Origin of the sequence: Janthinobacterium sp. HH106, from assembly GCF_001758725.1 — a bacterium.
Taxonomy (GTDB): domain Bacteria; phylum Pseudomonadota; class Gammaproteobacteria; order Burkholderiales; family Burkholderiaceae_D; genus Janthinobacterium.
On record NZ_LRIC01000056.1, the window covers coordinates 168,348 to 226,018 of the forward strand.

Genomic DNA, 57,671 nt, shown 5'->3' on the forward strand with positions numbered 1-57,671 from the left:
CGTGCTGTTTGCCGCCGTCTGCGGTTTGCTGGTGGCGGCCATCGGCATCGCCAGCCACGGCGCCACGTTCGGCAGCGGCACCGTGGCCACGCGCGCCATGCTCGAAGGCGCGTCCGACGTGGCGCCCGCCTTTGTGGCCTTCAAATATGTGGCGACGTGGCTGACCGTCTGGTCGGGCGTGCCGGCCGGCATCTTCGCGCCATCCCTGGCCATCGGCGCCGGCATCGGGCATGACATTGCGCAATTGCTGCACTATCCGCACGCGCCCGCCCTGATCGCGCTGGGCATGGTGGGCTTCCTGGCCGCCGCCACGCAAGCGCCGTTGACGGCGTTTATCATTGTCATGGAAATGGTCGATGGCCACGGCATGGTGCTGAGCCTGATGGCCTGCGCCGTGGTGGCCAGCACCGTGTCGCGCGTGCTCAGCGAGCCGCTGTACGGGGCGCTGGCGCAGCTGCAGCTGCAACGGCTGCCGCAGGCCAGCCGGGACACTACATCGTAAACGGAAACGGCTGCATGCCCGCCTGCCTGTCATCGGGGGCGACAACGGCCAGCAAGGCGTTCAAGCCCTGGTTCAGGTGCGCCAGGCTGTCGGGGTCCAGCTGGGCCAGCGCGCTGGGCAGCAAGCCGCGCGCCGGCTGCGGCGCGCCGGCGATCACGGCTTGCCCTTCCGCCGTCAGGGTCAGTGTAACGACGCGCTGGTCAGGCTGGTCGCGCGCCTTGCGCACATAGGCTTTTTTCACCAGCGCCTCGACCAGGTTGCTGGCCGTCGTCTGGTGTATCGACATCTTGCCGGCCAGCTCGCCCATGCGCAGGCCCGGCCGCTCCAGCAATTCCTGCATCACCCACAGTTGCGCGCCAGACACGCCGCATTGCTTCTCGATCTGCGCCGAGTGCCGCTGCGCCGCGCGCATGACGACACGCATGTTTTGCAAGGCCATGCCTTGCGCCCTGGCCATTGCCGAAACGTCCGCTTCCACCACCATTGCCTCCATTATCCTGCCGGCTGCGCGCCTGCTGGCGGGCCGGAATCCCTGCATGATACCTGCAATGGCGGTCCGCTACTAACTGCTTGTTACTGGCTCTCCAGCCTGCCATGCCTGTTCCAGCACCAGCTTGCCGGCCTGGTCCCACTGGCGCTCGATGCCATGCTTCTTGCCGTGCTCATACGGCACGATCTGCCGCAGGCTGCCATCGCTGTACCAGCTTTGGACCAAGCCGTGGCGCTGGCCGTCGCGCATGGGCGTGACACTGGCGCGCACGCCGTTATCGTGCCACTCCATCAGGTCGCCCTGCTCGCGCCCTTGGGCATCCTGCTGCCAGGCAACGGTCGGCTGGCCATTGCTGCCCCACTTTTGCATGCTCAGCAGCTTGCCCTTGCGGTACAGCGCTCTCTGCGCCAGCTGGCCATTGTCATGGCTATCGAACGACCAGCCGTCGGGCTCGCCATGGCGCCACATCGTGCTGGCGACTACCTTGCCGTCGGGCGCCAAGGTGACGGCCTCGCCATCCTGCTGGTCATGGATGAAATGGCTGCGCTGGAACAGCTTGCCGTCGGCGTAAAACACTTGCTGCAGCCCATGCATCCTGCCGCCTTTCAGGAAGGCGCGGCTGCTTACCTTGCCATTCGGGCCATACGACACATACTCGCCATCGGCCATTTGCTGGCCGTGGTAGCGGATGCGGTTCATCAGCTGGCCATTCTCATGGTAAGACTCGACAATACGGTCGCGCCCGTTCGGCAGCACGGTCACCTTTTGCTTGAGCTGGCCGTTGTCATAGAACGACGTGCCGCGAGCCGGCGCCTGCGCCTGCGCCTGCGCCGCCAGCGGCAGCACCGTCATGAGCGCTGCCAGCAGCGCCAGGCGCATTTTCTGTGCATACCGCATGCCGCCCCCCTACTGCGCGGCCACCGGCTGGCCATCGTGCCACGCCTGCTCCAGCACCAGCTTGCCCGTCTTGTCCCACTGGCGCTCGATGCCGTGCTTCTTGCCATGTTCATACGGCACGATCTGCCGCAGGCTGCCATCGCTGTACCAGGTCTGCAGCAAGCCGTGGCGCTGGCCTTCGACAAACGGGGTCACGCTGGCGCGCACGCCGTTGGCATGCCAGTCGGTCGTGTCGCCATGGTCGCGCCCCTGCGCGTCTTTCTGCCACGCAAACACGGGCCGGCCATTCGGGGCCCACGTTTGCAAGCTGAGCACGGCACCCTTCTGGTACAGCGTCTTGTTCGACACGACGCCATTGCCATGGCTTTCAAACGACCAGCCGTCGGGCTGGCCGTGCACCCAGACGGTCCGGGCCAGCACCTTGCCGTCCTCGGCAAGCATGACAAACTCGCCCTCGCGCTGGCCATCGACGTGCCGTCCCCTTCGGAACAGTTTGCCATCCGGATAAAACGATTCCTCCACGCCATCCATCTGGCCATTGCGGCGATACGAGCGGTTGCTGACGGCGCCATTCGCGCCATACGACACGTGCTCGCCATCGGCCATCTCGTCGCCGTGGTACAGCGTGCGGCTCATCAATTGGCCGTTCTTGTGATACGTTTCCGAGATGCTGTCGCGCCCGTTCGGCAGCGGCGTGACCTTCTGCTGGATCTGGCCATTCTCGAAGTACACGCAGCCGCCCGGCAGCTCCTCGCCCTGGGCATTGAAGTAGGTTTCGCGCAGCAGCTGGCCATTCTCGTAGTAGGACTTGCGAAAACGCACGAACCTGATCTGGCTCAGGTCCAGGTCCGTGGCATAGGTTTCAAAGGCCAGCACGCCCGGCGTGTCGGGAAATTCGAGCCGCACATGCCAGGCGCCCAGCGACTCGTCGCGCACGGGCGGCGTGCGCAGCGCATACGCGGCACGGCGCTGATTGCTGGGCATGAAATTTTCATCCAGATACATGGTGTGGTCCTTGCTCTCGTCCATTGCCTGCGCCGTCTGCCGTAGCGGCTCCGCTTCCTGTGCCGCCAGCGGCATGGCCGCGCTCATGCCCAGTGCGGCGGCCAGCAGCCAGCGCTTCGCCTGTTGATTCGTCATGTTGCTCCATTGTTCATGTTGCCTTACGGCCAGCATCATAAAGGCAAGCGCCGCGCGCCGTGGGCACGATTGCCGCGCCACCATAAAAAAAGGCCGGACCTGCTGGTCCGGCCCCGGCGTGGGCGCATGCGGCGGCGCCTGGCCTTAGCCCGCGCCATCCTTGACGGGCGACAACTGGCTCGCATGCAGCCGTGCATACGCGCCGCCCTGCTGCAGCAAGGCGGCATGGCTGCCCGACTCGACCAGGCGCCCGCCCTGCATGACGACGATGCGGTCGGCGCTTTCGATGGTGGATAAGCGGTGGGCGATGACGATGGTGGTGCGGTTGCGCATCAGCACTTCCAGCGCCGCCTGCACGGAGCGCTCCGACTCCGTGTCCAGCGCGCTGGTCGCTTCATCGAGCAGCAGGATCGGCGCATCCTTGTACAGCGCGCGCGCGATGGCCAGGCGCTGGCGTTGCCCGCCCGACAGGCGCGAACCGTTCTGGCCCGCCTGGGTCGCGTAGCCTTGCGGCAGCTGCATGATGAAGTCGTGCGCATACGCGGCGCGCGCCGACGCTTCGATGCGGGCCATGTCCGGGGCCGGGTCGCCATACGCGATATTCGCCGCCATCGTGTCGTTGAACAGGATCACATCCTGGCTGACGAGGGCGAACTGGCGCCGCAGGGCCAGCAAGGCGTAGTCGCGCACGTCGACGCCGTCGAGCAGGATCCGGCCGCCGCTGACGTCATAGAAGCGCGGCAGCAGGCCCAGCAAGGTCGTCTTGCCGCCGCCGGAGCCGCCCACCAGGGCCACCGTTTCGCCGGCGCGGATGTCGAGCGTGATATCGCTCAAGGCCGTGGGCGCATCGGGATCGTCGCTGTTGTAGCGGAAGTGCACGTTCTGCAGAGACAGATTGCCCTGCACGGCGGCCGGGGCGATGGTGCCCGGGTCCGGTTCCAGCGGCGTGTCGATCAAACCGAAGACGGACTCGGCCGCAGCCAGGCCCCGCTGCAGCGGCTCATTGATTTTCGTTAAATTCTTGATCGGCGACTGCATGGCCATCAGCGCGCCCATGAAGGCAACAAAAGCGCCCGGCGTGATGGCGCCGCTTTGCGCGCGCAGCATGGCGAAATAAATCACGGACGACAGGGTAATGCCGACGAGCATCATGATGAAGCCGGAATTCATGGCCGAGGTGGCCGCGTGCTTGACGGCCAGCTGGCGGTTGCGCTTGACGACGTTGCCGAAGCGCGCCTGTTCATAGTCCTGCCCGCCGAAGATTTTCACCACGCGCTGGCCGCCGATGCTTTCATCGAGCACGGACGTCAGCTCGCCCACGGCTTGCTGCGAACTCTTGCTCAGGTGGCGCATGCGCCGTCCCGCCAGGGTCACGACGATGGCGACGATGGGCATCGAGGCCATGCAGAACAGGGCCAGTTTCACGTCGATGCTGAACAATAAAATCAGGTAGCCGACGGTGGCGACGGAATCGCGCACCATCACGTTGAGCACGTTCAAGCCCGCCTGCGACACCTGGCTGGCGTCGAAGGCCACGCGCGACTGCGTCAGGCTGGTGGTGGTGGTGTCGAAAAAGCGGCTGGGCAGGCGCATGATGGTGGCGAACATCTTTTCGCGCAAATCGGCCTGCACCCGGCTCGATAGCCAAACGGAACCGTAATCGCCGGCAAAGCTCGACACCATGCGCAGCACGGCCAGGCCCAGGATGGTGGCGGGAATCACCCACAGATCCACCTGTCCCGCCTGTGCCGGCAAGAAACGGTCGACCCAGCCCTGCAGCATGCCCATCACGCCGGACACGGGCGCGACCTGCGTGCTGGCCGTCGTGCGCATGGCGTCGACGACGTTTTGCAACTGGCGGATTAACAACACATCGGTGGCGGACGCCACGCCCACGGCCAGCAAAGTGGCGGCAACGATGGCGCCATAGCGGCGAAACTGGCCGGCCAGGCGGAAGAACAGGAGGCGACTTTGCTGCATGCAGGTGAGAAAAGTAAGGGTAAAACGTGATTCTAACCGCTGCCAGACTCACCTATGAGAAAGTCGTCACCTTGCCGGCGCAGGACCGGCAAGGAAAACACGGACGATCAGCTCTTCGCCACTTTCCACGCGGCCGTGCCAGCCTTGCAGACTTTCAGCTTGAGGGTCTGTTCCTGGCCCTTGGCGTTCAAGCCCACCTGCACCTTGCGGCAGGTTTGCGCGTCCGTCTTTTCCGTGTCGCTGGCCGTGATGTCGGCGGCGATGCGCACGGAATTGCGCAAGCCTTCATTGCTCCATTGCACGGTTTCGCCATCCTTCTTGTCGTTGAGCACGTCGGTGACGGCTTTCACGAAGACGGGCTTGTCGTTCTTGTTCAGGTAAGCCATCGGCGTATCGGCCAGGAAACCCAGGCCGACGGCGGAAGCGGAAGCGCTGAAGACGGCGCTGCCCAGTATCAAGGTGGACAGCAGTGTGGCGGGACGAATACGCATGGAAAACTCCTAGTTAAGTAAAAATAGGGACCGCCGGGGCGGCCCTTAGCCGGGATCCGCCGGCGAAATACCCACGGCCAGCAAGGCGTCGATGCTGGGCACGAAATAGATCGCCGACGACAGCGCCGTGGAAAAATCCAGCAGCCTGTCCGTCTTGGTGACGCCATCATAGCCTACGCCGTACATTTGCCGCAGCATGCCCATGGTCACCGTGATGTCCTTGCAGAAACCGACAAACATGACGCCCGCCTCGGTCGCATTGGCGTAATTGGCATTGCGGCGCACGATATCGACCTCCTCGCCATCGCGGATAAACTGGTTGCGGCCCACGTGGGAATCGACGGGCAGCGGCGACAATTCATGGCTGCCGGCCTTGGTGCGGCCCCACACCTGCTCCGCCGCGTGCACGGGCAAGGCGCGCAGGCGCTCCACGTCCATGCGCCATTTCTGCAGCAGCACGGTGGAGCCGCCCGCGCCCGCCTCGCCGTCCGGGATGATGGCCACGCCGTTGGCGCGGAACGGATTCGGATTCGCGACGCCGTCGGCAAAGCCGTCGAAGGTCACGTTATTGTGATACGGAAAACACACCTGCTCGCTGGCCAGCTCGGCGTAAGGGCTCAGCAAGGTGAGCGTCGTGCGCATGCTGTCGTACAGGGTGGCCGCGTTCGATTGCGTGATCCAGACCCAGAAATCGTGCTGGGTAGCCGGCGCCGTCTTGCCATTGGCGCCCACGAGGTCTTGCGCGAACGATGCCATGTTGTCCGGCACGCAGTCGGGGCAAGCGGCGCGCCACAGCTCGGGCTTGAATCCCAGCACCACATTGGCCGTGCCGCCTGTTAACTGATGGTGGCGGTTCAGGGTGGGATCCAGGATGCCCGTGACCTCGGATTCCCACAGTTTGCCCAACACCCTGAACAGCTGCTCCGGTTCAACGCCGGCCTTCACATTGAACTGCAAATGTACTTCGTCGCGCGCGACGACAGACAGCATGCTTTGTGGAATTGCCATGACAGATGTTCCTCTTTTAGTTTTCTCTATGGATATTAAACCAGAAGTGCAGCCTGGGAGTTTCATTTAGGCAACATGCGATAATTGTAACTATAGGTCGTCATAAATTGGACGATAATGCAATGACGTAGAGCAAGATTCAAGAATGGATACCAATGAAATTGTATGAAAAGCTCGTCAGCGACATCGAGCAACTGGTGACCAAGGGCGTGCTCTTGCCCGGCGAACGCATACCCTCCGTGCGCCAGACCAGCCAGCAGCACAAGCTGAGCATCACCACGGTGCTGCGCGCCTACGTCAAGCTGGAAAGCATGGGCGTGATCGAAAGCCGGCCCCAGTCCGGCTACTTCGTGCGGCCCCGCGCCGACGGCGATGCACAGCCGGCCGACCTGTGCATGCAAGCCTCCCAGCCGAGCACCGTGCCTGCCGAAGTGCACGTCAGCCGCCTGGTGCTGTCGACCCTGCGCTCGATCGGCTTGCACGACGCCATCCCGCTGGGCTCGCCCTACCCCGACCCTTCGCTGTTTCCCTGGGAACGCATCAATCAGTATGCGGGCGCCGTGGCGCGCCGCAACCGCGAGTGGAACATGACGGACGACCTGCCGCCGGGCAACCCGCAGCTGATCCGCGAAATCGCCCGCCGCTACATGGAAAACGGCCTGGCCGTCGATCCCGACGAAATCATCGTCACCGTGGGCGCCACGGAAGCGATCAACCTGTGCCTGCAAGCCGTGGCCCGGCCGGGCGACACCATCGCCGTCGAGTCGCCCACCTTCTATGCCATGCTGATGGCCGTCGAACGGCTGGGCATGAAGGTGGTGGAAATCTCCACCGATCCGTACGACGGCATCAGCATCGAAGCGCTGGCCGACATCATGGCCCGGCAACCGATCGCCGCCGTCATGGTGATGCCGAACTTCCAGAATCCCCTGGGCTTCCAGATGTCCGACCAGCGCAAGCGCGCGCTGTATCAGCTGCTGGAACAGCACGACGTGCCCGCCATCGAAAACGGGGTCTACAACGAACTGTATTACGGCGACGCCCACCCGTCCTCGCTCAAGTCCTACGACCGCAAGGGCCTGGTGCTGCACTGTTCCTCGTTTTCCAAGAGCCTCAGCTCGGCCCAGCGTGTGGGCTGGGCGCTGGCCGGGCGCTACCGGGGCAAGGTGGAGGAACTCAAATTCCTCAACACCCTGGCCACGTCCTCGTTTCCGCAACTGGCCATCGCCGAATACCTGCAAAACGATGGCTACGAACAGCATCTGCGCCGCACCCGCAAGGCCTACGCCCAGCAGGCGCGCATCATGGCGGCCGCCGTGCTGCGCTTCTTTCCTGCTGGCACCAAAGTCTCGCAACCGCAGGGCGGCTACGTGCTGTGGGTGGAGTTGCCCGGCAACGTGGATTCGATGCAGCTGTACCGGCGCGCGCTGGAATGCCGGATCACGGTGGGCCCGGGGCGCATGTTTTCCGTCAGCCAAGCCTACAAGCATTGCATACGCCTCAACTACAGCTATCCGTGGAGCGTGGACGTGGAACAGGCGATCATCCTGCTCGGCAAACTGATCACCGAATTCTTGTAGACCATTCACCCGCCCACCAGCGACATGCGCACGGTGGGATACTGCTTGCGCTGGGCGCCGCCGGCCTGGGCCAGCGCGCCGCGCACTTCCGAGTAGCGGTCGCCACGGCGCTGCCAGTGCCGGCGCAGCACGGTTTCCAGCCCTTGCTCGGTATCCAGATGGGGTCGCAGGTCGAGGCCGTCCTGGGCGAACAGGCAGGTAAACAGCTTGCCATCGGACGACACGCGCACGCGGCTGCAGTCGCCGCAGAACGGCTGCGACACGCTGGAAATGAAACCCACTTCGCCGCCGCCATCGAGATAACTGTAGCGGCTGGCCGTCTCGTGCAGGATCGGCTTGCCTTCGCCCAGCGGCACGAGGGGAAATTCTGCCGCGATCAGCGCGCGCGCCGCGTCCGACGTGACGACGTGCGTGCGCGACCAGGCGCCGATGCCGCCCACGTCCATGAATTCGATCAGGCGCAGGATCACGCCCGTGTGGCGGAAATGGCGCGCCAGCGGCACGATCTGGCTGTCGTTGACGCCTTTCTGCACGACCATGTTGACCTTCACGGGATGCAAGCCGACGGCCTGCGCTACCTCAATCCCGTGCAGCACTTTTTCGACGGGAAAGTCGACGCCGTTCATGCGCTGGAAAATGCCATTATCCAGACTGTCGAGGCTGACGGTGACCCGGCCCAGGCCCGCCTCCTTCAGCGAACGCGCCTTGGCCGCCAGCAAGCTGCCATTCGTCGTCAGCGCGATGCTCACGGCGCGCCCATCCGGCGTGGTGAGCCGCGCCAGGCGCTCGATCAGCTGTTCCAGATTCTTGCGCAGCAGCGGCTCGCCGCCCGTGATGCGGATTTTATCGACGCCCAGGCGAACGAAGGCGCGCGCCATCGTCTCGATCTGGTCGAAAGACAGGCGCTCGCTCGATGGCAGAAACGGGTAATCGCTGGGGTACAGCTCGGCCGGCATGCAATACGTGCAGCGGAAGTTGCACTGGTCGATGACGGAAATGCGCAAGTCCGTCAGGGGGCGGCCCAGCATGTCCACGCAGGGTGCGATATGGTCTGGCTGCCGGAGCGCCGGCTGCGGATACAGGATGGTATTCATTGTGCTTCCCCCTTGATGTACATTCGTCAGGGTCCAGCATAAGCCCGAAGGCAGGTCGCAAGGAGGTACAGTCCGGCGCCAGCCGATAGAGTACAGATGCGGCTTTACTCTGCCGGCGGCGGCGCGAACATGCTGGCGCACAGCTCGGCGCCCGCCGCGCTCAAGGATGCACTGCCGCCGCCGCTCTCCGCCGTCGTCACGCTCACCAGTTGCGCGCTGGACAGCGCATTGAGCTGGCGCAGCAAGGTGCTCATCTGTACCCCTGCCCGCTTGGCCAGCTTGGCCAGCGACCACGGTTTCTCGGGCGCCTCCTGTCGCGCCTCCCACAGCAGCGCCAGCAGCGCTATCAGCGCCGCGTCGATGCCGTCTTCCTTGTCTTCCTTATGCATGTTTTTCTCCTTGTCCACATCATAAATCAGCGCCGGCGCCGGCGCGACCGGCATCGTCATCTTGCCATCTGTACTCTGTTTTTTTGTCCGAAACTGTGCGCCTACGGGACAGTCCGCCGCCCCTACCATGTGATTGTCCCATCGCATATCATCAGGAGAGTCATCATGAGCAAGCCAAAGTCCGACGCGCGCATCGCGCCCTACACCCATGCCGCGGCCGGCTGGGGAGCACTCAAGTACGTGGCCATCAACCTGTTCAAGGAGAAAGTCAGCGCGGGCAATTACCGTTCGCTGTTCGAGCAAAACCAGCCGGACGGCTTCGACTGTCCCGGCTGCGCCTGGCCCGACCGCGAACACGCATCGACGTTCGAATTCTGCGAAAACGGCGTCAAGGCCGTGGCGGCCGAATCGACGAGCAAGCGCGTGCGTCCCGAGTTTTTCCAGGAGCACACGGTCACGGAACTGATGGAGCAGTCGGACTATGATCTGGAACAACATGGCCGCTTGACGGACCCCATGGTCTACGACGCGGCCAGCGACAAATACCAGGCGATAGCCTGGGACGATGCGTTCGCCCTCGTGGCGCACCATTTGCACGCGCTGGACGACCCGAACCAGGCCGCCTTCTACACGTCGGGCCGCGCCAGCAACGAGGCGGCGTTTCTCTATCAACTGTTCGTGCGCGCCTATGGCACCAACAACTTCCCCGACTGTTCCAACCTGTGCCACGAAGCGACGAGCCGCGGCTTGCCGGAAACGGTGGGTATCGGCAAGGGCACGGTGCTGCTGGACGACTTCGAGCATGCGGATACCCTGCTGCTGTTCGGCCAGAACCCCGCCACCAACCACCCGCGCATGCTCGGCGAATTGCGCGAAGCGTCGCGCCGCGGCGCCACCATCGTCTCCATCAACCCGCTGCACGAACGGGGCCTGGAACGTTTCACCAGCCCGCAGCATCCGCTGGAAATGCTGACGGGCGGCAGCACGAATATCTGCTCGCTGTTCATCTGCCCCACCCTGGGCGGCGACTTCGCGCTGATCAAGGCCATGGCCAAGCGCGTCGTCGAGCTCGATGATGACGCCGTCGCCCACGGCCAGGAGCGCGTGCTCGACTGCGCCTTCATCGCCGAACACACGAGCGGCTTCGACGCCTTCGCCACCGACCTGCGCGCGGAAAGCTGGGACTTGCTGATCGCCGAATCGGGCGTCGCACGCGACAAGATCGAGGAACTCACGCAGATCTATATCAAAGGCAAGGCCGTCATCGCGACCTGGGGCATGGGCGTGACGCAGCACAAGAATTCGCTGGCCACCGTGCAGATCCTGTCGAACTTGATGATGATGCGCGGCAATATCGGCAAGCGCGGCGCGGGCCTGTGCCCCGTGCGCGGCCACTCGAACGTGCAGGGCGACCGCACCATGGGCATCGAGGAACAGCCGACCAAGGAATTCCTCGACCGCCTGGGCCTGGTCTTCAACTTCGAGCCGCCGCGCCACCACGGCTACGACGCCGTCGGCACCATCAAAGCCATGCTGGAGAAAAAAGTGAAAGTGTTTGTCGCGCTCGGTGGCAATTTCTCGATGGCCACGCCGGACACGCCGCGCACCTGGGACGCGCTGCGTTCGTGCGACCTGACGGTGCACATCGCCACCAAGCTCAACCGCAGCCACCTCGTGCACGGCAAGGATGCGCTGATCTTGCCTACGCTGGGCCGCACGGAAATCGACGTGCAGGGCGGCGTGGCGCAAGGCGTGACGGTGGAAGACTCGATGAGCATGGTGCACATCTCGTTCGGCATGAACCAGCCCGCCTCGCCCAATCTGCGCTCGGAAATCGCCATCGTGGCCGGCATGGCGCAGGCGACCGTGGGCAGCGAGAAGATCGACTGGCTGCGCTTTTCCGGCAACTATGCGCTGCTGCGCGACTCCATCGAGCAAGTATTCGATGACTTTTTCGACTACAACTTGCGCATCGCCAAGCCGGGCGGTTTCCACCTGAAAATCGCCTCGCGCGAACGCGTGTGGAAGACGGCAAGCGGCAAGGCGCAATTCCTCGTCAACGCCGTGGAACGCGATACGCCGATCCACCGCGCTCGCCAGCAATACGGCGAGCGCCTGATGGTGCTGATGACGACGCGTTCGCACGACCAGTACAACACGACGATCTACGCCATGGACGACCGCTACCGCGGCGTGTTCGGCCAGCGCCGGGTCGTCTTCATCAACAAGGACGACCTGGCCATGCTGGGCTTTGCGGCCGGCGACTGGGTCGACCTGATCGGCGTGTGGCATGACGGCATCGAACGCCGCGCCGACCGCTTCCTGCTGGTCGAGTACGACATTCCGCGCGGCTGCATCGGCGCCTACTACCCGGAAACCAATCCGCTGGTGCCGCTGGGCAGCGTGGGCGAAGGCTCGCGCACGCCGACCTTCAAATCCATCCCCGTGCTGCTGGCGCCTTCGGCCGCCGCCAGCTGAACAGGAGAACGCCATGTTCGGTTTCGATACCCTGGACCTGTCGCGCGCACAATTTGCGATGACGGCCATCTTTCACATCCTGTGGCCCATCTTGACGATCAGCCTGTCGCTGTTCCTGTTCGTCGTCGAGGCGCTGTGGCTGCGCACCAGCGACCCCGTCTACTACCGCCACGCGCGCTTCTGGAGCAAGCTGCTGGTGCTCAACTTCGCCGTCGGCGTCGTCAGCGGGATTCCCCTGGAATTCCAGTTCGGCACCAACTGGGCGCCGTTCTCGCACCATTCGGGCCAGTTCATCGGCAACATCCTCGGCTTCGAGGGCGCCATGGCCTTCATGCTGGAAGCGGGTTTCATCGGCGTCATGATGTTCGGCTGGGGCCGCGTACCGAAGGGCGTGCACCTGTTTGCCACCGGCATGGTGGCGCTCGGTTCCAGCATTTCCTCGTTCTGGATCATGGTCGCCAATTCCTGGATGCAGACGCCGGCCGGCGTGCGCGTGGTCGACGGCAAGATCGTCGTCACCGATTACGTGGCCGCCATCTTCAATCCCGACATGGCCTGGGCCGTGGGCCACATGTGGGTGGCCGCCGTGGAAACGGGCTTGATCGTCATCGCCGGCATTTCCGCCTGGTATATGTTCAAGCGCCGCGAGCCGGCCTTCTTCGCCCGCTCGTTCAAGCTGGCGCTGATGCTGCTGCTGGTCATCGCACCGTTGCAAGTGTGGCTGGGCGACTCCAGCGGCGTCGATGTCTTCAAGACCCAGCCCGCCAAGGGCGCGGCCATCGAAGGCCACTGGCACACGAATCGCGATGGCGAGGGTGCCGCCTGGTCCCTGCTGGCCTGGCCCAACCAGACGGAACAAAAGAATGACTGGTCGCTGGAAGTACCCGGCATGCTCAGCGTGATCGCCACGCATAGCGCCACGGGCAAGATCACGGGCCTGGCCGACATCGCCCGCGCAGACCAGCCGCCCATGCTGCCGCTGCTGTACTACGCGTTCCGCGCCATGGCCGGCATCGGCATGTGGTTCGTGCTGCTGGCGTTCTGGACCTTCGTCGCCTGGCGCAAGGTGGGCGGCCGGGTGCAGGAATTCGTGCGCAACCGCAAGCTGCTGCTGGCCTGGGTGCTGACGATACCGCTGCCCTACATCGCCGTCGAGTGCGGCTGGATCGTGCGCGAGGTGGGACGCCAGCCATGGGTCGTGTACGGCCTGCTGCGCACGCGCGACGCCGTCTCCGATGTGGCGGCCCATGCCGTGGCCGGCAGCATGCTGATGTTCTTCGTGTTTTACATCGTGCTGTTCCTCACGTTCTTCGTGTTCGCCAAGAAATGGCTGCAACAAGGCCCGGATCTGGCGCTGCCCCTGCCGGACGCCGCACATGCCACGGGGTATTGAAATGCGCCCCCATCAATCAAGGAGTTTGTAATGGATATCAATTCGCATGCCATGCTGGGCAACGCCTGGTTCGGCCTGATCGGCCTGATGCTGGTGTTTTACGTGGTCACGGACGGCTTCGACCTGGGCGTGGGCATCCTCAGCCTGTTCACGCGCCGCGAGCAGGACCGCAACCTGATCTTCCAGTCGATCGAACACGCGTGGGACGCCAATGAAACCTGGCTGGTGGTGGTGGGCGGCGCCCTGTTCGGCGCCTTTCCCAGCGCCTACGCCACCCTGCTGGAAGGGCTGTACATTCCCATCATGCTGCTGATCGCCAGCCTGATCATGCGCGGCGCCTCAATCGAGTTCCGCCATGCGGCCGGCAACAAACGCCTGTGGGACCTGATCTTCGGCGTGGGCAGCCTCTTGGCCGCCGTGGCGCAGGGCGTGGTGCTGGGCGAGGTTATCACGGGCTTGCAGCCGGGTTGGCTGAGCGGCACCTTTACGGCGTGCACGGCGCTGGGCGTGGTGGCTGGTTATTGCCTGTTGGGCAGCACTTATCTGATCAAGAAGACGGGCGGCCAGCTGGAAGCGGCAGCGCGCCGCTACGCCACGGCCAGCGTGCTGGCGACGGTCGCGGCCGCCATCGTGCTGTCGGCCGGCACCATGGTCTTCAGCGCCATCGGCCACGACCGCTGGGCGCAGCCGGGCGTGTTCGGCGTGCTGCTGGCCCTGGCCGCCATCGCCGCCAGCGCCTTCATCTACATCCTGTGGGCCGTGCACGTGAACGGCGTGCGCGGGCCGTTCCGCGGCGCCATCGTGCTGTTCCTGGCGTCGTTCGCGGGCCTGGCCATCAGCTTCTTCCCCGACCTCGTGCCGGGCAAGCTGAGCATCGCGGCAGCCGCGTCCGATGAGCCGACGTTGATCTTCATGCTGATCGGCATGGGTTCCATGCTGCCGATCATGATCGGCTACAACCTGTTCCAGTACTACGTCTTCGAGGGCAAAGTCGTGCCCCGCAAGCATTGAGCGGCATCAGATCATGATCATTCGGCCTACCACCAACTGGTTCCGCATGCTGTTCGTCTGGAACGGCTCGGTGCTGCAAGCCATCATCCCGCAATTGCTGCTGATGCTGGTCGTCAGTTCGCTGGCCTTGCTGACGGACGGCCGCATCTTCGGCGTCAAGATTCCGCTCGATACGGCGCCGTTTCCCATGGTCGGCATCAGCCTGGCGATCTTCCTTGGCTTTCGCAACAACGCCAGCTATGCCCGCTTCGTCGAGGCGCGGCATATCTGGGGGCAATTGCTGATCGCCGCGCGGGCCCTCGCTTCGCAGGCGCTCACGTATTTGCCGCAGGAAACGAGCGGCCTGGACCGCGAGTTGCTGCTGCGCCGCCTGATCGCCTTCGTGTATGCGCTCAAGCATCAGCTTCGCCGGACGGACCCGCAGCAAGACCTGGCGCGCTACCTGCCGGCCGAGGACGTGCAGCGCTTGCAGGGCGTCAACTTCAAGCCCATCGCCATACTGCATGCGGTGCGCGCCATGCTGCACGACGCCGTGCAGCGCCAGCCGGGCCAGACGCAGCTGCTGTGGATGCTCGACACGCAGCTCAACGACCTGGCCGCCACGGTGGCCGGCTGCGAGCGCATCAAGAACACGCCGATTCCGTATCCGTACGGCGTGCTCGTGCATCGCACCGTCTACATGTACTGTTTTTTACTGCCGCTGGGCCTGGTGGACGCCATCGGCGTGGCCACGCCCCTCATTTCCGTCTTCGTCGCCTACACCCTGTTCGCGCTGGAAGCCATCGCGCAGCAGATCGCCGAACCGTTCGGCCTGGCCCCCAACTGCCTGGCCCTGAACGCCATGACGCGCGAAACGGAACGCTCGCTGCTGGAATTGAACGGCGACCCGCTGCCGCCCTCGATACGGCCCTGCCCGCGCTATCAGATCGATTAACTGGAGGACATACATCATGGAATGCGACATCACCACCATCGAACGCGACGGTTTCCTGGAAGTGCCCATGGTGCGCCACCAGGCCGGCGTGGCCACGGCGGGCCACGACATGGTGGCCGAGGAGTATCCCGTGGCCCTCGTCTACAACGGCATCGCCCACGCGGTGATGATGGCCACGCCACGCGACCTCGAGGAATTCGCCGTCGGCTTTACCTTGACGGAGGGCATCGTCGGCAGCGTGCGCGACATCTATGACCTCGACGTGTGCTGCGGCGCGGACAGCGCGGAAGTGCGGCTGACCATCGCGCAGCCGGATTTGATCAAGCTCAAGGCCCGCCGCCGCGCGTTGACGGGGCGCACGGGTTGCGGCGTGTGCGGCATCGAAAGCCTGGCCCTGCTGGACCTGGTGCCGGAAAAAATTACGCGGCCGCGGCCGCCGCTGGTCGCCAGCAGCGCCATCCTCGGCCGGGCCGCGCGCGAACTGCTGCCCTACCAGGAGTTGATGCACAAGACGGGCGGCGTGCATGCGGCCGCCTGGTGCACGGCCGAGGGCGCCATCGTGAAAGTGTTCGAGGACGTGGGCCGGCATAACGGCCTCGATAAACTGATCGGCTATCTGGCGCTGCACCGCATCGCCATGCACGACGGCTTCGTCTTCCTGTCGAGCCGCGCCAGCTATGAACTGGTGCGCAAGTCGGCGCGCATGCATATCGGGCTCGTCGCCACCATCTCGGCGCCCACCTCGCTGGCCATCCGCATCGCGCGCCAGGCCGGCATGCAGCTGGCCAGCTTTTGCCGCCGCGACGGCTTTGTCGATTACACGGCGGGCGAAGGGGAAAATAGCGGCCAGCATGCACCTTGAACAGCCGATGCTACATTTTTTTCCGCAAAGCAAGTGCACGCTTGACTTGCCGCCGCTGCGGGCATTCAATGGCAATGGTTACTAATTATTAACTTTATCTGCTGTCACGCTCCTGGCGCGGCAGCAATGAAAGGATGGCGCGATGGCCCTGGCACACGAGCAGCATCTGGCAGACACCTGGCAAACGGGCGGCTTGAAGCCGCGCGCCTGCGACTGCGGCGGCACCGTCTTCACCATCCTGCACCAGCGCGTGATGGCAGACATGCGGCGCCGGCAATTTCTCGGCGGCGCGGCCGCCATGCTGGCGCCCTTCATCGGCCTCGGCCTGTCCAGCGGCAACGCCATCGCCCAGCAGCCGCAAGCATCCGAGCGCCCCATATTGCTGACCAATCTGCGCCTGTTCGACGGCACGGGCAAGGCACCCCGTTCCGGCATCCACGTACTGGTGACGGGGGCGACGATTACCGCCCTGCTGCCGGCCGGCGAAAAAGTCGAGGGCGCGCAAGTGATCGATTGCCAGGGCAAGCTGGTGATGCCGGGCCTGATCGACGCCCACTGGCACACCATGCTGGCCGCCATCAGCCAGGTGACGGCCATGACGTCCGACGTCGGCTATTTATATCTGGTGGCGGCGCAGGAAGCGCGGCGCACCCTGCTGCGGGGATTCACGTCCGTGCGCGATCCTGGCGGCCCCGCGTTTGCATTGCAACGCGCCATCGATGAAGGCATCGTCGACGGCCCGCGCATCTTCCCGTCCGGCGCCATGATTTCGCAAACCTCGGGCCATGGCGACTTCCGTCTGCGCTCGGAGATTCCCCGCGCGGCCAACGCGCCGCTGGGCATGGCGGAAACGGCGGGCATGGCCATGATCGCCGATGGCGAGGCGGAAGTGCTGCGCCGCGTGCGCGAGCAGCTGATGCTGGGCGCGACGCAGATCAAGATGATGGCCGGCGGCGGGGTCGCGTCGATGTACGACCCGCTCGACAGCACGCAATATTCGGAACGCGAACTGCGCGCCGGCGTGGAAGCGGCCGCCGACTGGGGCACCTATGTGATGGCCCACGTTTACACGCCGAAAGGCATACAGCGCGCCATCCGCGCGGGCGTGCGCAGCATCGAGCACGGCCAGCTGGCCGACGACGAATCCGCGCGCATGATGCGCGACGCGGGCACGTGGTGGAGCTTGCAACCGTTCCTGCAAGACGCGGATGCGAATGTCTACCCCGATGCGGCGCGCAAGGCCAGCCAGGCCATCGTCTCGGAAGGCACGGTGAAGGCGTATGCGCTGGCGCAAAAGTACGGCATCAAAACGGGCTGGGGCACGGATATCCTGTTCAACGCGAAAAACACGCCGACCCAGGGCCGCCAGCTGGCCAAGCTCACGCGCTTTTACGATCCCCTGACCCTGCTGGCGCAGGCGACGGGGCAGAATGGACAATTGCTGGCCCTGTCCGGCCAGCGCGCGCCCTACCCGGGCGCCTTGGGCAAGCTGGCGCCAGGCGCGCTGGCCGACTTGCTGGTGGCCGAGGGCGACCCCGCGAAGAATCTCGATTTCCTCGCCCAGCCGGAAGAAAACCTGCTGCTGATCATGAAGAACGGCCGCATCTACAAGGACAAACTGGGCGCGCCGCTGGCAGGCTGAAGGCGGGCGCGTTGGCAACGGCGGTGGCTTGCCGCATAATGCGCCCATGTTCAAACTGACTTTTCTCGGCACGTCTTCCGGCGTGCCCACGCGCCACCGCAACGTCACCTCGCTGGCCCTGCAAACCACGCACAACCGCGACTGGTGGATGATCGATTGCGGCGAAGCCACGCAGCACCGGCTGCAGCGCCTGCCCTTGTCCGTACACGACCTGGTGGGCATCTGCATCACCCACGTGCATGGCGACCACAGCTATGGGCTGCCGGGCCTGCTGGCCAGCGCCTCGATGACGGGGCGCAAGAAACCCTTGCTGCTGATCGCCCCGGCCGCGATCAAGGCCTGGATCGACGCGACCCTGCTGCACACGGAACTGTTTTTGACGTACCCGCTGATCCACATCGACGTGGACAGCGCGCCAGTCGTCCATGCAGCAGCGGGCTTGACCGTCTCGCGCCACGCGCTGTCGCACCGCGCACCGAGCGTGGCGTATCGTTTTGCGCTGGAAACGAGCAGGTGGAAACTGGACAAGACGGCCCTGCAGGCGGCCGGCGCGCCGCCCGGCCCCGCCTGGGGGCTATTGCAGACGGGCCAGGATGCGCTGCTCGACGATGGCACGGTCTTGCGCGCCGCCGCTTTCCGCCAGACGGAAACGCAGCGCGCCACCGTGGTGATCGGCGGCGACAACGACACGCCGTCCTTGCTGACGGACGCCTGTGCCGATGCGCAATTGCTCGTGCATGAAGCCACCTACACGGAAGCCATGCTGCAGAAAGTGGGACCCGGCCCCACGCACAGTTCCGTGCAGCGCGTGGCGCAGTTTGCCGAAGCGGTCCGCTTGCCGAATCTGATCCTCACGCACTTCAGCGCCCGCTATCATAATGCGGAAGGCATGGCCGAGCTGGAAGCGGAAGCCCGGCTGCATTACTCGGGTGAACTGTTCCTCGCGCGCGATTTCGACAGCTATGAACTCGATGCGGCGGGCGTGCTGACCAAGGTGCCGGCGAAATCGTCGTTCAGTGGGGATTGACGCCGTATTGCGCCGCATACTCGGCCGCCAGCGTGCGCGCCGCCTGCTGCTGTGAGGGCGTGAGGATCTCCAGCAACTGGTCGCGGTTCTTGATCGATTGCGTGCTGCCCGCCTCGGCCGGCATGGCGATCCATGCGTACGCCTGCACGTAATCGAGCTCCACGCCCTGCCCTTGCGCGTACAGCAAGCCGTATTCGTTCTGCGCCGACAGGGAACCGGCCTCGGCCGCCTGCTTGTACCAGAACGCCGCCTCGGCATAGTCTTGCGGTACGCCATCGCCCTTGCGGTAGGCCTGCGCCAGGTTGAATTGCGACTGGCCATCGCCCGCCTCGGCCGCCTGGCGTCCGTACGCGAGCGATTGCGCCATGTCTTGCGCGACGCCGTCGCCGCTTGCATACATCAGGGCCAGGTTGGCCAGCGACGGGGGAAAGCCCGCCTGCGCGGCCGCCGTGAACAATTCCACCGCTTTCGGCAAGTCTTGCGTCACGCCATGGCCCTGGTAATACAGGCTGGCCAATAAATGCTGGCCGGCGGGATCGGCGGTGCGCGCGGCAGCATCGAATTGTTTAAAGGCCTCGGCGTAATTGCCGTCGTTATAAGCGAGGATGCCTGCTTCATTAAAAGATGCGCTGGAAACAGTCATGAAGATTCCTTGTTCGGGGATTTTTGGCATTGTACACAGCACTGTTACAGGCAGAATGCACGATAGAAACCGTGTGGCGCATTGCCCATATCCTGCGTTATGATCATTCTCCACCTGATGCAATCGGGGCATTGTGCCCGAAGAATAACGCCATGAAATTGATTGTTCTGCTTTTATCCCTGCTTTCCACGTCCGCTTATGGCGGTACGCTGCATCTGGATAAAGCCGCGACAGGGAAAGTACGGCAAGCGGCCGATATCCGCTATGCGAATCATGATGAAAAACAGACCTACCAGCTGAAAATCGGCAAGCAGTGGATGACTGGCAGTTGCAGCACCAGCGGCACGGGCAATTTGCACGCGCTGCTGGCCGACATGAATTTCGACGGCCATGCCGACCTGTGGGTCACCGGCTATACGGATAGCCAGGGACGCATCCGCTGTTCCGACGTGTGGCTGTGGGATGCGCAAGCAAAACAATACAGTTTCAACAAACCCTTATCGGCCATTCCGAATCTCGATATCAGCATCGCCGGGCAAAGAATCGAAGGCGGCATCGCCAATTGCGGTTGCGCGGCGCAATGCTTTTATGAAGACAGCTATAAGTGGCAGGCTAACAAATTAATCACCGTCGCCCGGCGCGCACAGGATTGCGAGCGCTACCGGGAATATGGATTGAACGATAAAAACGACCTGGTCATCGTCAAGGATGAAAAGATCGATAGCGGCAATCCAGGCCAGCAAGCCATCGAACATACCAACGTCGTTGACTGGCAGCGCCATGCGCAAACCATGCGCAAATCCTGGGAGTAAATCCTTCAATACCATCGAACAATGAACGCACACATGACGACACATTCAGCATCAATTACTTTCCATGCCGCCAGGGCGGAAGATACCGCGGCCTTCATCGCCTTGCGCGGCAAGACGCGGCAAAACGCCGTTTCCAAAGAACGCCTGGCGGAAGTGGGCATCACGGCCGACACCTGGGCCGAGATGATGCGCTCGGGCAGCCTGCCCGGCCAGGTCTGCCATCACGATGGCCAGCTGGCCGGCTACTGCTTCGGCGAGCGCGACACGGGCGAAATCATCGTCCTGGCGCTGCTGCCGGAATTCGAAGGCCTGGGCATCGGCAAGACCTTGCTGGAACTGGTGATGGCCGAGCTGCGCGCGCAGGGCCACCAGCGGCTGTTCCTCGGCTGCTCCAGCGACCCCGCCTCGCGCTCCTACGGCTTTTACCGCTACCTGGGCTGGACGGCGACGGGCGAGACGGACAAGTATGGCGACGACGTGCTGGAGTTCGTGCTCAACTGACAGCAAGGGACGCCGTCGCAGCGCTTTCGTCGTCCCCTGTCATGCGCAGCTCCATCGTATTTCCCGCCGCCACCCGTGCTGTCGAGCATGACGATTTCGCGTATTGGCGACAGCCACGCCACCGTCATCAAAAAAACGCCTGTTGACAATTTCCTCCATGCATGAATTACCCACAAGGCAATCGCCTTGAAGCATGGGATTTCCGTCTGGAGCGGCATGTTCTCTCATGTCCACCGCCTCGTTGCCTCACGCTGCGCGCGTTTCCTTCCGATCATCATCTTCCGAAAACACGGAAATTTCAGCAGCATCCATTTGTAAAGAAAATCTTTACTGTTGTAAATAAGAGCAACAGTGATAGATAAAATTGACATTTCCCATATGGAAATGTTTTTATGTGTCTTCTAGGTAAAATGAATATCACATTTTACAAAAAATGACTGCAATTGAACGGTCAAACTAGATCGAGTTGGCAGGCGCGTGCCTATCGCAAGGTGCTTGTTTCAACAGTTTTTCACATATAACGGGTCCTGAGAATGACTCGTACGGAGAAGTGAATTGACTAAGAAGTTTGTTTTGAAGCGCAGCGTCGTCGCTGTCGCATTGACATTGTCCTCATCCCATATGGCGTTTGCCCAGGAAGCACCGGCAGAACCGGCATTGCAAAAAGTCCTGGTGACCGGTTCGAACATCAAGCGCACTGAAAAAGAAGGCTCCTCGCCTATCCAGACCTTGAATGCCAAGCAGATTGCCGCTACCGGCGCCAATACTGTGGCCGAACTGTTGCACTCGATTCCTGCCTTCGGATCGGGCTCGTCGGTGGACGTGACCGACGGCGGCTTTGCCCGCGGTGCGGCAACCGCCTCCATGCGTGGCCTCGGTTCGTCTTCCACGCTGATTTTGCTCAATGGCCGCCGTATCACCGCATCCGCCTATGCCGACCCGAATCAGGGAAAATCGGCCGTCTATGACTTGAACAGCATTCCCGTCTCGGCCATCGAACGCGTCGAAGTATTCAAGGATGGCGCATCGGCCGTGTACGGTTCCGACGCCATCGCCGGCGTCGTCAACTTCATTACGAAAACCAAGTACACTGGCGCCGAAATGAGCGCCAGCATCAGCGCCAACGACGACGGCGAATTTGCCCGCAAGAGCGCCAGCGGTATCTTCGGCTTTGGCAAGGACCGCTTCAATGCCTTCGTCAGCTTTGACGTAGCCAAGCGCGACAGCACCATCATCAAGAACGAAAATGACGTCGAGAAAGGCATGTATGCCGACATCAACGGCCGCCTGAACCCTTTCTCCAGCAGCCTGACCACGTCGCCTTTCTTCTACGCTGAAACGAAGCCTGGCACGAAGAACTTCGCCACCACCTACGCCCAGCGCGCGCAAATCATCAACCGCCTGGACTGCCCGGCGTCGCAGCAAATCACCGGCAACATGGCGGCGCATAACATGCTGGCAAGCGACCCGCTGGTAGGCCGCACCTTCTGCAACTTCAACATCGACGATTACGCCGAAGTGCAAAGCGCCGGCAAGGATGCCAACGTGCTGTCGCGCGCCACGTTCGAGATCAATGACGACGTGACCGCCTTTGCCGAAGCCGGCTACAGCCGTTCGGAGCGCACCTATCTGCGCGTGCCGACGGCCTTCCGCAGCACGGCTTCGACTACCGTGTATCAACTCAACGGCGCACCGCAGCAGTTCCAGATGATCTTGCCGGTAGGTCATCCTGACAATCCATTCCCGACGCAGCGCGCCGCTGTCGGCTACCGCGTCAGCGCCCCGGGCGGCGCCTCCAATCTGAACGAAAGCTATCGCTTGCTCGCTGGCGTGCGCGGCACGACAGGTGCGTGGGATTGGGAAACGGCCTTACTGTGGAACCGAGCCGAACGCACCGAAAACTGGAACGGCATGCTGTATCGTCCGACCCTGGAAAAGGTCATGACGCAGAACTGGACCCTGGCGCAGGTCAATGCCGACCCTAGCGTCACGCGTGACCTGGAAAACCGCGGCTTTGCCCAGGTAACGCAAGTCGACGCCAAGGCGAGTACCGCATTTGGCCAGCTGGCCGGCGGCCAGGTCGGCGTGGCGTTCGGCGCCGAATTCCGTCAAGAAAAAATCGGCCTGACGCCAGACATGGCGACGCAGCGCGGCGACATCATCGGCCTGGCCAACTCGTCGGCCGATGGCCAACGCAATGTCAGCTCGACATTCATCGAAGTACGCACGCCGTTTGCGAAATACTTTGAAATGGACTTTGCCGGCCGTTACGATAAATACCCTAACCTGAAGGGCAACTTCGTGCCGAAAGTCGGCGCCAAGTGGACCATCAGCGACCGCGTAGCCGTTCGCAGCACCTATGCCGAAGGTTTCCGTGCACCAGCGCTGACCCAGGTTTCGCCTGGCGGCGTGCAATCGTTCAGCAACGTGGTTGACCCGCTGCGCTGCCCGGACGGCGTCAATCCGGCCACCGGCGCGGATAAAACTGATTGCAAGAAAGGCATTTCCAGCCTATCCGCAGCCACGCCTGATCTGCGCCCTGAAACATCGAAGAGCTACTCGCTGGGCCTGATTCTGGCGCCGACCAAGGAAATCGACGTGCTGGTCGATTACTACCGCATCAAGAAAGTGGATGAAACCGCTTTGTTCAGCGCGCAATACATGGTGGATCGTCAAGACCGCTATCCTGGCAGCGTGATACGCGATAACAATCCGGCCAATCTGGTGACCGACGCCAATGGCAACGTGGTGCCTAACTCCGGTCCGATTTCCCAGGTCAACCGTTCGTATGTGAACCAGGGCAGCACCGAAGTGCAGGGCATCGATTTCGAAGTGGCGTACCGCAAATCGCTGGGCGATCTGGGCCGTCTGACCGCCAACCTGAACTGGAGCTATCTGATGAGCTTCAAGCGCGCGGAACGTCCGGGCGAAGTGGCAACCGATACCTCCGGTGCGAACGGCGGCCTGTCCGACTATGCTACTTCGGTCGGCGACAATCCCAAGAACCGCGGCAACCTGTCGGTCAACTGGACCCGTGGCGACCACTCGCTGACGACATCGGTAGATTTCGTCGGTCCCGTATCGTTGCTGCGCCGTAGCGACAACAATGTGGTCTACGAGAAACCATACTGCCAGTACGGCGTGGGTCAGCCGAAGTCGGCATATGGGCTCGGTGGTTTGCCGAAGTACAGCAACTACATCAGCAGCTGCGACGTGAAGAGCTGGACGACGACCAATATGGCGTACTCCTACACGGGCTTCAAGGATCTGACCCTGTCGTTCAATATCAAGAACCTGTTTGATATCAAGGCGCCATATGATCCACGTTACCCAGTGGAAGGCTTCAATCCGCAGTTGCACAATGGTCAAGGCCGCTACTTCCGCATCAGCGCCAATTACCACTTCATGTAATCCTCTGCTACCGGCGTGATGATGCGCCAATAGCCAAGGGCTGAGTCCTGTCTTGCACAGGGCTCAGCCCTTTTTAGTTTCAGATGGGGAATGCCGAAGGCTGGCCCATGCACCAAACCCGGAATCGACGGCTTCCGCCAGGTTTCAGCCGCTGACAAGCAGTGTGCCGCCTGGCCACCGTCGGCTCAAGGCGTCGTCGTATCCTCTTCCTTGTCGGCCACCGCCAGCCCCCAGTCATTCCAGCCTTCGCCAAACAGCTCGACCGGATGCTGCGTGCGTTCGGAACCATTGCCGCAGCGCATGGCGTCCGGCGGACAATACTTGTCGCAACCCCAGCAGATGCGCTCGGGGTTCTTCGGGTTCAGGGGAAAGGGCTTGGCCATGGGGGCGATGGGGTCGGTTGAGGTCTCGTTGACGACTCTAGACCTGGCGCGGAGGACGGTCAAACGAATTTCGGTTGGGAATTTGCTTAAGTCAATTTTGCGAAGATTACTGCGGCGGCAGCTTGCACCCTGCGTGCCCCCAGAAGACCAGCGTATGTCATTCCCCCTCATAACTGCTTACCGCATCATTGGCATGACTCTTGATGACCTTCATTATTTTGGCATTGCCTTTATATTTCACCTCAAGAACTCTCAGCTGATTTTGCGCCACCTTGCAGTATTGATGTATGTTCTTGAGGAGATCATCCTGCTGCCGCTTAGGTAGCTCTCCATCAAATTCTCCCGCCAGGTGCTCACATGCTTCGGCGTTATAGATAAATCTGCTGACATCCTTAGGGAGTGGCTCGGCTGAAAAGGCAAAAGGAAGAACAAAGCAAATAGGCACTATCAGAAGAAATTTTCGCATGACTTTCCTTTAATAGCCATTATTGGACCAGTGTGGCCGGTCGCTTCCAGGCCCGCTGTATTTCTTTACCCCATATGTTGCAGCGACCGCAATAAGTTGCCTGTTCATGCCCGTCCTAGGCAAAGTGGCAATCCTCACCAGATTGCCGCTCGCATCTTTCACCTCAACCGTTCCGCTCCACAGCAAATCCATATCAATCGCCAGACCAGAATTGTGTTGCGAGCGCAGTGCGGGTTTGATGGGTAAATGATTAATCTGCAAGACAATCAACATTGCCTTTGCAGCCTTGACAGATGCGTCAATTTCGCCGTGATCCCATTCTATATGCACACCCGCCATTTTCGGGATGTGTTGGGGATCAAGCTGTTTTCTTGCGATTTTCCACGCATAATGCATCAGGTAGGAGCGCTGCGGCGGTCTGTAGGTGGCATTGATTGCAGCCCTGATCCCCGCCTCTTTCATTGCATATAGAAAATCTTCTACTGCCAAACGAAAATTTCCTGACAAATCCCTGGTGTTGGTGCTGCCTGGAAATTTTCGCCCCCATTTCTCACCACTGAGTTCGTCGTTCATCTCGCCTCCATCATCATCAAATACCCTTAATTTAATGCAAACCTGGAGGGATGTTGTTGACAGAGAACAGGAGGCTCATGGCAGCGGTATCAAGTGGATATAAGCGCCTTATGACGCAGAAACGGACACTTCCAGCACGATCCGCGCGTAGCAGGCACCACCGTCAGCCGCCTGCGCCTTCATCTCGTCCAGCGCATACACCATCGTCACCGTGGCGCCGGGCACGAACAGCTTGATGTCCTGCTTCCGATGCGTGTAGATGCTCTCGTCGACTGTCGAGCCATCGGCCAGACGCAAAGTGAAGCTGTTGACTTGATCGCCGCGCCGGCTATCCTGGCCCGCGAAATACGTGCGCTCGATACAGCCCATCAACGTTTGCGTCTGGATGCGGCCGGCTTTGATGCTTTCCCACCATGCTACGGAGGCGAACAGGCCGTGCCTGCCTTTCAGGCCCATGTGGGGCCGGGAGCTGTCGAGGGTAAGAGCCTGGGTCTTGGCCACGCGAGCGGGGTCTTGCGCCAGGGCTTCGGCGAGGGTGTAGACGGGTTTCATAAGGGCACAAGCGTTCCTGGAAGCGCTCACTTAATGTTTGCGCTGAATGATAAAAGCATTGGCGGCAGGCTCAAAACCGAGCGTCGGATAGTAGGACATGGCATCAGGGGCGGAAAGCAATATCAGGGACACTTCGTCGCCGATGACGGCCTGGGTGCGCTGGACAAGCGCTTTGCCGATACTCAGGCCCTGGTATTGCTTGTCTACCGCCAGATCCGAGAGATAACAGCAATACGCATGGTCGGTCAGCGACCGGGCCAGCCCCACAAGCTGGCCATCCCCCCATGCCGACAGCACCAGACAAGGCGCGGCAAACATGCGCGCGATTCGCGGGAGGCTGCTGGTGGGCCGCTTGATCCCGGACTGATCGAAGACGCGAACAACGTCCAGCGGATCAAGAGGAAAGTTATGACGATATTCGACAGTGGTGTTTTTCATTGGTTCACGGGTGTAAGGAGATGGCGCATGGGAAACCTCTGCCATGCACCTAGTATAAGCAGCGATGATCGCGGCATGTGGATGATACGGCACCTGTGACGGGGCGCCAGGAGTGCGCGCCAGAGGCGCCATGCTGCCAGCGGCCACATCGCCGGCATGCCCGTTCAGTGATTAAACCGCCTCCGATCTGCTAAAATAGTTGAAAATTTTAATAATCCGTGAATAACCTGTATTTTTTCCGACACAAGGAATGTGTTTAGCAAATGAAAGCCATTATATTCTGCACCAGCTTTATAAAAGATGCACCATCATGGGAAAGCCGGTATCAACGGTGGCTCGATTACTATAAAGACATTCCAATCGATGCAGTAAAGAAGATAATGATTGACGATGGGTCGCCATTTCTTCCGCCTGCCGACATTATCAAGACAGTTTCCCATAGCGCTCCTCTGGCTTCGAATGACGATAAAAATCTCATCATTCACTTCGACAACAACCTGGGAAGGCAAAGCGGGGCTGACTACCCCGGCTGGTGGCGCAGCTTTCTGCACTCGGTCAAGGTGGCCAATGAATTAGGCGTGGATAAAATCATCCATATCGAGTCGGACGCCTATATCATGACGCCGTGCCTGGTAAAATTCATCAATGAAATCGAATCAGGCTGGAATGTCCTGTGGTCCCCGCGCTATCGCATGCCAGAAACGGCCATTCAAGTTATCTGCAGAGATCAATTTGCAATTTTCGAGAAATTCAAGGATAACCACCCAGATTATTCTTTCCCGGATATTGCGGAAAAGTTGCTTCCTTTTACAACTGTACATAAACAGTTCAAGGGCGACCGTTACAGCGATTTCACGAAAAACAGATGGATATTTCGTTCGAAAAAATTCAACAAAATCCCCATTTTTAAACATGTTTTTTTCTGGGAAACAATCCCGCCCGATGCGGACTTCGTCACGCAAGGCATTCAGCGTCAACAATTCATGTTCAGGCGCGATGAAGTGGCTTGATTTTGTGATGGCGGGGGATATCAAACAGCCTCGGCAAGGAGTGTAAAGATGCAGCTACCGTTACGATGGAATCAACGCATGTGCGCCGCCCTTGCCGGCGCTCTTTTTCTTGCCGCTGGCATCGCCTCGGCAATCGCTGCCACGCTTGACGAAGATAGAACCCGCGGTGACATACATGGCTTGTTTGAGATCAGGGAGGCCGCAGTCAAGTTCATGGCAGCAGAAAATGCCAAAAACGGCACACGGTGGCAAGTATTGGAGCCGAACCGGAAGATTCTGGTGACGAAATGCGCGCTACCTTTGCATGTGGCATGGGTGCCGAAGAGCCATGGCCTTTCTGGACCGAATGTTGCTGTGAGTTGCGCCAGGACCGTAAAGCCGACAATACAACATAAATGGGAAGTGTTTGTGCCGGTCGACAAGAGGCCACAACGCGCCGCAGGTATGCCAGCAAACTCCTGAGATTCCCCAACGCGACGGGCAGTTCCGTCATTTGGACACGAACGGATGCGTTGGGCGTCGTAGAAGCCGGCTCGGCGCAAAAGCTACGCAGGCCGACTCGTCAGAGGCTCGATACAGTCGATACGGTGATGACGCGGACTGATGGTTACTCACGCCCCATGCCGCTCGGTCAACGTCTTCCCAAACGGTCATGTAACGCACAACTCATCCCTGCCCGAGTCAAGCTCCGCCAGGGACGAGACTCAAGTACATTGGCGGCGGAACTACTCTGCCGTAGTCGGATCAATGACTGAGATGACTTCCGACACGCGGTTTGCAGGAAAGCCACCTTGCTGGGCATGTTCGCGAACCTGCGCTTCATTTTCAGCGATGTAAACACAATAGATTTTATCGCCAGTAACATAGCTTTGCAGCCATTGAATTTGTGGCCCCATCTTGTTTAAGACACTGCAGGACTTCCGCGAAATGGCTTGAAGTTCTTGCTCAGACAACTTCCCGGCCCCGGGAATATCACGCTCAATAACGTATTTTGGCATAGCGGTCTCCTTATGAGGTTTCCGGGCGAGCACAACACTCGCCGGCTACGTGCGTCACACATGCCGTGACGTGTATTCGTTATATACCATGCTGGTGGGGTGGTGTTGTTGGAATTGCCATGAAACGTACTGGGGTCTGGTCTGCTATTGAGACACGGGCTTAGGCGTGGATGCTGTGAAAGCTGGTTCGGCTGATTGGAACGACGAATGCGCGGCTGGGGCGCGTGGGGGCTGCGGCGCGGAGGCTGCGGTGTAATACGAATGGTTAGGTTTCATCTCACTTTCAAGCCACTTAGAAATATCATACCTACGAAGATACCTACACCCGAAAATTGATGCAAAAAAGACTGTGTGTGTCCTCGCCGCGTGGGTGAAAACATCTCGCAGGATCACGCATTAATGATGCAACAGCATATCCATTCTATGAACGAGGTGCGATATCTGAGAAAATCCCCGAGGCACATGCGTACCGCGTATTATTGTCAGTCATGAAGACACCATACATTCATCACCTTTTCGGGGACGACGCCTTGGCCAAGGTGGCCGACCACCTTGGCTGGCTTACGGTAGGCGTAGCCTCCTCTATAGCTTGGCCTCAGGACGACGTTTGGTTAAATTACGATGGTGCCGAGTATCTGCTCCATGGCGCGCGGCAGGAGGGCGAACAACGTATCAGCCCTAGTATTAGTACGCCCGTGAAGCAGAATAATCGCGATGAGGCATTGGCACGTGTGTATCGGTTCACTTCCGTGCTCGGCTTTTACAAGCGGGGTTACGTTGATATCACCGGGCAAGTCTGGGGCAGTCGTATGATTCGTTACTCTACCAGTACAAAGTTCGCAACCCTTTTGCAGTCAGGCCACAGAACTTTTAGCTGTAACCACATGCCCGTCATTGAGGACGACCAAGTACGCAAGGCCCTCGCATTTTTGCGAGAAGGACGTCGACTGGAGCATGTGCATGGACCTTATTCATTTTTGTCGTTTTTCAAGGTCATCGAGAGTCAATTCAAGGCAAACGACCGTATTGCTTGGGTTGAGCGAAACTTAGCCCTTCTCACGGATGAGCAAGCAGTAAAAAGAATCAATGAGCTAAATGGCCAGGGCGTCAACGTCAATCGTCACCTTTTCGAGTCGGGACGCTGCGCCGTCGCTCATGCGAGCGTTGGTGGCAACATAGTGGATCCGGACATTCCTGCAGACCGTCAGCGCATCGCTGCCGACCTCAATATTATCGCAGCACTGGCAATCCAATATATTAAGGTGGACGCCGGCGTGCCTGATGAGTCAGACCTCTACCGCATACGAGACCGAGTAGCACCTTGGCATGAGCTAATGCCTAAGGCGGCGGTAGCTAATTTAAAAGTTGGCGGCCGAGTGACAGAGGTCGGCGACTTAGGCAAACTCAACGAAGCAATCGTATCTGTAAGGCTTTGGCCTGACTCGCCCCCAAAGCAGTTTGAGACTATGAAATTGGTGCCGACGGAATGCAGCGACGGCGTATTGAAATTCATTTTACTGAGCGTTCGCAACACTATACTTCTTGCGTTCGCAATGGACGTGGTAAACGGACGCATGCATACGCTGCTGGATGAGAGCGGCATACGTGACGGAAGCGACTTTGGCGAAGAAGATGTTGAAGATTTCACACGCTATTTCCACAGCGTTGTCGCGAATCGCACTGTTGAACTAAAAATCGACGGCGCTGAGCCAGTCGACTGTGATGTTATCATACCGATAAATATAATTCCGCGTATTCCCGAAGAGGCTGTCGCACAGGCTCTTATAGAATTCAGGCAGCGTCGGGTGCAGAATCAATAAATTTGGAGCGCGCCGTAACGACAGCTTTTTTACGTTGGATTACTGCAACTGTTTCCTGCGATCCTCATTAAATCAATTACGTGTTTAATATAAAATGCAACAGAGCTCAGAAAATACTCGATATCATTGCAATGATTGCAATAGAGAAACCAAACATGAAATTTTATTCACAAAAACTAGGAATTGGTGCGATAACGAGGAGGATTACGGCCCTACATACCACGAGAAAGAAGTACACGTATTAGCAGAATGCAAGGGATGCGAGCATATTACTACTATAGTCACATACGAGTGCAGCTATGACGACAACGTTTACATTACTCAATATCCTCTAAAGACAATTCGTAAAGAACCAGCCTGGCTTTCGAATCTTTTTTTAACGGAAGATCTGACTAATCCCGTAAAGCAAGACTTCATTCGCGAAATCTACATTGCGCTTCGAAATGGCAATGTTCGGCTTGCGGTGATAGGAATACGAGCGCTTCTTGAGCATATCATGATCGACAAAATTGGTGACAAGATGTCGTTTGAGAAAAACTTGAGAGCCTTTCAAGAAGAGGGATTCATTTCAAAACCACAAAAAAATGCAATTGAACCCGTCCTTGAAGCTGGGCATGCCAGTATACACAGAGGTTTTAAAGCAACAATGCCTGACGTTTTGCGTTTACTGGATGTCACGGAAAACATAATACAGTCAATTTATCTAAATCAAGACCTTACAGTCGAACTCCAGGTTCCAGCAAGAGCACCGCGACCAAAAAAAAACACCAGTCGAATCTCCAATGGGAAACGCGCTAAACGAGGGGAAAACATGAATGGGACCCCACCCCTACTTGCCCTGTAACACCCAAGAAAATCCTTGCACGTAGTGAGGGTCACGTCCGCAATTCAGATACGGACTAATGCGTCGTGTGCTGTGAAAGTTGCCTCAGCCGAAAAGCTGATTAGAACCAAGAACGCGCACCCTCGGCGCGCGAGGCTGCCGAGCAGCGGAAGCGGTGTAATGCACACAACTATAATTCATAAGGTTTTCGATAGCACCAAGTGGCTAAGTACCTACTTTTTGTACCGTCGAACGATGAATATAATGATTTTTTTCATCTATGCGGGGCTCTGGCGTTATCATATCATTGGACATAGAGCAAAGCCACGCAAGCGCAAGCTGGGGAAGCTCAGCCATAAAACAAGTATTTACGCTGTTCTGACACACTTTCCCGCGTCACAAATGCAAAAACAAACAATAGCCTTAGTGCTGGGGTTAGCTCTAAATTCTTTAAACTGTAAAAATTTACGGAGAACAATATGAGTCCGAAATTTTGGGAGTACTACCTAGCAATTGAAGAAGACTTACTTAACTGCTCGCGCTATGTTGAGTTTAGCGAACAAAATTATTCTACATATTCGAATGAGTTTGCAAAAATAATTGTTTTATCCTCAGCGGAAATTGACAACATTCTCCGCGAATTATGTGAATTAATGGCTCCTGGATCTAATGCAGGAAATATCAATAAATACCACTCCATAATCACCAATAAATATCCAAATATCATCAATTCTTATGTAAAAATACGCATGGCGGACATTAACCTCCAACCGTGGAATGAATGGGTTGACGACAAAAGTCCAGAATGGTGGCGCTATGGTTACAATAAAATAAAGCATGATCGGACAAATTATTTCCATCAAGCCAATCTCAAAAATGCGCTGCATTCTGTAGGAGCATTATTCTTAATAATTTTACACTATCATGATTTTTTAAGCGAAAAGTCGCTTGCAGTTGACTTTAATCGATCTGCAAAATTATTTACACCCGAAACACCGGAACAGGGAAAAAGCGGTATGTTTATGAGCTACGGAATAAGGTAGACCGAGAGGAAGCGGGGGCGTCTATTACAGGGGCACGAGGGTCAGGTCCGCTATTCGGACACGGACTGATGCGTCGGGTGCTGTGAAAGCTGGCTCAGTCGAAAAGCTGATTGGAACCACGAACGCGCGCCTGCGGCGCGCGGGGCTGCCGCGCAGCGGCAGCGGCAGCGGTTGGAGGATTCGGGGCGGGCTGGGGCGCGAGGGTCAGGTCCGCCATTCAGACACGGACTGATGCGTCGGGTTCTGTGAAAGCTTGCTCAGTCGAAAACCTAATTAGAACCACGAACGCGCGCCTGCGGCGCGCGAAGCTGCCGCGCAGCGGCAGCGGTTGGAGGATTCGGGGCGGGCCGGTAGGCCCAGCCCTTCGAATCTCACGCGCAGGGCGCGCAGGCGCCCTGCTCGCTTCCGCCAGGCAATAAAAAACCGCCCGAAGGCGGTTTCTTTATTTCCTGGCGGAAGCGGTGAGATTCGAACTCACGAACAGTTTAACCCGTCGCTAGTTTTCAAGACTAGTGCCTTCAACCACTCGGCCACGCTTCCAGATGGCAGCATTATACATAAAGGTCACTGGCTTACCAATGGCTAGTACTGTCGTGGCCTTACTCCCCCAACGGCAAGGGCTGGGGCAGGCACCTACACGCCCCAGTTTTCCCGCAGCGCCCGCTCGAACTCTCTCGCCGGCAGCGGGCGCGAGAACAGGTAGCCTTGTACTTCGTCGCAGCCGGAACTCTTCAGGAAGGCCAGCTGCTCGGCCGTCTCCACGCCTTCGGCGATCACCTTGTGGTGCAGCTGCTGGGCGATGCTGATGATGGTGCTGGCGATGGCGCAGTCGCTGGCGTCGGTGGGGATGCCGGTGGTGAACGAACGGTCGATTTTCAGGGTATCGATGGGAAAGCGCTTCAAATAGGACAGACTCGAATAGCCGGTGCCGAAGTCGTCCAGCGACAGGGCCACGCCCAGGGCCGTGATGCGGTCCATGATGGCGATGACCCTCTCGATGTTGTGCATCAGGGTGCTTTCCGTGATTTCCAGTTCCAGCCAGGCCGCTTCCAGGCCGTAGCGGGCCAGGGTCGCCGCCACCCTGGCGGGCAAGGCTGCCGTGAATTCGCGCGCGGAAACGTTGACGGCCAGGCGGATCGGCGGCAGGCCAGCCAGCTTCCATGCTTGCGCCTGGGCGCAGGCCGCTTCCAAGACCCATTCGCCCACCTGCACCACCAGGCCCGTCGATTCGGCCAGCGGGATGAATTCGGCGGGCGGGATCATGCCGTGCTGCGGGTGATGCCAGCGCACCAGTGCTTCGGCGCCGATGATGCGCCCGCTGCCGAGCGCGTACTTCGGCTGGTAGTGCAGCAGCAGTTGCTGTTCCGACAGGGCCTGGCGCAAGCCCGTTTCCAGACGCATGCGCGCCTGCATGCCCTGGTTCATGTCCTGGCTGTAGAAGGCCACGCTTTCCGCTTCGCCGCCGCTGTCCTGCTTGGCGCGGTACATGGCGATGTCGGCCAGGCGCAGCAGGGTTTCCGCGTCCTGCCCGTCCTGCGGATACACGCTGATGCCGATGCTGGCGCCCACGCGCAGGTCGTGGTCCTCGATCAGGAACGGCTCCACCAGCGAGGCGAGAAGTTTTTGCGCCACCATGCTCGCTTCGAAATGCTGGCCGATGTCGAACAGGCCGACGGCGAACTCGTCGCCGCCCAGGCGGGCCACCAGGTCCTGGTCGCGCAATACTTGGCGGAAACGCAAGGAGACCTGGCGCAGCAGTTCGTCGCCGATGCGCCGGCCCAGGGTGTCGTTGATCAGCTTAAAACGGTTCAGGTCGATGAACAGCACGCAACCGAGCATCTTGCTGCGCTGCGCCACGCTGAGAGCCTGGTCAACCAGCTTGGCCAGCAAGGTACGGTTGGGCAGGCTGGTCAGCGGGTCGTAGTAGGCCAGGTGGTGCAGCCGCTCTTCGGCCAGCTTGCGTTCCGTGATGTCCGTCAGGTAGGCGATGAGTCCGATGGGCTTGTCGTCCAGGTCTTGCAGCGGCGACAAGGACAGGCTGGCCCAGAAGACCTCGCCCGACTTCTTTCGCCGGCGCACCTCCATCAGGCGCCCTCCCTGTTCCAGGAAGGCGTCGTGGAAGCCCGTGTCTTCGTCGTCGTACAGGAACAGGATGTTGCGCCCCACGGCTTCCACCGAGGTGTAGCCGAACAGGCGTTCGGCGCCCTTGTTCCAGCTGGTGATGTAGCCCGTCAAGTCCATCGTCAGCACGGATTCGTGCAACTGGTCGAGGATTTGCGTCTGCTGCGCCAGCAAGGCTTCGACTTGCGCGTAGGCATGGGTCGAGCGTTGCGCCAGCGAATGCACCTGCAAGACGCCGGCCGTCAACGATGCCAGGCTGGCCAGGTGGCGGCGGTCGGCATCGTTATACAGCGGTCGGCCGGCCACGCTGTAATGACCGAAGCAATGGCCGTCGAAGCTGACTTCCTGCAACAAGGCGGGCATATCGCGGGGAAACGGCACGGCTGGCGCAGCGGCGTCCGTACTGGCCGCGGGCAGGAACTGGCCATGCGGGCTGGCCATCACGGTGCTGGCGATACGGCCCAGCTCAGCTACCAGCGCGGAGCCGCGCAAACGCACGACGGCGTCGCACAGGGCGGCGCTGTCAGCGAGGAAATCCGACACCGGAAACAGGGTCATGCTAGAGATTCCGGCTGACCTGGATGGCCCATTGGTAGGCCTGCAGCAGGCTGCGCCAATAGGTTTCTCCATCGATGCCGGCGCGGCGCAAGCCGTCGGGCGGCGGCGTGGCGCTTTCGACCAGCGCCAGCAAGGTGCCCAGCTCGCCATTACGTTCGAGCAAGGCCGTGCTCACTTCGGGCGCCAGGTTCAGGGTGGCGATGATGTCTTCCATCGGCATGCCCAGCAGGACGTCGAGCAGGGAAAACACGCCTGCCATGAAGGCCAGGTCTTGCGCGTCGCGGTCGCCGCCGCGCAGCTGGCACAGCGCTTCCATCTGCGCCGCGCGCACGGCCGCCAGCGGCAGCAGCGCGTGGATCTTGCCATCGTCTTGCTGGCGCGCATACAGCAGCAGCTGCAGCCAGCGCTGCAGCTGGCGCCGGCCCAGCAGGGTGATGGCCTGGCTGAAGCTGCTAATCGGCGCCGTGAAACCGAAGGCGGCGGAATTGACCAGTTTTAATAGATGATAGCTGAGCGATGGGTCTTGCTTGAGCGGCACTTCCAGCTCGTGCGCGTCGGCATCGCGGGCCAGCAGGCCCAGCAGCGCCAGCACGCGGCGGCGCGACGTGGCGTCTTCCGGCTCGCTTTGCTGGCGCGCATGGTGCAGGGCGTAATCGCCGGCAAACCAGCTCACGCCGAGTTCTTGCAATTCGGCAATCTGCCCCGCGTCGGCGATGTTGTAGGCCAGGTGCGGCCCCGGCAAGGGCAGCAGCTGATGCAGGGCCGGGCGGGCGCCGGCCGCGTCAAAGCTCAGCGCACGCGCATCGACCTGCGCCGCCGTCACGGGACCGGCCTCGGCGCCATCGAGCAGGATGCGGTAGCCGGCGTCGCGCCATTGCCGGCATTTTTTCTGCAGCGCTTTGTCGTCGGCAAGATGGGCAGGCAAACGGAAGATGGTGCGTTGCGGCGCCAGTTGCGCCAGCACGGCCTCGTCCACGCCATGCGGGTCGGCCAGGGGAATGATGCAGTCGAGCGGCGCCAGGAAGGCATACGCATCGGCGGCGGCCAGCGCCGCCAGCAACGACGCCGTCGAGGCCTGCGGTACATGCAGGGTAACAGCGACCCACTCGTTATGAGCATTGGCTACTGCTTGTAATCCCACCAACGGAAACAGGTTTGATTCAGACGCTGACATCGGTATCTCAGTGTGGGTAGGGCGCCATAGTAAATAAACTGACCAGCATTGGCAACCCTGGCCCGACAGGGATGCCATTTCGACAGCGAGATTCATTCTATCCGAATCTCACCCATGAAACAGTTTAATTTTGGCAATAAATATTCAAAAAGAACATTCCCCCGCGAGACCCGCCTGGCATGCGGGTGCCGCCGCGCGCGCCTTCTCAGGCGCTGCCGCCCTGTGCATGCTCGACCGCATATTTGATCAATTCGGCCTGCCCTTCGATGCCGAGCTTGCGCTTGATGTTCAGCCGGTGCGTCTCCACCGTGCGCACGCTCAGGTCCAGCACGCGGGCGATCTGCTTGTTCGACTGGCCCGCCGCGATGTGCTGCAGCACTTGCTGCTCGCGTGTGGTGAGGAAGGAATCGTGGACTTGCGGGCGCGACAGCTGCCGCGCCAGCGCTGCACTGTAATAAATCCCGCCGGACATCACCGTCTCGATGGCAAACACGATATCTTTCCCTGGGGCATCTTTGAGTACATAGCCGCGCGCGCCCGCGGCGATGGCTTGCGACACGTATTCGAGCTTGTCGTGCATGGACAGGATCAGCACGGCAATCTGCGGGAACGCCTGCTTGAACAGCGCCGTCGCCTCGATGCCGTTCGTGCCGCGCATATTAATATCCATCAACACGAGGTCCACCTGGTGCGCGCGCGCCTGGGCCAGCGCTTCGTCGGCGCCGCCCGCCTCGGCCACCACGTCGAAATGCGCCACCGCTTCCAGGCGCGCGCGCAAGCCGTCGCGCACGAGGGGGTGGTCGTCCACCAGCAGGATGTTGATCTTCTCGGTCATGGTTGCGTATCTATTCTTAGTGGGTGGATGAAAGGGCGAGCCGCGCCAGCACCACGGTGCCGGCCGGGGACGAGGTGATGTGCAGGCTGCCGCCGATGGCTTCCATGCGTTCCGTCATGTTGCGCAGGCCGATGCCGCGCTGCGGATGCAGGGCGATGCCGTCAAAGTCGAAGCCGCCGCCGTTATCCTGGATGCGCAATTCCACGGCCTTCCCCGCCTCGCGCAGGCTTACTTCCACGCCGCGGGCGTGGGCATGGCGCTCGCAATTGGTCAGCGCTTCCTGAGCGATACGGAACAGCACGGTATTCACCATGTCGGGCAAGCCCTCGCCCGCCGCCGCCGGACTGGCCGTGAAACTGGCTTGCGCGCTGCTGCTGTCGTTAAATTCATGCACCAGGTGGTCGAGCGCGGCGGCCAGGCCCAGGTCGTCGAGGATGGCCGGGCGCAGGTTGTGCGAAATGCGCCGCACCTCGCCCAGCACCTTGTTCAGCTGCTCGGCGGCACGCTCGAACGTGGCCGGCGCCTTTTCTTTCTGTTCCGCATTGCCGGCCAGACGCGCGATGCCCGCCTCGATCTGCAGCTTGATCGACACCAGCCACTGGCTGATGCCGTCATGCAAGTCACGCGACAGCCGCGCCCGCTCTTCTTCCTGCGATTCAACCACGCGCTGCGCCAGCACTTTCAGCTTGGCGTCGGCCACGCGCAGTTCGCGCAAGTTCAGCACGAGGCCGCAGGCGGCCACCAGCAGGGAGCCGAGGATGGCGATGGCGGCGATCAGTTCCATGGTCGAGCGGATATTGCGCGACTGCTGGGCGTCGACCTTGGCCAGCGCCTGGTCCACGTCATCCATGTAGATGCCGGTACCCATCATCCAGCCCCATTCCGGCATCAGGATCACATAGCCGAGCTTGGGCGCGGACTTGTTGGTCGACGGCTTGATCCAGTTGTAGCGCTCGAAACCGCCGCCGCTCTTCGCCCGCTGCATCAGGCGCTGGATGGTCAGATTGCCCTCGGCGTCGCGCAGCTCCCACAGATTCTGCCCCACCAGCTCGGGCTGGCGCGGATGCATCAGCGACTTGCCCTGCAAATCGTAGATGAAGAAATAGCCGTCGTCGCCATAGCTGAGGGCGGACAGGATGCGCTTGGCCTCCTCTTGCGTGGCGTCATCCTTGCGGCCAGAACCATATAACGAGGCGATGGAATGGCTGGCCAGGGTCACGTAATGCTTGAGCTCGGCTTCCTTGCTGGCCAGGTACGCTTGCTGGATGGTGGCGCGCTGCTGCTCGGCCAGGGTGATCGCCTGGTGCCGCACGGCAAACGCAATGGCGCACAGGGCGAGGATGAGCGGCGTGATGGCCAGGAAGATGACTTTCTGTCTGAGTTTCATGGCCTTGCGCGCTCCGGCGGCGTCGATGCTGGTGGGAATGGGTGATTTTACGTCGCGGCGCGGCGATCAGCCTGCGTAGTAATACTGAGCGTTACTGCGTAGTGCTGCGCTTGCGGCAATTATACGATTCCTGAATACTCGCCATAAGCTGCAGATACACCAAAAGTAACATCCAAACTGGCGACGACCAGGCTCGGCAGCACACATCATCGCACGGCACAGCGCCCGTCAATCTCTGGAGGAAGCATGAACCGCATTTTCAAACAACTCGGCTGGGCAGCGCTTGCGCTGGCAGGCGCCGGGTCCCTGGGCGTCGTCGCCCTGCAACGTGGCGAACCGATCAGCGCGATCTGGATCGTCATCGCCGCCGTCTGCGTCTATCTGATCGCCTACCGTTTCTACAGCCTGTTCATCGCCGACAAGGTGCTGGGCCTCGATGCACGCCGCATGACGCCCGCGTTCAAGCACAACGATGGCCTCGACCACGTGCCGACCAACAAATATGTGCTGTTCGGCCACCATTTCGCGGCGATTGCCGGCGCCGGCCCCCTGGTCGGGCCCGTGCTGGCCGCGCAGATGGGCTATCTGCCCGGCATGCTGTGGATTCTGGCGGGCGTCGTGTTTGCGGGCGCCGTGCAGGATTTCATCGTGCTGTTCATTTCCATGCGCCGCGACGGCCGTTCCTTGGGCGACCTGATCAAGGCTGAACTGGGCGAAATTCCCGGCATGATTGCGCTCCTGGGCTGCTTCATGATCATGGTCATCATTTTGGCCGTGCTGGCACTGATCGTCGTCAAGGCGCTGACGGGCTCGCCATGGGGCAGCTTCACCGTGATGGCGACGATTCCCATCGCCCTGTTCATGGGCGTGTATTCGCGCTTCATCCGCGTGGGCCGCATCGGCGAAATCTCCATCATCGGCTTTGTGCTGCTGATGCTGGCCATCATCGGCGGCCAATACGTGCAGGAACATGCCGTTCTCGGCCCGATGTTTACGTTCACGGGCACGGAACTGACCTGGATGCTGATCGGCTACGGCTTCATCGCTTCCGTCCTGCCCGTGTGGCTGCTGCTGGCGCCGCGCGACTACCTGTCGACTTTCCTCAAAATCGGCACGATTCTGGGCCTGGCCATCGGCATCATCGTCGTCGCGCCTTACCTGAAAATGCCGGCCATGACCAAGTTCATCGACGGCTCCGGCCCCGTCTGGTCGGGCAATCTGTTCCCCTTCCTGTTCATCACGATCGCCTGCGGCGCCGTTTCCGGCTTCCACGCGCTGATTTCCTCGGGCACCACGCCGAAGATGATTGAAAACGAAAGCCACGCCCGCTTCATCGGCTATGGCGCCATGCTGATGGAATCGTTCGTGGCCATCATGGCCCTGGTAGCCGCCTCGACCATCGAGCCGGGCATCTATTTCGCCATGAACAGCCCGGCCGCCCTGATCGGCACCACGGCGGAGTCCGCCGCCCAGGCGATTTCGCAGTGGGGCTTCTATGTCACGCCGGAAATGCTGACGCAAACGGCCAAGGACGTTGGCGAGCACAGCATCATTTCGCGCGCGGGCGGCGCACCGACCCTGGCCGTCGGCATGGCGCAGATCCTGTCCGGCGCCATCGGCGGCAAGGCCATGATGGCCTTCTGGTACCACTTCGCCATCCTGTTCGAAGCGCTGTTCATCCTGACGGCCGTCGATGCGGGCACGCGCGCGGGCCGCTTCATGCTGCAAGACTTGCTGGGCAGCTTCGTGCCAGCGCTGAAACAGACGGAAAACGTCATCGCCAACCTGCTGGCCACGGGCCTGTGCGTGGCGGCCTGGGGCTACTTCCTGTACCAGGGCGTGGTCGATCCATTGGGCGGCATCAACACCCTGTGGCCGCTGTTCGGCATCGCCAACCAGATGCTGGCGGCGATTGCACTGATCCTCGGCACTTGCGTGCTGTTCAAGATGAAGCGTGGCCAGTACGCGTGGGTCACCATCACGCCAACCATCTGGCTGCTGCTGTGCACCTTGACGGCGGGCTGGCAAAAGATCTTCGACGCCAACCCGCGCGTCGGTTTCCTCGCGCATGCGAAGAAATATTCGGCGGCCCTCGATGAAGGCACGCTGCTGGCGCCGGCCAAGTCGGTGGCGCAGATGCGCCAGATCATCTTCAACGACTACCTCGACGCCGGCCTGGCCGCCTTCTTCGTGGTGGTCGTCGTCAGCGTGCTGTTCTTCGGCATCCGCACCATCATGAAGGCGCGCGCCGACAGCAAACCGAGCACCAAGGAAACGCCGTTCCAGGCCATGCCCACGGTGCAATGATGATCGATGAAATCATCAAGGCTGGACGGTATCTGGGGCAAAGCATGCGGCTCATGTGCGGCTTGCCCGAGTACGACACCTATGTGGCGCACCGGGAAGTGACCCATCCCGGCGAGCCGATGATGACGTATGAAGAGTTTTTCCGCGAGCGGCAGGAAGCCCGTTACGGCGGGGCGGGAAAACGTGGAGGTTGTTGTTAATAGTATGGTCAGTCCCTTCGGGATCGGCATGTGCCCCATTGGGACACATTCCCCCTCCGGGGTCTGACCCCGGCCTTTCAGGGGTTTAATTGCATCCCCAAAAGCAAATACCGGGGTCAGTTGCGTAGGTCGGATTAGCTCGTAGAGCGTAATCCGACAACATCGTTGGCGCGGCCGGTGGTGGTGTCGGATTACGCGCGGCTTTGCCGCGCTAATCCGACCTACGTGCTGCCCTCCGTTGTTTCATCTCTTATAAGTTCCCCTCCCCTCTCCTCCATTAGACCCACATCAATATCGGGATGTGTCTTCGCGTCTATATTTTTCCAATAGGAATTAAATAACAGTCAACGGGCGACCGGGGAAGCAGCGAATTCATGTTCAATTTCCAACGCTCCAGCATCAGCCAGAAGCTGACCATGATTTCGGTATTGTCGTCGGGCTGCGCGCTGCTGCTGGTGTTCGTGGCGTTTGCGCTGACTTCCGTGCTCAACCACAAGAACGATGAAGGCAAGCAACTGCTGTCGCTGGCGGGCGTGATCGGCGCGGCCAGCGCGGCGCCCATGCTGCTGGGCAAGCCGGCGCAGGCGCAGGCGGAACAGGTGCTGGCGGCACTGTCCGCGCGCGACGAGGTCGCCCAGGCGGCCCTGTTCGACAAGGGCGGGCGCCTGTTTGCCCTGTACCGCGCGCCGCAGCATGCGGACGGCCTGGCGGCGCCGGAAGACATGGACCCGGCCCTGCTGGCCGACATGGCCGTGCAGCCCGTCACGCAAGGCTCGGGCACGACCCTGGCGCCCGCCATGCGCTTGTACCGCCCCGTCTACCGGCCAGGCGAGCCGCAACAGATCATCGGCGCCGTGCTGATCGAGGCGGACCTGAACCACATGTGGCGCGACATCGGCCGCCACGTGGGCGCCATCGGCGGCGCCACCGTGCTGTCCTTCCTGATCGCCGTGTTCCTCGCGCGGCGTTTCAAGAGCGTGATCGCCGAACCGATCACCAAACTGATCGATACGGCGCAAAAAGTATCGAGCAGCCAGACCTACAGCCACCGCATCGCGCACCAGCGCAGCGACGAGCTTGGCGTGCTGATCGACAGTTTCAACGACATGCTGGCGCAGATCGACAGCCGCGACAGCACCCTGGCCAATTACCGCGACCAGCTCGAGCGCCAGGTGGGCGTGCGCACGGCGCAGCTGGAAAAGGCCAAGGATGCGGCCGAGGCGGCCAGCCAGGCGAAGAGCGCGTTTCTCGCCACCATGAGCCATGAAATCCGCACGCCCATGAACGGCGTGCTGGGCATGACGGAATTGCTGCTGGCCAGCCCTTTGAGCCCGCAGCAGCGCCACTACACGAGCATGGTGCAGCGCTCGGGGCAGAATCTGCTGGTGATCATCAACGACATCCTCGACTTTTCCAAGATCGAGGCGGGCAAGCTGAGCGTGGAATACATCCGCTTCAATTTCCGCGAATTGCTCGACGACATAGAACACGTGTTCGCGCCGCAGGCGGAAGCGAAGAATATCAGCCTGGAATTCGACATCGCCTACGACATTCCGATCGCCATCTGCGGCGACCCGAACCGTTTGCGCCAGATCATCGTCAATCTGCTGGGCAACGCCATCAAGTTTACGGAAACGGGCAAGGTCACCGTGAAGGTGACCGTGTGCAGCGAAGACGCGCCCAGCGTGGGCTTGCGCTTCGAGGTACACGACACGGGCATCGGCGTATCAAACGAGGCGCAGACGCGCATCTTCGAATCGTTCTCGCAGGCGGACGGCTCGACCACGCGCAAGCACGGCGGCACGGGCCTGGGGTTGACGATCTCGAAACAGCTGGTGGAACTGATGGGCGGCACTATCGGCGTTGATAATGCTTTAACGCAAGGCTCGATCTTCTGGTTCGAAGTAAATTTCGATAAGCGGCGAGTCGACAGCGACGACCCCTCCTTCAACCTGAAAACCACGCGAGGGTTACGCGCCTTGATCGTCGACCACACACCCGCCACGCGCGCCGTGCTGGAGCGGCAACTGGCCAGCTGGCACATCGTCAGCGACAGCGCCGGCACGGCGGGCGACTGCCTGGCCAAGCTGCGCGCGGCGGCCCAGGCGGGCACGCCATATGGCGTGGCCCTGCTCGACATGGAATTGCCGCGCACCAGCGGCCTGGCCCTGGCCGCCACCATCAAGAGCGACCCGCTGCTGGCCGACCTCAAATTACTGCTGCTGAGCACGGAACAGGCGGCGGCCGACCCCGTGCAGCGGCGCGAGGCGGGCGTGGCCTTCCAGCTGATCAAGCCGGCCCGCGAATGCGACCTGTTCGACTGCATCGTCACGCCGCCGCGCGCCAGCGATAGCCTGCGCATCCATCCGCCGCATGCGGCGCGGCAGGTGGGCCGGCGCCAGCGCCGCCGCGTGCTGCTGGCCGAAGATAACCCCGTCAACGTGGAAGTGGCGCTGGCCATGCTCGACAGCCTGGGTCTGGACGTGGTCTGCGCGCGCAACGGCGAAGAAGCCCTGCAGGCGGCGCAGGCCGAGGATTTCGATCTGATCCTGATGGATTGCCAGATGCCCGTGATGGACGGCTTTGCCGCCACGGCGGAAATCCGCCGCCACGAACAGCAGTGCGGCCACGCGCGCGTGCTGCCCATCGTCGCCATCACGGCCAACGCGCTGCAGGGCGACCGCGAAGCGTGCCTGGCGGCCGGCATGGACGATTACCTGAGCAAGCCGTTCACGCAGCAGGACCTGGGCCACACGATCGCGCGCTGGATCACCCTGCCGCGCGCGGCCACCGTGCACCACAGCGAAGCGCCGGAGCCGCAGACGCCGCAAGAAGCGCCGCAAGAAGCGCCGCCCGGGCCGCCGCCCGAGGTGACGCCGCCATCCGCCGCCACGGCATCGGTCCAGCCGCTGAACCGGCAGGCGCTGGAAAACATCCGCGCCCTGTCGCACGCCGACGGCGATGCGCTGCTGGAACGGGTCATCCAGGCCTTTACCGGCGAGACGCCGCGCCAGTTGAGCGCCATGCGCGAAGCGATCGCCGGCGCGGACGCGGAAGCGCTGCGCAAGGTGGCGCACAGCCTCAAATCAGGCAGCGCCAACGTGGGCGCCGACGGCCTGGCGCAGCTGTGCAAGGAGATGGAAAAACTGGGCCGCGCCGGCAGCACCGAGGGCGCGGCTCCCCTGCTGCTGCAGATGCAGCAAGCCTTCCTGACCGTACGCGAATCGCTGAACGCCATCCTCGTGAAGGAACACTGACATGACAGCGCCCCTCTCCCCTCCCCGCGGCCTGGTGCTGGTGGCCGACGACGATCCCGTGATGCGCTTGCTGATGCGGCAAATGCTCACGCAGGTGGGCCTGGACGTGATCGAGGCCGAAGACGGCGTGCAGGCGCTGGCCAGCTACAAGCACAGCGGGCCGGACCTCGTCATGCTCGACGTCGACATGCCGGCCATGGACGGCTTTGCCGTGTGCCGCGAAATCCGCCACCAGGAAGTGGGCGGCACGGTGCCCGTCATCATGGTCACGGGCGGCGACGAACTGGAAGCCGTCACGCGCGCCTACGAGGTGGGCGCCACCGATTTCATTTCCAAACCCATCAACTGGCCCATCCTCGGGCACCGCGTGCTGTACGTGCTGCGCGCCAGCGACGCCATCGCCCGCCTGCGCATCGCCGACGCGCACAACCGCGCCGTGCTGGCCGCCATCCCCGACACCTTCTTCCGTCTCAACCGCGAAGGCTTTTATCTCGACTACGAACAGGGCCACGACGCCAGCGCCGGCTTTTCCATCAGCAACTGCGTGGGCAGCCATATCCGCGACGTGCTGCCGCCCGAAATCGCCGCGCGCCTGCTCGACAAGGCGCACGCCGTGCTGACCACGCAGCACATCGGCTCGGTCGACTACACGCTCACACACGAGGACAGCACGCGCCATTTCGAGGCACGTCTGGTGGCGACGGGGGCCGACGAGGTGCTGGGCCTGGTGCGCGACATCAGCGAGCGCAAACGCACGGAAGAACAGATCCGCCGCCTCGCCTATTGCGACAGCCTGACGGGCATCCCCAACCGCCAGGCCTTCCTGGAAACCCTGGAACGGGAACTGCTGCGTTCGAAGGAGCACGACAAGAAATTTGCCGTGCTGTTCATGGACCTGGACGCCTTCAAGCGCATCAACGACACCCTGGGCCACGACGTGGGCGACCATTTGCTCAAGGTGGTGTCCGAGCGCCTGCGCGAAACCATCCGCCCCAGCGACCTGGTGCTGCGCGCCGAACACGAGTCCGAGGCGTCCTCCGGCGGCAGCAACCTGGCGCGCCTGGGCGGCGACGAATTCACGATCCTGATCCCCGACCTGGAGCGGGTGGAAGACGCGCTGAACGTGGCGCACCGGGTCAAGGAAGCCATGCGCCGGCCTTTCATGATCGAGGGGCACGAGATTTTCGTCACGGCCAGCATCGGCATCTCGCTGTATCCGGAAGATGGCGAGGACTGCAACTCGCTGTTGAAATATGCGGACACGGCCATGTATCACGCGAAGAACTGCGGCAAGAACAACGCCAAGCTGTACAGCTCCTCGCTGACGATGGAAATCATGAGCCACGTCAAGATGGAAGTGGGCTTGCGCAAAGCCTTGCAAAACAACGAACTGTATCTGCTGTACCAGCCGCAGATCGACGTGCCCAGCACGCAGATCGTGGGCGTGGAAGCGCTGGTGCGGTGGCGCCATCCGGAGCGGGGCATCATCTCGCCCACGGAATTCATCCCGCTGGCCGAAGAGACGGGACTGATCGTGCCCATCGGCGAATGGGTGCTGCGCACGGCCTGCAACCAGGCCAAGGCCTGGCAAAGCCATGGCGGGCGCGCCATCCGCATGGCCGTCAATCTGTCGGCCAAACAATTCAAGGATGAAAACCTGATGCAGATCGTGCTCTCGGCCCTGGCCGACACGGGCCTCGATGCGCGCCTGCTGGAACTGGAATTGACGGAAGGTACCCTGATGGACGATGCGCGCGCCACCATGGTGACCCTGGAGCAATTGCGCGGCATCGGCGTCTACCTGTCCATCGACGATTTCGGCACGGGCTATTCGTCGATGAATTATCTGAAGCGCTTCGACGTGCGGGCTTTAAAAATCGACAAGAGTTTTATCGCCGGCTTGCCGCAGGATACGGAAAATGCGGCCATCACGCGCGCCATCATCGCCATGGCGCATGGCTTGAAAATGGTGGTGGTGGCCGAGGGCGTGGAAACGGACGAGCAGCTGCTGATGCTGGAAGAATACGGCTGCGACATGGCCCAGGGATACTTTTTAGGCCACCCGTCGCCGCACGACACGATCACGGCCATGCTGGCCAGGCAGGCGGGCCAGCTGGCCAGCCTGGAAACTAGAGCACTTCGAAGGCAAGGATTTGCGTGACTTGCTGCGGATTGAAATTGTCGTCGGAAATCACCACCAGGCTGCGGCGGCCGTTTTCCAGGCGCGGCCCCCAGCTGATGCCTTCGATATTGTCGACCTTGGGCAAGCCGGTCTTTTCCAGGTCCAGCAGCAATCGCTTGCGCGCCGGCACATAAGTCGCGCCCGCCAGGGCCGGGATATCCCGGATATCGGTGGCGCCATCCGTCTCCATTTCGTAGATGCGCACGTGATTCGTGTACAGGCCGTTCGCGTTGGCCACGCCGGCCCGCTCCACCACGAGCACCTGATGGCCGTTCACGGCGAGGATTTCCGACACGCCATTGTCCGCCTCGCGCCCCGGTGCGGGCCGCGACGCCACGGGCTCAATCGGATACGCATACTGGCCCAGCACCTTGCCCGCGCGGTCCAATCGCGTGATGCGCACCACGGAGCCGTTGTCGGGCGTGGCCAACGGGCCGTCCTGGTACAGGGCCGCTTCCATGCCCAGCCACAAGCTCTTGCCATCGCTGGCAAACGACAGCGCTTCAAACGTCATGTTGTTGCGCGAGCCGATTTCTTCCTTCGAGACATTGAACATGGCGGGCGTGGGCAAGGTGGCCAGGAATTTTCCATCGCGGTCCGCATGGCGCACGAACGGATGCAAGCCCACTTTACGGTTGCCTTCGCTGCCGTACCACAGGCTGCCGTCCTGCGGATCGACGCGGATGGTTTCGATGTCGGGCACCTGGTCGCCCCGGTCCAGTTTTGCATGGGCCAGGTTCGGGTAGCGGCTGCCGTCGGGCTGCGTGAAGAAATGCACACTGCTCAAGGTCACGCCGGAGAACGCCTTGCTGTCGTAATTCAAGGCAGCACGGTAGAAGCGGGCCGGATTGATTTCCGAGCGGTCATCGCTTTCCATCACCCAAGTATTGCTCGCCGCATCGTAGTCGATGCCGGACAAGCCGCCCACCGTGGTGCCCTCGAACGCGTACTTAAGCGCGATGCGCTGCTCGCCGATCAGGCGCAGGCCGGTAATCGGCGCGTCGTGGGGAAAGCTGGCGCAGGCGGAGAGGAGGATAATGCTGGATGCCAGGACAAGCGCGGTACGGAAAATTCGATGCATGACAGGTATCAGTGAGTTGCGTAGGTCGGCTTAGCGCGAAGCGCGTAAGCCGACAACATTGTTGGCTTCGAAATTCAGGGGTCAGACCCGCCGGGTCTGACCCCAGCTTTAATTCTGTCGGCTAAGAATGAATCACACCACCCCATCGGCCTTCAGTTGCGCGATGGCGGCGGCGTCATAGCCGAGCGACGCCAGCACCTCGTCGTTGTGCTGGCCCAGGGCCGGACCCAGCCATTGCGTCTTGCCCGGCGTGGCGGACAGTTTCGGGCTGATGGCGGGCAATTTGACGGGCGTGCCGTCGGCGAAATGGTGCTGTTCGAACATGTCGCGGGCGAGAAATTGCGGATCGCTCATCATGTCGCGCACCGAGTAAATCTTCCCGGCCGGTACGTCGGCGGCCTTCAGCACGGCCAGCGCGCTGGCTATCGTGTGCGTGGCGCACCAGGCGCCGATGGCGTCGTCGATTTCCTGCGTGCGCGCCACCCGGCCGTCGTTGCGCGCCAGTTGCGGGTCGCCCGCCATGTCGATGCGGCCCATGGCCAGCATCAAGCGCTTGAAGATGGCGTCGCCATTGCCGGCGATGACGATGTTTTCGCCGTCGCCCGTCGTGTAGGTATTCGAGGGCACGATGCCGGGCAGCGAGCCGCCCGTGCGCTCGCGCACCACGCCCGCCTGGTCGTATTCGGGCACCAGCGACTCCATCAGGTTGAACACGGATTCATATAGGGCCACGTCGACCATCTGCCCTTCCCCGCCGTCCCGCCCGCCCGTCACGTCGCGGTGGCGCAAGGCCATCATGGCGCCGATCACGCCGTGCAGGGCCGCCACCGAGTCGCCGATCGACACGCCGACCCGTACGGGCGGACGGTCGGCAAAGCCGGACACATAGCGCAAGCCGCCCATCGATTCGCCGATGGCGCCGAAACCGGGCAAATCCTTCATCGGTCCCGTCTGGCCAAAGCCGGACAGGCGCACCATAATGAGCGAAGGCTTGTCTTTCTTCAGTTGTTCGTATCCCAAGTCCCACTTTTCCAGCACGCCGGGGCGGTAGTTCTCAATGATGATGTCCGCTTCCAGGGCCAGCTGGCGCGCGATGGCCCGGCCCTCGGGCGTCTTCAGGTTCAGCGTTAAACTTTTCTTGTTGCGCGCCTGCACCGACCACCACAGCGAGGTGCCGTCCTTCAGCACGCGCCAGGTACGGATGGGGTCGCCGCCATCGGGCGACTCGATCTTGATCACGTCGGCGCCGAATTCGGCCAGCATGCGGGCGCAGAACGGCCCCGCGATCAGGGTGCCCAGTTCCAGCACTTTAATGCCTTGCAATGGACCAGTGGTCGCGGAGGATTCTGTCATGTTGTGCTCAGGTTGCCCTGCGGTCGAGCATCGCGCGGGCAATCGTGCCCGCGTCGACGTATTCCAGTTCGCCACCCACGGGCACGCCGCGGGCCAAACGGCTCACGCGCAAGCCCCGCGCCTTCAGCATTTCGCTGATGTAGTGGGCCGTCGCTTCGCCTTCATTCGTGAAGTTGGTGGCCAGCACCACTTCACTCACCACGCCATCGTTGGCGCGGTTCAGCAATTTTTCGAGGTGGATATCTTTCGGGCCGATGCCGTCCAGCGGAGAGAGCCGTCCCATGAGCACGAAATACAGGCCCTTGTAGGTGAGCGTCTGCTCGATCATCAGCTGGTCGGCGGGCGTTTCCACCACGCACAGCAAGCGCTTGTCGCGCTCTTCGTCGAGACAGGTCTCGCACACTTCATGTTCGGTAAAGGTGTTGCACAGGCCGCAGTGATGCACGGCATCGACGGCCTGGAACAGGGCGCGCGACAGCATAGCCGCGCCTTCCCTATCGTGCTGCAACAAATGAAACGCCATCCGCTGCGCCGACTTGGGGCCGACGCCGGGCAGGCGCCGCAGCGCCTCGGTCAAAAATTCAAGCGACTTGGACATGGATCAACCCTGCCCCGTGCCATCGATCGGGCGCATGCGGCTGTGCATCAGAATGGCATTTTGAAGCCGGCTGGCAAGTTCATGCCGCCGGTCAAGCCTGCCATTTTTTCCGCGGACGTCGCTTCCGCCTTGCGCACGGCGTCGTTGAAGGCGGCAGCCACCAGGTCTTCCAGCATGTCCTTGTCGTCGGCCAGCAAGGACGGGTCGATGGAGACGCGCTTGACGTCGTTCTTGCACGTCATGACGATTTTCACGAGGCCGGCGCCGGACTGGCCTTCCACTTCCACCAGCGCCAGTTGTTCCTGGGCCTTTTTCATGTTGTCTTGCATTGCTTGCGCCTGCTTCATCAGGCCAGCCAGTTGATTTTTCATCATAAGAATGCTCCGTTAATTCAGTTTGTGAGTGTGTTAATCATCAATGCAGGGTCGGCGCGGCGGAGCCGGCCGGTGCGGGGGTAATCGTTCCCGGCACGACAAAAGCGTCGAATGCACGCTTCATCTCGAGCACGAAGGGATCGCTGGCGATGGTTTCTTCCGCGGCAAGCTGGCACGCCTCGCGGTGGGCCTGCGCTTCCGCGCTGGCCGTGTACCAGACGGCGCCCAGTTCCGTGTCGACATTGACCTTGCGGCCGAAGCGCTCGCTCAGCGCGGCCGCCAGTTTTTCCACGTTGGCCGGGCTGCGCCACGTGTCGATCGGCACGCGCAGGCGGAAAGTCGTGCTGTGGCCGTCGTGCAGGCATTCGATCAGCTCGGCCTGCACGGCCAGCTGCTGGGCCACGCCGCGCAAGGGCAGCACGGCGGCCACGGCCGGCCAGTTGCCGTCCCAGTCCAGGCCGGGAACGGGCGTGATCACATACGGCCCGCTGGGCGCGGCTTGCTTGGCGGCACGCTGCGGCATGATGACGGCCGGCTGCTCGCTGCCCTGCGCGGCGGGCGCCGACACGGCGGCAGAGGCGCTGTCGTCGGAAAATTCGGTGACCCACGGCGGCAAGTCGTCATCGGCTTGCTGCTGTGGCGGCGGGGCGGCGGGACGCGCAGGCGGCACCGGCGCGGGCGCTTCCATCACGGCCACTGGCGGCGCATCGTCCCACGGCGCCGGCGCTTGCGCGGCGGCCGGCGGCGGTGCTGCCTGGACGGGTGCTGCCGGGGCTGGCGTAGCGACTACGGCGGCCGGTGCGGGAGCGGCCGGCTTGGGCGCCGACGATGGCGCCGACGGCGCGCTGCCAGGACGGCCTTTCGAGGCGGCGCGGGCCGCTTCCAGCGCCGCATTGATGGCGGCGCGGGCGGAACTGATCGGGGCGCCCGATGCTGCCGGGGCAGCCGCAGCCGGAGCAGCGGCAGGCGGCGGCGCCGCTGGTGCGGGTGCCGGGGCTGCTGAAGGTGCGGGTGCGGGTGCCGGTGCGGGCGCCGCTGCGCGTGGCGGCGGCGCTTCGCTGCGGGCCATGCTGGCGGCGGCTGCGGCCACAACGGCGGGCGGTGTCACGGCGGCATGGCTGGCTACGCTGTTCGTGGCGGCGCGGGCGGCCGGTGCGGATGCGCCAGCGGCGGCGCGCGCGGCGGCCACGGCGGCGGGACGATTGCCCGGAGCAGACGCTGGTGCGGCAGCCGGCACGCCTTCGGCACCGCCTATGCCGGGCCGAAAGGCCAGCATGCGCAGCAAGGTCATGGTAAATCCCGCGTATTCATCGGGCGCCAGGCCCAGTTCATTGCGGCCATGCACGGCGATCTGGTAAAACAGCTGCACTTCTTCCGCGTCAAACGCGGCAGCCAAACGCACGATGTCCGCGTATTCGGGCAAGTCCTGCGGCAAGGCGGCGGGCACGGTTTGCGCCAGCGCAATGCGGTGCAGCAAGGTGCCCAGGTCTTGCAGGGCGCCGTTATACGACAGGCTGCGCGAGGACATCTCGTCGGCCACGGCCAGCAAGTCGGCGCCATCCTGCTGCGCCAGCGCGTCGAGCAGGCGCACCAGGTACGATTGGTCGAGCGCGCCCAGCATGCCTTGCACGGCATCGAGCGTGACTTCGCCGGCCGCATACGCGATGGCCTGGTCCGTCAAGGACAGCGCATCGCGCATGGAGCCGTGGGCGCCCTGGGCCAGCAGGCGCAAGGCCGGCTGTTCGAAGGCGATGCCCTCCTGCCCCAGGATATTGTCCAGGTGGCTGATGATGTGGCCGGGCGGCATCTGCTTGAGGTTGAACTGCAGGCAGCGCGACAGCACGGTCACGGGAATCTTTTGCGGGTCCGTCGTGGCCAGGATGAACTTGACGTGCTCGGGCGGCTCTTCCAGCGTCTTCAGCATGGAATTGAAGGCGTGATTCGTCAGCATGTGCACCTCATCGATCATATAGACCTTGAAGCGCGCATTGCTGGGCGCGTAGACGGCCTGTTCCAGCAGTTGCGCCATTTCATCGACGCCGCGGTTCGACGCCGCATCCATCTCTATATAGTCGACAAAGCGTCCCGCATCGATCGCCGTGCACGCTTCGCACACGCCGCAAGGCTGGGCCGTGATGCCGCCCGTGCCGTCGGGGCCGATGCAATTGAGCGATTTGGCCAGGATGCGCGACAGGGTCGTCTTGCCGACGCCGCGCGTGCCCGTAAACAGGTAGGCGTGATGCAAGCGGCCGCTGTGCAAGGCATGCGTGAGCGCGCGCACGACGTGCTCCTGGCCGACGAGCGTCTCGAAATTCTTGGGGCGGTATTTACGGGCGAGGACTTGATAGGACATGCTGAGATTTTACCATGCGATTTTGCGGGTGATCCTGCGCGGCGGGCGCAAGCCTCATGGCCGGGCCAGGCAAACCTGGCAAACGCGGCAAAGCAGCAATTGTATAACATGGCCAGCTGGAAATATGGAAAACACGGCAAGCCCGGCAATGCTGCGGCGTCACAAAAAAATGGCGCCGCAAAAGCAAAAAAGCTGCCCATGGCAGCTTGATTGTTGATCCTGATAAAACATTCCCGAAGGAGGCGAGCCTGATCTGCGGCACTCATGGTTAATAGCCGTGGCTGCTTCGTTCCCGACCTGACCAGGTTAGCCATGCCACGATGCGCAGGGGCCCGCCGGGGACAATTATAACCGACCTGCGCAAGATTGGGAAATTGCCGTCTCAATGCTGTGTACGTCGGCGCAGGTCGGCGTAGGTCGGCGTAGGTCGGCGTAGGTCGGCTTAGGCCGCAGGCCGTAAGCCGACACTGCTGAGTACGCGGCCGACACTCCTGCGTACGCGGCCGACACTGCCGAGCCGCAACGTCGGGTTACGCGCCAGCGCTAACCCGACCTACGCAGCAACTACAGCCCCAGCTCTTGCCAGATGCCATCCACCCTGGCCTTCACTTCCGGCGTCATGGCGATCGTCGTGCCCCACTCGCGCGTCGTTTCACCCGGCCATTTATTTGTCGCATCGATGCCCATCTTGCTGCCCAGGCCACTGACGGGCGAAGCGAAGTCCAGGTAATCGATGGGCGTATTGTCGACCAGGGTGGTGTCGCGAATGGGGTCGACCCGCGTGGTGATGGCCCAGATGACTTCTTTCCAGTCGCGGATATTCACGTCTTCGTCGACGACGACGATGAACTTGGTATACATGAACTGGCGCAAAAAGCTCCATACACCAAACATCACGCGCTTGGCGTGGCCCGCGTACTGTTTCTTGATCTGCACCACGGCCATGCGGTAGCTGCAGCCTTCGGGCGGCAGATAGAAATCGGTGATTTCGCTGAACTGCTTTTGCAGCAGCGGCACGAACACTTCGTTCAGGGCCAGGCCCAGCACGGCCGGCTCGTCCGGCGGTTTGCCTGTATACGTGGAGTGGTAGATTGGGTCGCGGCGCATGGTGATGCGGTCGATCGTAAACACGGGGAAACTGTCCTGCTCATTATAGTAGCCCGTATGGTCGCCATACGGCCCTTCCAGCGCGTGCTCGTAGCCGCTCGGATGGTTTTCGTCCGGGTAGATATGGCCTTCGAGCACGATTTCGGCCGAGGCGGGCACGCGCAGCTCGCTGCCGATGGCTTTCACCAGCTCCGTGCGGCTGCCGCGCAGCAAGCCGGCGAACTGGTATTCGGACAGGCTGTCCGGCACCGGCGTGACGGCCCCTAATATAGTAGCGGGATCGGCACCGAGGGCGACGGCGATCGGATACGGCTTGCCCTTGCTCTGGATCGCATGCTCGCGGAAGTCCAGCGCCCCGCCCCGGTGCGCCAGCCAGCGCATGATGACCTTGTTGCGTCCCAGCACTTGCTGGCGGTAGATGCCGAGGTTTTGCCGCTTCTTGTTCGGACCCTTGGTGATCACCAGGCCCCAGGTGATCAGGGGAGCGACGTCGCCGGGCCAACAATGCTGGATCGGCAGGCGCGCCAGGTCCACGTCATTGCCCTCCCAGACGATTTCCTGGCATTTGGCGCCGCGCAACTCTTTCGGCGACATGTCCCACACGGATTTCACCAAGGAACCCAGGCCCAGCAGATCCTTGAAATCCTTCGGCGGCTCCGGTTCCTTCAGGCGCGCCAGCACATGGCCGATCTTGCGCAATTCGCTGACGTCTTCCGCGCCCATGCCCAGCGCCACGCGGCGCGTGGTGCCGAACAGATTGCCCAGCACCGGCATGTCATATCCCGTCGGATTGTTGAACAGCAAGGCCGGTCCGCCCGCGCGCAGGGTGCGGTCGCACACTTCCGTCATCTCTAAAATCGGTGAAATGGGGGTCGAAATGGGCTTAAGTTCACCCATTTGTTGCAGTTGAGAAATAAAATCTCGTAAATCTGAATATTTCATGTGTTTTTAATTTTTTTTGACGTCGGACGCCGTTGCTGAAGGATCTATGCCAAGTAATTGATTTTATTGGCTTTTGGCACAATGCAAGTCAAAAAGTAAGACATAAAAGTAATAAAGAAACGATTCGTTAGTATTGACTTGATATAAAACGGCTTCTACAATTCGCCCAACTTGAAAGAGCACGCCGGCCCAGAGCTTGATTTTAGCGTTTCTCTTTCATTCACGGAGTCGGGGCTCCACATGACATTTTAAGGAGTGTTTTCAAAAGGCGTCTGCCTTACCCCCGGTAAAAGTTGTATTGCGACTGATCCAATACCAGCATGGGACCGATCAGCTCAAGCAAGCAATGACGGCGTTTCTCGCACGCATCCATACGCGGCGGAAACGATGATATTTCTGATGCACGGCATTGGCAGTACCCACAACACCGCGACACCGCGGAGGGACTGCCTGTTGACGCGACATTTCGGGGAACTCTATGACTCATCGTAGCACTGAAGCAGCATTGCCTGCTTCAACCGTGGCTGGCCAGCCAGCGTTGGCGCGTTTGCGCGCCCGCGCACAAGCCATTTCGGCACGTGGTGTTTTGACCACCGCGCAACACACACTGACAGTCTTCGGCATTTCCGCCCTGGCACTGATCGCCCTGCTGATGTTCCGCCCGGACCTGGGCAAGCAACTGACGCACAGCCTGTTCCCGCTGCCGATGACAGAAGCGCAAGCCGTCGAAGCGCCGGCCCTGTCGGCACTGATGGAAGCGCCTGCATCCGTGCAAACGGCCGCCGCCAGCGAAGCACCTTTGACCAAGGAAGAAAAAGCCTTGCTGGGCACGCAAAAGCAGCAGCAATGGGTCACCAACTGGCTCTCCAAGCGCTATCGCGTGGCCAACGACGCGACCAATATGCTCGTCTCGACGGCCTACCTGACGGCCCGCGAAATCAAACTGGACCCGCTGCTGATCCTGGCCGTGATGGCCATCGAATCGGGTTTGAACCCGTTCGCGGAAAGCCCCGTCGGCGCGCAAGGCTTGATGCAAGTCATGTCGAAAGTGCACCATGAGCGCTTCCAGGAAATGGGCGGCGTGCAGGCAGCCCTGAATCCCGTCGCCAACATCCGCGTCGGCTCCCTGATCCTGAAAGACTACGTCACGCGTGGCGGTTCCGTCGAAGCGGGTTTGAAAACCTATGTGGGCGCCGCCAACTTCGCCACCGACTCGGGCTACGGCTCGCGCGTGCTGGCCGAATACCGCCGCCTGAAACAAGTATCGGCCGGCCAGCGCGTGCCGACCACGACGCCGGTGATGGCATCGAACACGCCGGCGCCAGCCAAGGCGCCTGCAGCGGAAAGCGGCAACATTACCATCAAGATTGCACCGCATAACGAGATCGCCGGCCTGTGACCCTTTAAAAGCCCTCACAGGGGCATCCGAAAAGCAGCACCCAGTAAAAAAGCCACCGCACGCAAGTGCCGGTGGCTTTTTTATTGCCCTGCGGCAGCAGCCGCAGGATCTCCTACGCTATTACTTGCGCTTGTTGGCGTTGACTTCTTCCTCGCGGAATTTCACTGCCAATTTATCCAGCACGCCGTTCACATACTTGTGGCCGTCGATGCCGCCAAACGACTTGGCCAGCTCGACCGCTTCGTTGATGACGACGCGGTACGGAATTTCCATGTTGTTCTTCAGCTCGAACGCGCCGATCAGCAGGATGCCGTGTTCGATGGGCGACAGTTCCGCGATATTGCGGTCGATCAAGGGTGCCATGCTGTCGCGCAGCGCCAGCGAATCCTTGATGGCGCCGTACAGCAGCACCGTGAAATGATCGCCATCGGCCTTGTCGAAGCCGTGGGCCGCGCGAATATTGTTCACGACGGTGGTCGCGTCTTCATTGTTCAGCAGCCACTGGTACAAGCCCTGCAGCGCGAACTCGCGCGCGCGGTGACGCGGCGTGCGGTTTTTGCTGGGGTTGGCGAGCAAATTTTTCTCAGTCATGATTGTTACCTGTTCTTAAGTACGTGTTCACTACAAATTCCGGCGAGACAGCACGGCGCGCTTTTCAACGCGCCGCAGCCAACCGCGTGTCAGAACGTTCGATAAAACGCAGCTATCGGCGTTTTATCGGACGTTCACTACACGGCTAGTCCTCCTCGGATTCTTGCAACTCTTCTAGCGCTTGCGCTAAATTAGCCATTTCCACTGCCACGCGTGCCGCTTCGGCTCCCTTGACCAGCATGCGCACTTCCGCCTGCTCGTCGTTTTCCGTCGTCAACACTGCGTTGGCGATGGGGATGCCGTAATCGAGACCGACGCGCGTGATGCCCGCGCCCGATTCGTTCGATACCAGCTCGAAGTGGTAGGTTTCACCGCGAATCACGGCGCCCAATGCGATCAGGGCGTCGAATTGCTCGGTTTCTGCCATTTTTTGCAGAATCAGCGGGATTTCCAGGGCGCCCGGCACGGTCACGTGCAGGATATCTTCATCGGCCACGCCCAGCTTGCTCAACTCTTCCAGGCATGCCGACAGCAAGCCACCGCCGACGATTTCATTGAATCGTGCCTGGACGATACCGACGCGCAAACCTTCGCCGGCAAAATTGGTTTCATAGGTTCCTACGGTCATCATATGCCTCTTTAATCTGGTGGTTCAGGGCGGCATGCACATGCCGCCATCGTTTACTCTTACATCGACGTCTGGCCAGGATGGCACTGAAAACCCGTGACTTCCAGGTCGAAACCGACCATCGACGGCATCTTGCGGGGGCTGGCCAGCAATTGCATCTTGCTCACGCCCAGGTCGCGCAGGATTTGCGCGCCGATACCGTAGCTGCGCAAGTCCATGCTGGCGGCACGGCCTTTCGGCTTGGCTTGCGGCGTATCGAGCGCGGCGAACTGGGCAAACAGCTCGCTCGAGGTCTCGCCGCAGTTCAGCAAGACCATCACGCCCCGCTCGGACTGCTTGATGGCGGCCATCGAGGCGGCCACCGTCCACGAGTGGGTGGTCGCTTCGCTTTCCAGCACGTCCAGCAGGGAAACGGGCTGGTGCACGCGTACCAGCGCTTCCAGGCCGGGCGCCAGGTCGCCATGCACGAGGGCCAGGTGGGCCGACGCGCTAGGCTTGTCGCGGAAGGCGATCAAACGGAATTCGCCATGCGCCGTGTGCAGGGTGCGCTCCGCAACGCGCTCGACCAGGGACTCCGTCTGGCTGCGGTAATGGATCAGGTCGGCAATCGTGCCGATCTTCAGGCCATGCTGCTCGGCAAACACCAGCAAGTCCGGCAGGCGCGCCATGGTGCCGTCGTCCTTCATGATTTCGCAAATCACGGACGCGGGCGTCAGGCCGGCCATGGCCGTCAGGTCGCAACCGGCTTCCGTATGGCCTGCGCGCATCAGCACGCCGCCTTTTTGCGCTTTCAGGGGGAAGATATGGCCAGGCTGGACGATATCGCTGGGCTG

Annotated in this window: 50 protein-coding genes, 1 tRNA gene and 1 other RNA gene (2 of these 52 cut by a window edge); 22 read left to right on the forward strand and 30 right to left on the reverse strand. The window is 61.4% G+C overall.

Annotated features, from left to right (window positions below; translation table 11 throughout):
* Positions 1–502, forward strand: the 3' portion of a protein-coding gene (locus tag JAB8_RS21730) for a chloride channel protein (RefSeq protein ID WP_070291364.1). 833 nt of this gene lie to the left of the window's left edge; only the last 502 of its 1,335 coding nucleotides appear in the window; the start codon falls outside the window, past its left edge; its stop codon occupies positions 500–502.
* Here the strand turns inward: JAB8_RS21730 and JAB8_RS21735 are convergent.
* The 6 genes from JAB8_RS21735 to JAB8_RS21760 all read right to left on the reverse strand — a co-directional run bounded on the left by JAB8_RS21735 (position 492) and on the right by JAB8_RS21760 (position 6,508).
* The gene (locus tag JAB8_RS21735) at positions 492–986 is read right to left on the reverse strand and encodes a MarR family winged helix-turn-helix transcriptional regulator (protein ID WP_070291365.1); all 495 of its coding nucleotides are present in this window, start codon (positions 984–986) and stop codon (positions 492–494) included. The genes JAB8_RS21730 and JAB8_RS21735 overlap by 11 nt on opposite strands.
* 78 nt (positions 987–1,064) lie before the next feature.
* A complete protein-coding gene (locus JAB8_RS21740) occupies positions 1,065–1,889 on the reverse strand; it encodes a toxin-antitoxin system YwqK family antitoxin (RefSeq protein ID WP_139143126.1) in 825 nt (274 codons plus the stop codon).
* Positions 1,890–1,898: 9 nt separating this feature from the next.
* Positions 1,899–3,029 (reverse strand): toxin-antitoxin system YwqK family antitoxin, encoded by a 1,131-nt coding sequence (locus JAB8_RS21745; RefSeq protein ID WP_070291367.1) that lies wholly within the window; start codon positions 3,027–3,029, stop codon positions 1,899–1,901.
* Positions 3,030–3,173: 144 nt separating this feature from the next.
* Positions 3,174–5,009 (reverse strand): lipid A export permease/ATP-binding protein MsbA, encoded by a 1,836-nt coding sequence (msbA, locus tag JAB8_RS21750; protein WP_070291368.1) that lies wholly within the window; start codon positions 5,007–5,009, stop codon positions 3,174–3,176.
* A gap of 107 nt (positions 5,010–5,116) precedes the next feature.
* Positions 5,117–5,500, reverse strand: a complete 384-nt coding sequence (locus JAB8_RS21755; RefSeq protein WP_070224881.1) for a hypothetical protein — start codon at positions 5,498–5,500, stop codon at positions 5,117–5,119.
* Between the two features lie 45 nt (positions 5,501–5,545).
* Complete coding sequence (locus JAB8_RS21760; protein ID WP_175445227.1) at positions 5,546–6,508, reverse strand: Dyp-type peroxidase; 963 nt, start codon at positions 6,506–6,508, stop codon at positions 5,546–5,548.
* A 155-nt stretch (positions 6,509–6,663) separates the two neighbouring features.
* Between JAB8_RS21760 and JAB8_RS21765 the strand changes: the two genes are divergently transcribed.
* Positions 6,664–8,088 carry a PLP-dependent aminotransferase family protein gene (locus JAB8_RS21765; RefSeq protein ID WP_070291370.1) on the forward strand — a complete coding sequence of 475 codons (1,425 nt, stop codon included), beginning with the start codon at positions 6,664–6,666 and terminating at the stop codon, positions 8,086–8,088.
* A gap of 5 nt (positions 8,089–8,093) precedes the next feature.
* Here the strand turns inward: JAB8_RS21765 and moaA are convergent, their stop codons facing one another.
* Both moaA and JAB8_RS21775 read right to left on the reverse strand, forming a co-directional pair.
* Positions 8,094–9,182 carry a GTP 3',8-cyclase MoaA gene (moaA, locus tag JAB8_RS21770; RefSeq protein WP_083287843.1) on the reverse strand — a complete coding sequence of 363 codons (1,089 nt, stop codon included), beginning with the start codon at positions 9,180–9,182 and terminating at the stop codon, positions 8,094–8,096.
* Between the two features lie 104 nt (positions 9,183–9,286).
* Positions 9,287–9,571, reverse strand: a complete 285-nt coding sequence (locus tag JAB8_RS21775; RefSeq protein WP_070291419.1) for a hypothetical protein — start codon at positions 9,569–9,571, stop codon at positions 9,287–9,289.
* A gap of 165 nt (positions 9,572–9,736) precedes the next feature.
* Between JAB8_RS21775 and JAB8_RS21780 the strand changes: the two genes are divergently transcribed.
* The 7 genes from JAB8_RS21780 (at position 9,737) to JAB8_RS21810 (ending at position 18,918) form a co-directional block, all read left to right on the forward strand.
* Positions 9,737–12,049: an FdhF/YdeP family oxidoreductase gene (locus JAB8_RS21780; RefSeq protein WP_070291371.1), complete on the forward strand. Its 2,313-nt coding sequence runs from the start codon at positions 9,737–9,739 to the stop codon at positions 12,047–12,049.
* A gap of 13 nt (positions 12,050–12,062) precedes the next feature.
* The gene (locus JAB8_RS21785) at positions 12,063–13,442 is read left to right on the forward strand and encodes a cytochrome ubiquinol oxidase subunit I (protein WP_070291372.1); all 1,380 of its coding nucleotides are present in this window, start codon (positions 12,063–12,065) and stop codon (positions 13,440–13,442) included.
* Between the two features lie 30 nt (positions 13,443–13,472).
* Positions 13,473–14,453, forward strand: a complete 981-nt coding sequence (locus JAB8_RS21790; protein ID WP_070291373.1) for a cytochrome d ubiquinol oxidase subunit II — start codon at positions 13,473–13,475, stop codon at positions 14,451–14,453.
* Between the two features lie 13 nt (positions 14,454–14,466).
* The gene (locus tag JAB8_RS21795; protein ID WP_070291374.1) at positions 14,467–15,387 is read left to right on the forward strand and encodes a bestrophin family ion channel; all 921 of its coding nucleotides are present in this window, start codon (positions 14,467–14,469) and stop codon (positions 15,385–15,387) included.
* Between the two features lie 67 nt (positions 15,388–15,454).
* The gene (fdhD, locus tag JAB8_RS21800) at positions 15,455–16,249 is read left to right on the forward strand and encodes a formate dehydrogenase accessory sulfurtransferase FdhD (protein WP_139143133.1); all 795 of its coding nucleotides are present in this window, start codon (positions 15,455–15,457) and stop codon (positions 16,247–16,249) included.
* A 142-nt stretch (positions 16,250–16,391) separates the two neighbouring features.
* Positions 16,392–17,891, forward strand: coding sequence for an amidohydrolase family protein (locus tag JAB8_RS21805; RefSeq protein WP_070291376.1), 1,500 nt, complete (start codon positions 16,392–16,394; stop codon positions 17,889–17,891).
* Positions 17,892–17,937: 46 nt separating this feature from the next.
* Positions 17,938–18,918, forward strand: coding sequence for a ribonuclease Z (locus JAB8_RS21810; protein ID WP_070291377.1), 981 nt, complete (start codon positions 17,938–17,940; stop codon positions 18,916–18,918).
* Here JAB8_RS21810 and JAB8_RS21815 read toward each other — a convergent pair.
* On the reverse strand, positions 18,905–19,561 hold the full coding sequence (locus JAB8_RS21815; RefSeq protein WP_175445228.1) for a tetratricopeptide repeat protein: 657 nt from the start codon (positions 19,559–19,561) through the stop codon (positions 18,905–18,907). The two genes, JAB8_RS21810 and JAB8_RS21815, sit on opposite strands and share 14 nt — an antisense overlap.
* Before the next feature lie 29 nt (positions 19,562–19,590).
* On the opposite strand from JAB8_RS21815, the gene JAB8_RS21820 reads away from it, so the two are divergent.
* The 3 genes from JAB8_RS21820 (at position 19,591) to JAB8_RS21830 (ending at position 24,285) form a co-directional block, all read left to right on the forward strand.
* Entirely contained in the window at positions 19,591–20,373 is a 783-nt protein-coding gene (locus tag JAB8_RS21820) for a hypothetical protein (RefSeq protein WP_175445229.1), read from the forward strand.
* 33 nt (positions 20,374–20,406) lie between these two features.
* On the forward strand, positions 20,407–20,874 hold the full coding sequence (locus tag JAB8_RS21825; protein WP_070291380.1) for a GNAT family N-acetyltransferase: 468 nt from the start codon (positions 20,407–20,409) through the stop codon (positions 20,872–20,874).
* Positions 20,875–21,480: 606 nt separating this feature from the next.
* Positions 21,481–24,285, forward strand: a complete 2,805-nt coding sequence (locus tag JAB8_RS21830; protein ID WP_139143128.1) for a TonB-dependent receptor — start codon at positions 21,481–21,483, stop codon at positions 24,283–24,285.
* A 185-nt stretch (positions 24,286–24,470) separates the two neighbouring features.
* Here the strand turns inward: JAB8_RS21830 and JAB8_RS21835 are convergent, their stop codons facing one another.
* The 5 genes from JAB8_RS21835 to JAB8_RS21855 all read right to left on the reverse strand — a co-directional run bounded on the left by JAB8_RS21835 (position 24,471) and on the right by JAB8_RS21855 (position 26,697).
* Positions 24,471–24,668: a DUF3079 domain-containing protein gene (locus tag JAB8_RS21835; RefSeq protein WP_070291382.1), complete on the reverse strand. Its 198-nt coding sequence runs from the start codon at positions 24,666–24,668 to the stop codon at positions 24,471–24,473.
* A gap of 157 nt (positions 24,669–24,825) precedes the next feature.
* Positions 24,826–25,134 (reverse strand): hypothetical protein, encoded by a 309-nt coding sequence (locus JAB8_RS29225; RefSeq protein WP_071653839.1) that lies wholly within the window; start codon positions 25,132–25,134, stop codon positions 24,826–24,828.
* 9 nt (positions 25,135–25,143) lie between these two features.
* Entirely contained in the window at positions 25,144–25,707 is a 564-nt protein-coding gene (locus JAB8_RS21845; RefSeq protein ID WP_070291384.1) for a hypothetical protein, read from the reverse strand.
* A 108-nt stretch (positions 25,708–25,815) separates the two neighbouring features.
* Complete coding sequence (locus JAB8_RS21850) at positions 25,816–26,259, reverse strand: hypothetical protein (RefSeq protein ID WP_070291385.1); 444 nt, start codon at positions 26,257–26,259, stop codon at positions 25,816–25,818.
* Between the two features lie 30 nt (positions 26,260–26,289).
* A complete protein-coding gene (locus tag JAB8_RS21855; protein WP_070291386.1) occupies positions 26,290–26,697 on the reverse strand; it encodes a GNAT family N-acetyltransferase in 408 nt (135 codons plus the stop codon).
* 263 nt (positions 26,698–26,960) lie between these two features.
* Between JAB8_RS21855 and JAB8_RS21860 the strand changes: the two genes are divergently transcribed.
* Positions 26,961–27,707, forward strand: coding sequence for a hypothetical protein (locus tag JAB8_RS21860; RefSeq protein ID WP_070291387.1), 747 nt, complete (start codon positions 26,961–26,963; stop codon positions 27,705–27,707).
* A 78-nt stretch (positions 27,708–27,785) separates the two neighbouring features.
* Positions 27,786–28,169, forward strand: a complete 384-nt coding sequence (locus JAB8_RS29230) for a hypothetical protein (RefSeq protein WP_071654450.1) — start codon at positions 27,786–27,788, stop codon at positions 28,167–28,169.
* Positions 28,170–28,432: 263 nt separating this feature from the next.
* Here the strand turns inward: JAB8_RS29230 and JAB8_RS21865 are convergent, their stop codons facing one another.
* Positions 28,433–28,705, reverse strand: coding sequence for a DUF4242 domain-containing protein (locus JAB8_RS21865; RefSeq protein WP_070224858.1), 273 nt, complete (start codon positions 28,703–28,705; stop codon positions 28,433–28,435).
* Between the two features lie 488 nt (positions 28,706–29,193).
* On the opposite strand from JAB8_RS21865, the gene mauJ reads away from it, so the two are divergent.
* From mauJ to JAB8_RS29235, 3 genes are all read left to right on the forward strand, one after another.
* Positions 29,194–30,525 carry a methylamine utilization protein MauJ gene (mauJ, locus tag JAB8_RS21870; protein WP_070291388.1) on the forward strand — a complete coding sequence of 444 codons (1,332 nt, stop codon included), beginning with the start codon at positions 29,194–29,196 and terminating at the stop codon, positions 30,523–30,525.
* Positions 30,526–30,619: 94 nt separating this feature from the next.
* Positions 30,620–31,369: a DUF4145 domain-containing protein gene (locus JAB8_RS30190; protein WP_083287846.1), complete on the forward strand. Its 750-nt coding sequence runs from the start codon at positions 30,620–30,622 to the stop codon at positions 31,367–31,369.
* 458 nt (positions 31,370–31,827) lie between these two features.
* On the forward strand, positions 31,828–32,391 hold the full coding sequence (locus JAB8_RS29235) for a hypothetical protein (protein ID WP_071654452.1): 564 nt from the start codon (positions 31,828–31,830) through the stop codon (positions 32,389–32,391).
* 450 nt (positions 32,392–32,841) lie between these two features.
* On the opposite strand, the gene JAB8_RS21875 is transcribed toward JAB8_RS29235, so the two are convergent.
* From JAB8_RS21875 to JAB8_RS21895, 5 genes are all read right to left on the reverse strand, one after another.
* A tRNA-Ser gene (locus JAB8_RS21875) sits at positions 32,842–32,931 on the reverse strand.
* A gap of 93 nt (positions 32,932–33,024) precedes the next feature.
* Positions 33,025–35,070 carry a bifunctional diguanylate cyclase/phosphodiesterase gene (locus JAB8_RS21880; RefSeq protein WP_070291389.1) on the reverse strand — a complete coding sequence of 682 codons (2,046 nt, stop codon included), beginning with the start codon at positions 35,068–35,070 and terminating at the stop codon, positions 33,025–33,027.
* 1 nt (position 35,071) lies between these two features.
* Entirely contained in the window at positions 35,072–36,244 is a 1,173-nt protein-coding gene (locus JAB8_RS21885) for an HDOD domain-containing protein (protein ID WP_070291390.1), read from the reverse strand.
* Positions 36,245–36,449: 205 nt separating this feature from the next.
* Positions 36,450–37,079 carry a response regulator transcription factor gene (locus JAB8_RS21890; protein ID WP_070224853.1) on the reverse strand — a complete coding sequence of 210 codons (630 nt, stop codon included), beginning with the start codon at positions 37,077–37,079 and terminating at the stop codon, positions 36,450–36,452.
* Positions 37,080–37,095: 16 nt separating this feature from the next.
* Positions 37,096–38,466, reverse strand: a complete 1,371-nt coding sequence (locus JAB8_RS21895; protein WP_070291391.1) for a cache domain-containing protein — start codon at positions 38,464–38,466, stop codon at positions 37,096–37,098.
* 246 nt (positions 38,467–38,712) lie between these two features.
* Here JAB8_RS21895 and JAB8_RS21900 point away from each other — a divergent pair, with 246 nt between their 5' ends.
* The 4 genes from JAB8_RS21900 (at position 38,713) to JAB8_RS21915 (ending at position 46,391) form a co-directional block, all read left to right on the forward strand.
* Positions 38,713–40,773: a carbon starvation CstA family protein gene (locus JAB8_RS21900; protein WP_070291392.1), complete on the forward strand. Its 2,061-nt coding sequence runs from the start codon at positions 38,713–38,715 to the stop codon at positions 40,771–40,773.
* The gene (locus JAB8_RS21905) at positions 40,773–40,973 is read left to right on the forward strand and encodes a YbdD/YjiX family protein (RefSeq protein ID WP_010396213.1); all 201 of its coding nucleotides are present in this window, start codon (positions 40,773–40,775) and stop codon (positions 40,971–40,973) included. Before JAB8_RS21900 ends, JAB8_RS21905 begins: the two co-directional genes overlap by 1 nt.
* A gap of 374 nt (positions 40,974–41,347) precedes the next feature.
* Positions 41,348–44,230 (forward strand): response regulator, encoded by a 2,883-nt coding sequence (locus JAB8_RS21910; RefSeq protein ID WP_070291393.1) that lies wholly within the window; start codon positions 41,348–41,350, stop codon positions 44,228–44,230.
* A 1-nt stretch (position 44,231) separates the two neighbouring features.
* On the forward strand, positions 44,232–46,391 hold the full coding sequence (locus JAB8_RS21915) for an EAL domain-containing protein (protein ID WP_070291394.1): 2,160 nt from the start codon (positions 44,232–44,234) through the stop codon (positions 46,389–46,391).
* Here JAB8_RS21915 and JAB8_RS21920 read toward each other — a convergent pair.
* From JAB8_RS21920 to ubiD, 7 genes are all read right to left on the reverse strand, one after another.
* On the reverse strand, positions 46,360–47,493 hold the full coding sequence (locus tag JAB8_RS21920) for an esterase-like activity of phytase family protein (protein WP_070291395.1): 1,134 nt from the start codon (positions 47,491–47,493) through the stop codon (positions 46,360–46,362). The two genes, JAB8_RS21915 and JAB8_RS21920, sit on opposite strands and share 32 nt — an antisense overlap.
* A 132-nt stretch (positions 47,494–47,625) precedes the next feature.
* Positions 47,626–48,846: a CaiB/BaiF CoA-transferase family protein gene (locus tag JAB8_RS21925; protein WP_070291396.1), complete on the reverse strand. Its 1,221-nt coding sequence runs from the start codon at positions 48,844–48,846 to the stop codon at positions 47,626–47,628.
* Positions 48,847–48,853: 7 nt separating this feature from the next.
* On the reverse strand, positions 48,854–49,444 hold the full coding sequence (gene recR, locus JAB8_RS21930) for a recombination mediator RecR (RefSeq protein WP_070291397.1): 591 nt from the start codon (positions 49,442–49,444) through the stop codon (positions 48,854–48,856).
* A gap of 47 nt (positions 49,445–49,491) precedes the next feature.
* The gene (locus JAB8_RS21935) at positions 49,492–49,818 is read right to left on the reverse strand and encodes a YbaB/EbfC family nucleoid-associated protein (RefSeq protein WP_034759121.1); all 327 of its coding nucleotides are present in this window, start codon (positions 49,816–49,818) and stop codon (positions 49,492–49,494) included.
* A gap of 40 nt (positions 49,819–49,858) precedes the next feature.
* Positions 49,859–52,171, reverse strand: coding sequence for a DNA polymerase III subunit gamma/tau (gene dnaX, locus JAB8_RS21940; RefSeq protein WP_070291398.1), 2,313 nt, complete (start codon positions 52,169–52,171; stop codon positions 49,859–49,861).
* A gap of 238 nt (positions 52,172–52,409) precedes the next feature.
* Positions 52,410–52,508: signal recognition particle sRNA small type (gene ffs, locus JAB8_RS21945), an RNA gene on the reverse strand.
* 227 nt (positions 52,509–52,735) lie between these two features.
* Positions 52,736–54,220: a 4-hydroxy-3-polyprenylbenzoate decarboxylase gene (gene ubiD, locus JAB8_RS21950; RefSeq protein WP_071654453.1), complete on the reverse strand. Its 1,485-nt coding sequence runs from the start codon at positions 54,218–54,220 to the stop codon at positions 52,736–52,738.
* A 586-nt stretch (positions 54,221–54,806) separates the two neighbouring features.
* On the opposite strand from ubiD, the gene JAB8_RS21955 reads away from it, so the two are divergent.
* Positions 54,807–55,619 (forward strand): lytic transglycosylase domain-containing protein, encoded by an 813-nt coding sequence (locus JAB8_RS21955; RefSeq protein WP_070291400.1) that lies wholly within the window; start codon positions 54,807–54,809, stop codon positions 55,617–55,619.
* A 120-nt stretch (positions 55,620–55,739) separates the two neighbouring features.
* Here the strand turns inward: JAB8_RS21955 and nusB are convergent, their stop codons facing one another.
* From nusB to ribBA, 3 genes are all read right to left on the reverse strand, one after another.
* Complete coding sequence (gene nusB / locus JAB8_RS21960; RefSeq protein ID WP_070219581.1) at positions 55,740–56,210, reverse strand: transcription antitermination factor NusB; 471 nt, start codon at positions 56,208–56,210, stop codon at positions 55,740–55,742.
* A 145-nt stretch (positions 56,211–56,355) separates the two neighbouring features.
* Positions 56,356–56,838, reverse strand: a complete 483-nt coding sequence (ribH, locus tag JAB8_RS21965) for a 6,7-dimethyl-8-ribityllumazine synthase (protein ID WP_070219579.1) — start codon at positions 56,836–56,838, stop codon at positions 56,356–56,358.
* 59 nt (positions 56,839–56,897) lie between these two features.
* Positions 56,898–57,671 carry the 3' portion of a bifunctional 3,4-dihydroxy-2-butanone-4-phosphate synthase/GTP cyclohydrolase II gene (gene ribBA / locus JAB8_RS21970; protein ID WP_070219577.1) on the reverse strand. 348 nt of this gene lie beyond the right edge of the window, so only the last 774 of its 1,122 coding nucleotides appear in the window; its start codon lies off the right edge, out of view; its stop codon occupies positions 56,898–56,900.

Bases quoted from the DNA above. Each gene is read 5' to 3' on its own strand.
- JAB8_RS21735 (WP_070291365.1), bottom strand. From the start codon at position 986: ATGGTGGTGGAAGCGGACGTTTCGGCAATGGCCAGGGCGCAAGGCATG.
- JAB8_RS21740 (WP_139143126.1), bottom strand. From the start codon at position 1,889: ATGCGGTATGCACAGAAAATGCGCCTGGCGCTGCTGGCAGCGCTCATG.
- JAB8_RS21745 (WP_070291367.1), bottom strand. From the start codon at position 3,029: ATGACGAATCAACAGGCGAAGCGCTGGCTGCTGGCCGCCGCACTGGGC.
- msbA (WP_070291368.1), bottom strand. From the start codon at position 5,009: ATGCAGCAAAGTCGCCTCCTGTTCTTCCGCCTGGCCGGCCAGTTTCGC.
- JAB8_RS21755 (WP_070224881.1), bottom strand. From the start codon at position 5,500: ATGCGTATTCGTCCCGCCACACTGCTGTCCACCTTGATACTGGGCAGC.
- JAB8_RS21760 (WP_175445227.1), bottom strand. From the start codon at position 6,508: ATGGCAATTCCACAAAGCATGCTGTCTGTCGTCGCGCGCGACGAAGTA.
- JAB8_RS21765 (WP_070291370.1), top strand. From the start codon at position 6,664: ATGAAATTGTATGAAAAGCTCGTCAGCGACATCGAGCAACTGGTGACC.
- moaA (WP_083287843.1), bottom strand. From the start codon at position 9,182: ATGAATACCATCCTGTATCCGCAGCCGGCGCTCCGGCAGCCAGACCAT.
- JAB8_RS21775 (WP_070291419.1), bottom strand. From the start codon at position 9,571: ATGCATAAGGAAGACAAGGAAGACGGCATCGACGCGGCGCTGATAGCG.
- JAB8_RS21780 (WP_070291371.1), top strand. From the start codon at position 9,737: ATGAGCAAGCCAAAGTCCGACGCGCGCATCGCGCCCTACACCCATGCC.
- JAB8_RS21785 (WP_070291372.1), top strand. From the start codon at position 12,063: ATGTTCGGTTTCGATACCCTGGACCTGTCGCGCGCACAATTTGCGATG.
- JAB8_RS21790 (WP_070291373.1), top strand. From the start codon at position 13,473: ATGGATATCAATTCGCATGCCATGCTGGGCAACGCCTGGTTCGGCCTG.
- JAB8_RS21795 (WP_070291374.1), top strand. From the start codon at position 14,467: ATGATCATTCGGCCTACCACCAACTGGTTCCGCATGCTGTTCGTCTGG.
- fdhD (WP_139143133.1), top strand. From the start codon at position 15,455: ATGGTGCGCCACCAGGCCGGCGTGGCCACGGCGGGCCACGACATGGTG.
- JAB8_RS21805 (WP_070291376.1), top strand. From the start codon at position 16,392: ATGGCCCTGGCACACGAGCAGCATCTGGCAGACACCTGGCAAACGGGC.
- JAB8_RS21810 (WP_070291377.1), top strand. From the start codon at position 17,938: ATGTTCAAACTGACTTTTCTCGGCACGTCTTCCGGCGTGCCCACGCGC.
- JAB8_RS21815 (WP_175445228.1), bottom strand. From the start codon at position 19,561: ATGACTGTTTCCAGCGCATCTTTTAATGAAGCAGGCATCCTCGCTTAT.
- JAB8_RS21825 (WP_070291380.1), top strand. From the start codon at position 20,407: ATGACGACACATTCAGCATCAATTACTTTCCATGCCGCCAGGGCGGAA.
- JAB8_RS21835 (WP_070291382.1), bottom strand. From the start codon at position 24,668: ATGGCCAAGCCCTTTCCCCTGAACCCGAAGAACCCCGAGCGCATCTGC.
- JAB8_RS29225 (WP_071653839.1), bottom strand. From the start codon at position 25,134: ATGCGAAAATTTCTTCTGATAGTGCCTATTTGCTTTGTTCTTCCTTTT.
- JAB8_RS21845 (WP_070291384.1), bottom strand. From the start codon at position 25,707: ATGAACGACGAACTCAGTGGTGAGAAATGGGGGCGAAAATTTCCAGGC.
- JAB8_RS21850 (WP_070291385.1), bottom strand. From the start codon at position 26,259: ATGAAACCCGTCTACACCCTCGCCGAAGCCCTGGCGCAAGACCCCGCT.
- JAB8_RS21855 (WP_070291386.1), bottom strand. From the start codon at position 26,697: ATGAAAAACACCACTGTCGAATATCGTCATAACTTTCCTCTTGATCCG.
- JAB8_RS21860 (WP_070291387.1), top strand. From the start codon at position 26,961: ATGAAAGCCATTATATTCTGCACCAGCTTTATAAAAGATGCACCATCA.
- JAB8_RS29230 (WP_071654450.1), top strand. From the start codon at position 27,786: ATGTGCGCCGCCCTTGCCGGCGCTCTTTTTCTTGCCGCTGGCATCGCC.
- JAB8_RS21865 (WP_070224858.1), bottom strand. From the start codon at position 28,705: ATGCCAAAATACGTTATTGAGCGTGATATTCCCGGGGCCGGGAAGTTG.
- mauJ (WP_070291388.1), top strand. From the start codon at position 29,194: ATGAAGACACCATACATTCATCACCTTTTCGGGGACGACGCCTTGGCC.
- JAB8_RS30190 (WP_083287846.1), top strand. From the start codon at position 30,620: ATGCAACAGAGCTCAGAAAATACTCGATATCATTGCAATGATTGCAAT.
- JAB8_RS29235 (WP_071654452.1), top strand. From the start codon at position 31,828: ATGAGTCCGAAATTTTGGGAGTACTACCTAGCAATTGAAGAAGACTTA.
- JAB8_RS21880 (WP_070291389.1), bottom strand. From the start codon at position 35,070: ATGACCCTGTTTCCGGTGTCGGATTTCCTCGCTGACAGCGCCGCCCTG.
- JAB8_RS21885 (WP_070291390.1), bottom strand. From the start codon at position 36,244: ATGTCAGCGTCTGAATCAAACCTGTTTCCGTTGGTGGGATTACAAGCA.
- JAB8_RS21890 (WP_070224853.1), bottom strand. From the start codon at position 37,079: ATGACCGAGAAGATCAACATCCTGCTGGTGGACGACCACCCCCTCGTG.
- JAB8_RS21895 (WP_070291391.1), bottom strand. From the start codon at position 38,466: ATGAAACTCAGACAGAAAGTCATCTTCCTGGCCATCACGCCGCTCATC.
- JAB8_RS21900 (WP_070291392.1), top strand. From the start codon at position 38,713: ATGAACCGCATTTTCAAACAACTCGGCTGGGCAGCGCTTGCGCTGGCA.
- JAB8_RS21905 (WP_010396213.1), top strand. From the start codon at position 40,773: ATGATCGATGAAATCATCAAGGCTGGACGGTATCTGGGGCAAAGCATG.
- JAB8_RS21910 (WP_070291393.1), top strand. From the start codon at position 41,348: ATGTTCAATTTCCAACGCTCCAGCATCAGCCAGAAGCTGACCATGATT.
- JAB8_RS21915 (WP_070291394.1), top strand. From the start codon at position 44,232: ATGACAGCGCCCCTCTCCCCTCCCCGCGGCCTGGTGCTGGTGGCCGAC.
- JAB8_RS21920 (WP_070291395.1), bottom strand. From the start codon at position 47,493: ATGCATCGAATTTTCCGTACCGCGCTTGTCCTGGCATCCAGCATTATC.
- JAB8_RS21925 (WP_070291396.1), bottom strand. From the start codon at position 48,846: ATGACAGAATCCTCCGCGACCACTGGTCCATTGCAAGGCATTAAAGTG.
- recR (WP_070291397.1), bottom strand. From the start codon at position 49,444: ATGTCCAAGTCGCTTGAATTTTTGACCGAGGCGCTGCGGCGCCTGCCC.
- JAB8_RS21935 (WP_034759121.1), bottom strand. From the start codon at position 49,818: ATGATGAAAAATCAACTGGCTGGCCTGATGAAGCAGGCGCAAGCAATG.
- dnaX (WP_070291398.1), bottom strand. From the start codon at position 52,171: ATGTCCTATCAAGTCCTCGCCCGTAAATACCGCCCCAAGAATTTCGAG.
- ubiD (WP_071654453.1), bottom strand. From the start codon at position 54,220: ATGAAATATTCAGATTTACGAGATTTTATTTCTCAACTGCAACAAATG.
- nusB (WP_070219581.1), bottom strand. From the start codon at position 56,210: ATGACTGAGAAAAATTTGCTCGCCAACCCCAGCAAAAACCGCACGCCG.
- ribH (WP_070219579.1), bottom strand. From the start codon at position 56,838: ATGACCGTAGGAACCTATGAAACCAATTTTGCCGGCGAAGGTTTGCGC.